Origin of the sequence: Burkholderia aenigmatica, from assembly GCF_902499175.1 — a bacterium.
GTDB lineage: Bacteria > Pseudomonadota > Gammaproteobacteria > Burkholderiales > Burkholderiaceae > Burkholderia > Burkholderia aenigmatica.
In genome coordinates, this window is record NZ_CABVQC010000076.1 from 1 (window position 1) to 43,779 (window position 43,779).

At 57.8% G+C, this 43,779-nt stretch carries 38 protein-coding genes and 1 pseudogene; 6 read left to right on the plus strand and 33 right to left on the minus strand.

Annotated features, from left to right (window positions below):
- Window positions 1-36 precede the first annotated feature (36 nt).
- Both BDO18943_RS35835 and BDO18943_RS35840 read right to left on the minus strand, forming a co-directional pair.
- Window positions 37-849, minus strand: coding sequence for a hypothetical protein (locus tag BDO18943_RS35835; protein ID WP_137962670.1), 813 nt, complete (start codon window positions 847-849; stop codon window positions 37-39).
- On the minus strand, window positions 800-2,284 hold the full coding sequence (locus BDO18943_RS35840) for a phage integrase N-terminal domain-containing protein (RefSeq protein WP_089454643.1): 1,485 nt from the start codon (window positions 2,282-2,284) through the stop codon (window positions 800-802). The genes BDO18943_RS35835 and BDO18943_RS35840 overlap by 50 nt, the downstream gene beginning before the upstream one ends.
- Before the next feature lie 1,521 nt (window positions 2,285-3,805).
- Here BDO18943_RS35840 and BDO18943_RS35845 point away from each other — a divergent pair.
- The 5 genes and pseudogenes from BDO18943_RS35845 to BDO18943_RS35865 form a co-directional block, all read left to right on the plus strand.
- Window positions 3,806-4,861 (plus strand): PRTRC system protein D, encoded by a 1,056-nt coding sequence (locus BDO18943_RS35845; RefSeq protein ID WP_025648000.1) that lies wholly within the window; start codon window positions 3,806-3,808, stop codon window positions 4,859-4,861.
- A gap of 11 nt (window positions 4,862-4,872) precedes the next feature.
- Window positions 4,873-5,298, plus strand: coding sequence for a hypothetical protein (locus BDO18943_RS35850; protein WP_137962669.1), 426 nt, complete (start codon window positions 4,873-4,875; stop codon window positions 5,296-5,298).
- Between the two features lie 70 nt (window positions 5,299-5,368).
- On the plus strand, window positions 5,369-5,782 hold the full coding sequence (locus tag BDO18943_RS35855; RefSeq protein ID WP_089454645.1) for a hypothetical protein: 414 nt from the start codon (window positions 5,369-5,371) through the stop codon (window positions 5,780-5,782).
- Window positions 5,782-6,207, plus strand: a complete 426-nt coding sequence (locus BDO18943_RS35860) for a lytic transglycosylase domain-containing protein (RefSeq protein ID WP_025648003.1) — start codon at window positions 5,782-5,784, stop codon at window positions 6,205-6,207. Before BDO18943_RS35855 ends, BDO18943_RS35860 begins: the two co-directional genes overlap by 1 nt.
- Window positions 6,208-6,682: 475 nt before the next feature.
- A pseudogene (locus BDO18943_RS35865) lies at window positions 6,683-7,529 on the plus strand (IS5 family transposase); the annotation flags it as partial.
- Window positions 7,530-7,852: 323 nt separating this feature from the next.
- Here BDO18943_RS35865 and BDO18943_RS35870 read toward each other — a convergent pair.
- The 28 genes from BDO18943_RS35870 to BDO18943_RS36005 form a co-directional block, all read right to left on the minus strand.
- Window positions 7,853-9,523, minus strand: coding sequence for a hypothetical protein (locus tag BDO18943_RS35870; protein ID WP_137962668.1), 1,671 nt, complete (start codon window positions 9,521-9,523; stop codon window positions 7,853-7,855).
- 223 nt (window positions 9,524-9,746) lie between these two features.
- Window positions 9,747-10,322 carry a type 4 pilus major pilin gene (locus BDO18943_RS35875; RefSeq protein WP_025648006.1) on the minus strand — a complete coding sequence of 192 codons (576 nt, stop codon included), beginning with the start codon at window positions 10,320-10,322 and terminating at the stop codon, window positions 9,747-9,749.
- 216 nt (window positions 10,323-10,538) lie between these two features.
- Complete coding sequence (locus tag BDO18943_RS35880) at window positions 10,539-11,690, minus strand: hypothetical protein (RefSeq protein ID WP_025496700.1); 1,152 nt, start codon at window positions 11,688-11,690, stop codon at window positions 10,539-10,541.
- 26 nt (window positions 11,691-11,716) lie between these two features.
- Window positions 11,717-13,570, minus strand: coding sequence for an ATPase, T2SS/T4P/T4SS family (locus BDO18943_RS35885; protein ID WP_235996274.1), 1,854 nt, complete (start codon window positions 13,568-13,570; stop codon window positions 11,717-11,719).
- 65 nt (window positions 13,571-13,635) lie between these two features.
- Window positions 13,636-14,217 (minus strand): hypothetical protein, encoded by a 582-nt coding sequence (locus BDO18943_RS35890; RefSeq protein ID WP_025496698.1) that lies wholly within the window; start codon window positions 14,215-14,217, stop codon window positions 13,636-13,638.
- A 4-nt stretch (window positions 14,218-14,221) separates the two neighbouring features.
- Window positions 14,222-15,523, minus strand: a complete 1,302-nt coding sequence (locus tag BDO18943_RS35895; protein WP_025496616.1) for a hypothetical protein — start codon at window positions 15,521-15,523, stop codon at window positions 14,222-14,224.
- Window positions 15,520-17,109, minus strand: coding sequence for a type II secretion system protein GspD (locus BDO18943_RS35900; RefSeq protein WP_235996275.1), 1,590 nt, complete (start codon window positions 17,107-17,109; stop codon window positions 15,520-15,522). The genes BDO18943_RS35895 and BDO18943_RS35900 overlap by 4 nt, the downstream gene beginning before the upstream one ends.
- 484 nt (window positions 17,110-17,593) lie before the next feature.
- A complete protein-coding gene (locus tag BDO18943_RS35905) occupies window positions 17,594-18,073 on the minus strand; it encodes a TcpQ domain-containing protein (RefSeq protein WP_025496618.1) in 480 nt (159 codons plus the stop codon).
- A complete protein-coding gene (locus tag BDO18943_RS35910; protein WP_049813612.1) occupies window positions 18,070-19,581 on the minus strand; it encodes a TrbG/VirB9 family P-type conjugative transfer protein in 1,512 nt (503 codons plus the stop codon). The genes BDO18943_RS35905 and BDO18943_RS35910 overlap by 4 nt, the downstream gene beginning before the upstream one ends.
- A gap of 4 nt (window positions 19,582-19,585) precedes the next feature.
- Window positions 19,586-20,914 (minus strand): TrbI/VirB10 family protein, encoded by a 1,329-nt coding sequence (locus tag BDO18943_RS35915; protein WP_089454647.1) that lies wholly within the window; start codon window positions 20,912-20,914, stop codon window positions 19,586-19,588.
- Window positions 20,911-21,678 (minus strand): TrbG/VirB9 family P-type conjugative transfer protein, encoded by a 768-nt coding sequence (locus BDO18943_RS35920; protein ID WP_025496637.1) that lies wholly within the window; start codon window positions 21,676-21,678, stop codon window positions 20,911-20,913. The genes BDO18943_RS35915 and BDO18943_RS35920 overlap by 4 nt, the downstream gene beginning before the upstream one ends.
- Complete coding sequence (locus BDO18943_RS35925) at window positions 21,678-22,376, minus strand: type IV secretion system protein (RefSeq protein WP_025496638.1); 699 nt, start codon at window positions 22,374-22,376, stop codon at window positions 21,678-21,680. The genes BDO18943_RS35920 and BDO18943_RS35925 overlap by 1 nt, the downstream gene beginning before the upstream one ends.
- 205 nt (window positions 22,377-22,581) lie before the next feature.
- The gene (locus BDO18943_RS35930; protein WP_025496639.1) at window positions 22,582-24,525 is read right to left on the minus strand and encodes an AAA family ATPase; all 1,944 of its coding nucleotides are present in this window, start codon (window positions 24,523-24,525) and stop codon (window positions 22,582-22,584) included.
- On the minus strand, window positions 24,525-24,671 hold the full coding sequence (locus BDO18943_RS35935; RefSeq protein ID WP_171030073.1) for a hypothetical protein: 147 nt from the start codon (window positions 24,669-24,671) through the stop codon (window positions 24,525-24,527). The genes BDO18943_RS35930 and BDO18943_RS35935 overlap by 1 nt, the downstream gene beginning before the upstream one ends.
- Window positions 24,672-24,735: 64 nt before the next feature.
- Window positions 24,736-25,026: a hypothetical protein gene (locus BDO18943_RS35940; RefSeq protein ID WP_025496640.1), complete on the minus strand. Its 291-nt coding sequence runs from the start codon at window positions 25,024-25,026 to the stop codon at window positions 24,736-24,738.
- 37 nt (window positions 25,027-25,063) lie between these two features.
- Window positions 25,064-26,278 (minus strand): type IV secretion system protein, encoded by a 1,215-nt coding sequence (locus BDO18943_RS35945; protein ID WP_235996276.1) that lies wholly within the window; start codon window positions 26,276-26,278, stop codon window positions 25,064-25,066.
- 158 nt (window positions 26,279-26,436) lie between these two features.
- Complete coding sequence (locus BDO18943_RS35950) at window positions 26,437-27,222, minus strand: conjugal transfer protein (protein ID WP_089454648.1); 786 nt, start codon at window positions 27,220-27,222, stop codon at window positions 26,437-26,439.
- Between the two features lie 27 nt (window positions 27,223-27,249).
- On the minus strand, window positions 27,250-28,011 hold the full coding sequence (locus BDO18943_RS35955) for a conjugal transfer protein (RefSeq protein ID WP_089454649.1): 762 nt from the start codon (window positions 28,009-28,011) through the stop codon (window positions 27,250-27,252).
- Entirely contained in the window at window positions 28,004-30,538 is a 2,535-nt protein-coding gene (locus BDO18943_RS35960) for a VirB4 family type IV secretion system protein (protein ID WP_089454650.1), read from the minus strand. Before BDO18943_RS35960 ends, BDO18943_RS35955 begins: the two co-directional genes overlap by 8 nt.
- The gene (locus BDO18943_RS35965; protein WP_042975973.1) at window positions 30,532-30,852 is read right to left on the minus strand and encodes a VirB3 family type IV secretion system protein; all 321 of its coding nucleotides are present in this window, start codon (window positions 30,850-30,852) and stop codon (window positions 30,532-30,534) included. Before BDO18943_RS35965 ends, BDO18943_RS35960 begins: the two co-directional genes overlap by 7 nt.
- Window positions 30,853-30,862: 10 nt before the next feature.
- Complete coding sequence (locus BDO18943_RS35970) at window positions 30,863-31,222, minus strand: TrbC/VirB2 family protein (RefSeq protein WP_235996277.1); 360 nt, start codon at window positions 31,220-31,222, stop codon at window positions 30,863-30,865.
- A complete protein-coding gene (locus BDO18943_RS35975; RefSeq protein ID WP_089454651.1) occupies window positions 31,173-32,225 on the minus strand; it encodes a CpaF family protein in 1,053 nt (350 codons plus the stop codon). The genes BDO18943_RS35970 and BDO18943_RS35975 overlap by 50 nt, the downstream gene beginning before the upstream one ends.
- A gap of 128 nt (window positions 32,226-32,353) precedes the next feature.
- Window positions 32,354-32,947, minus strand: a complete 594-nt coding sequence (locus tag BDO18943_RS35980; protein WP_235996279.1) for a DUF4400 domain-containing protein — start codon at window positions 32,945-32,947, stop codon at window positions 32,354-32,356.
- Window positions 32,948-32,991: 44 nt separating this feature from the next.
- Window positions 32,992-33,615: a hypothetical protein gene (locus tag BDO18943_RS35985; protein WP_089454653.1), complete on the minus strand. Its 624-nt coding sequence runs from the start codon at window positions 33,613-33,615 to the stop codon at window positions 32,992-32,994.
- 35 nt (window positions 33,616-33,650) lie between these two features.
- Window positions 33,651-35,540 (minus strand): conjugative transfer system coupling protein TraD, encoded by a 1,890-nt coding sequence (traD, locus tag BDO18943_RS35990; RefSeq protein ID WP_089454654.1) that lies wholly within the window; start codon window positions 35,538-35,540, stop codon window positions 33,651-33,653.
- Complete coding sequence (gene mobH, locus BDO18943_RS35995; RefSeq protein ID WP_025647502.1) at window positions 35,537-37,705, minus strand: MobH family relaxase; 2,169 nt, start codon at window positions 37,703-37,705, stop codon at window positions 35,537-35,539. Before mobH ends, traD begins: the two co-directional genes overlap by 4 nt.
- 220 nt (window positions 37,706-37,925) lie before the next feature.
- Window positions 37,926-38,480, minus strand: coding sequence for a FlhC family transcriptional regulator (locus BDO18943_RS36000; RefSeq protein WP_025647500.1), 555 nt, complete (start codon window positions 38,478-38,480; stop codon window positions 37,926-37,928).
- Between the two features lie 2 nt (window positions 38,481-38,482).
- Window positions 38,483-38,695, minus strand: a complete 213-nt coding sequence (locus tag BDO18943_RS36005) for a hypothetical protein (RefSeq protein ID WP_235996278.1) — start codon at window positions 38,693-38,695, stop codon at window positions 38,483-38,485.
- A 466-nt stretch (window positions 38,696-39,161) separates the two neighbouring features.
- On the opposite strand from BDO18943_RS36005, the gene BDO18943_RS36010 reads away from it, so the two are divergent.
- On the plus strand, window positions 39,162-39,842 hold the full coding sequence (locus BDO18943_RS36010; RefSeq protein ID WP_025647495.1) for a helix-turn-helix domain-containing protein: 681 nt from the start codon (window positions 39,162-39,164) through the stop codon (window positions 39,840-39,842).
- On the opposite strand, the gene BDO18943_RS36015 is transcribed toward BDO18943_RS36010, so the two are convergent.
- From BDO18943_RS36015 to BDO18943_RS36025, 3 genes are all read right to left on the minus strand, one after another.
- A complete protein-coding gene (locus BDO18943_RS36015; RefSeq protein ID WP_025647493.1) occupies window positions 39,790-40,494 on the minus strand; it encodes a hypothetical protein in 705 nt (234 codons plus the stop codon). The two genes, BDO18943_RS36010 and BDO18943_RS36015, sit on opposite strands and share 53 nt — an antisense overlap.
- A gap of 131 nt (window positions 40,495-40,625) precedes the next feature.
- Window positions 40,626-41,699 (minus strand): DUF7146 domain-containing protein, encoded by a 1,074-nt coding sequence (locus tag BDO18943_RS36020; RefSeq protein ID WP_025647491.1) that lies wholly within the window; start codon window positions 41,697-41,699, stop codon window positions 40,626-40,628.
- A gap of 59 nt (window positions 41,700-41,758) precedes the next feature.
- A complete protein-coding gene (locus BDO18943_RS36025; protein WP_175025940.1) occupies window positions 41,759-43,681 on the minus strand; it encodes a VWA domain-containing protein in 1,923 nt (640 codons plus the stop codon).
- Between the last annotated feature and the right edge of the window lie 98 nt (window positions 43,682-43,779).

Genomic DNA, 43,779 nt, shown 5'->3' on the forward strand with positions numbered 1-43,779 from the left:
CCACCACCATCTACGAAACTTGAATTCAGGAAAGATTCAAGTTTCTATCGGGGCGACAACTATTTTGCCGCGGGGGGGAATGGCTGGTACAGGATCGGGAGAGGCGAGCACGTCTGCCACATGGGAAGGCCAGGTGCCTTCGGTCAGCGGATGGAGGAAGGCAACGTCGCGGATCGTCACGAGCCCGAGCAGCCACGCGAGCATTTCGCCTGGCCGGCGCGTGGCGATCCAAACGCTCCGGTCAGAATCCGTGACACCCACGGTCAGCCCGGATTCGAGATCGATCCCGAACGAGACACCGACCATCGCGCCGAGCCAGAGCACCCGGGCGGAAACAGAAGACCGGAGAGAGCGATTCGCAGCCACGATCCCGCGCGGCGCTTCCGCGGAGACGTAGCCCGCCCTGCCGGCACCGGTGCCGAACACTTCGATACGTCCGATCTGGAACCCGTCGCACCACGCCATGAGCGTTCCCCACGCACCCGGGAGATCCACACCGAATTCGTCGCGGAACTCCCGAGCCGTTGCGCCCATTTGGCGATCGCTGACCGGAACCGGCATCGCCGCGGTGCCATAGACGCCGCTGGTCGCTCCAGTCAGGATTTCAGCCAGAAAATCGAGCAGCGAGCCATTGCGCACCAGACGATAGTCAACGCCATCCGCGACGAGCTTGGCCTTCACCTCGCCTGCTTCCTGACCGAGCATCCAACGAACCGGATCCTCGGCCGAGCGGCAAACCCAGTTCCGGCCGTCACGCGCCCATTCGGAGGCAACCTCGCGCACGTGCTCCCCGACACCATCACGACTCAAGAGCAGCATCGATGCCCCCATCTTCCAGTCCGAAATCATCGGCGTTGTGGATCGTTCCGCCGTTCGTGCCATCTATTACCTGAAGCATGTTGTTCAGGTAGGCCGCGCTCGCCTCATCCCCTTCCTCGGACATGATCCGGACGTACACAGGCGTCGAAAGCAGCGCCTCGAGATCGGCCCGCAGCGCATACGTGGGCTGGCCGGCCTCCCCGAATGTCATGAACTCGTACGGAACGGCCGCGTCCTGCGGGCGACGCTTACCCATCGCACGAGCACCGACCATGTAGAGGCTGACGAAGCCGTGACGCTCGAGCGCCTCGCGGATCGCATCAAGGTGCGGCTGAAGCGCATCCAGCTCCGCGATCGCGCGGTTCTTCTGGATTTCGCCCATGTTGACGACGCTGCCGCAGTAGGCGCTGATGATCGACACGCGGGAGTGGCCGAGAAGCTGCGCCACCAGTTGAGCCGCAACGCGCGTTTCGCCGCGCAACGGGCTATTACCACCCCGGATCGCGCTCTGCACACCCGACAGGTGCTCGAACTCGTTATTCGCGACCTCGTGGCGCAGGCCGTGGAGCGTGACGCCCAGATCGGCCTTGGTCAGCCCGAATTTCTTGGCGATGTACGAGAGGCGGCGGGCGTTGGTCTTGAGCGATTCACCCGGCCAGCCCAGAAAGCCGTCACGGTCCTGCACTACGGCTTGAAGCTGGCGGAGTACGTCGAGCTTTTCCGGCGTGTCGAGAGGAAGCACACGATACCGGCCTCCCTTCGTGCCTTTCTTGATGGGAAGGCCCGAACCGCTCGCGGCAATTGCGGCCTTCAGTTCCTCACGCGACACCTTCACATCGGTGAACGCGACGATGTTCGTTGTGCCGCCCACTACTACGGTCGCATATGGACGGATACAGACCATCTCCAGGCGGCGCAGCCCCCACGTCCGGCCAGCGAGCAGCATCAGCCCGGCGCGCTCGTCGGCCTGCCGAATCTGGGCCAGCTTTTCGTCGATGTTCACGCCGTTTCCAGACCAGCTTTTATCCGTCTGCGCAGAGAGGGCGCGTGTGGCCCGCTTTGGGTCTTTCACGTACTGCGCGGTCGGGCCGATAAGGTCCGGCTTACCGATCCAGTTGCAGAAGATACGGAAGGTCGTGATCCGGTTCTGTATGGTCGACGCGGCCTTGCGCTCATCGACCCACTTATCCACAAGCGCCTGCATGTGCTTCTGCCGGAAGCTGGTGATCGTGTCGAACCGGTATCCAAGAATTCGCAGCTCTTGAAATCCCTGATAGAGGATATGGCCACGGGCTTCGAGCGTCTTGTCCGATGCGCGCCGGTCGCCACGAACCGTCCGCAGGTTCTCCTGTTGCTTGAGAAGGTCGGACAGTTGCTTCTTCCAGTTCCCGTGAGGAATAGAAGCCTGAGCACCCGCCCTCGGCGCATCCGCTGCTTTACCGTCCGTATCGAAGAAGTCCGTCATTCCTGCACTCCTGATTCCTGCTTGCCCTGGTGTGCTCTGACGGTAGGCGCGTGAGCACGTCGATTGTTCAACCGGTCTCATTCCCGCAGGAATCGGCGCATAGGCGTTCCAATCCCTCCGGGCTTGAGGCCGGGGCTTTGCTTCTGTTCCTACGGGGTGCTTCTTGTCGCCTTCCGGAGCGACGGGGGGATGGCAGTGCCTGTACGTTAGAAACTTCTGGAACTGCACAACCGATCCCTCGGCCGTACAGATGCGCTTTCGCGCCATCCCCGCTTGTGTCCTGAGCGGGGAGCCTTTGTCGCGTTTTTAAGAGGTGCGACATCCTCCTGACTCTCGGTTAGCGCCCCAAGCGCTTCCCGAACGAATCTGGTTCCTCCCATTCCTTCCCTTGCAGCCTCCGAACCCGTGATGAGGTTCGAGCAAGTTGCCAGATACCCGGCTCGCCCCCGATACGCCTCGACGGGCGCTCGAAAACGAGTAGGTCGACTTCCATGCGTTTCGCACGAAGCCGCGTCCAGCGGAATGAAAGTCATCGGAATGACTAGAAGCGCATGCGCTTCGCGCCAGTGGATTACGCCTGTGTAGGTCAGGCGTCTGGCGGGCTGCTCCAGGAGGAGCAATCACACATTTTGGGTCGGTGGTGTGTACCGATTCCGTATTGCGAGAACTTCACACCGTATGATTCCTGACGGAATGTAAGCGGCGAGAGCTTTTGTTGAGCCAGTGGCTTCCAGTGCTGACGTTGACGCTGATCGCACGCTCGATGCGTGACGCTTGCCGGACCAACCCGGCGCAATTCGCGCAGGAGGTCTTCGTGCGATCTCAAGTCGTTGTCGAGATGAAAGGTTCTAGCGGGGCGATGCCCGGCGGCGCTGATTTGCGAGCCGTGTGAATCCGCGAGGGATCCACGAGTTGCGGTTTGCCCGAGCGATCCTCATCGGATTTCGGGCGAGGCTGATGCCTCGACTGTCCTGCTTTTGGACGCGTTGCGCGTCCGGTCCCGACGCTGCCTACGGGCTGGCGTCGGTGGCTAGATACGGCCCAGCTGCCGATCAACGCACCGTGCGGTGCGGTCGATGGTTCGCAGATTAGATAGGTCCACGCTTCTTGTCAAGAATCTAAATCGCTTCACTACACCGTTACCTTTTACACAAATTCCCGAAAACCCCGGTGCTCATGTGTCTCACGCCACATGGCAGGACACTCTCTTTACAATACCTTTTGCAAGCCCGACGAAGTACGATAGGGCGGTTCACCGATCTCGTCGATCATCACGCCAACGTCGCCGGCAAAAGTCTGCAAATTGGCCACAATTGGCCGGTAAGTGGCCAATTTCTGGCCCAGCCCGGCGCCGTTTCAAGCTCTCCTCTGTCTTTCAATCCACGCAACGGGCCGGATATTGGCCGGATATGGGCCATGTATCGCCAACCCGTGGCCGATAACTGGCCGATTTCTGGTCGAACTTCTTGCCACGAAGCTTATTAGCCAATATGCTTTGCGTACTTCTTGTGGAGAACCTATATGAGCAAGGCAACCCCGCCCATCGTTCGTGCCATCGACGTCGGCTACGGCAACACCAAGTACACCACCTCCCAGCGCAACATCGACAGCGACGCCCAGGTCGGTCTGTTCCCTTCCCTCGCCCCGCGAGCCACTCAATCCGATTTCACCGGCGGCCTGATGAGCAAGGCTGATCGGATCGTCGTCGCGGTCGACGGCGAGAGCTATGCTGTTGGCGCGGATGCCCTCGCGGAATCGAAGGGCATCTATAAGCGGGAGGTCGCTGCTGCCTACTCGACGACCCGCATCTATCGAGCACTATTCCTCGGCGCTCTTCAGAAGATGCGCCTGCAGGCAGTCGACTACATGGTCGTGGGCCTCCCGCTGACGACTTACGATCGCTACGCCGATGAACTCAAGGGCCTCCTGACCGGTCTTCACGAAGTCCCGAATCCCGTCAAGCCCGAACAGATCCTCAAGGTCGACGTGCGCCGCGTGAAGGTCTTCCCGCAGCCGAGCGGCGCCTTCTATAACTACGCGGTCCCCCGCAAGCTTCTGGAGTCGATGCAATATCAGACGAACCTGGTCATCGACGCCGGCTACGGCACGCTCGACTGGTTCGTCACCGAGGGTGCCCGCCCGCTGACCGGCCGATGCAGCGCGACGCCGAAATCGGTGTGGGCCGTCATCAGCGCCGTAGCCGAACACATTGCTCCGGATCTCACGCAGAACCCGCGGACGATGCAACGGATCGACAACGCTCTTCGAGTCAACGCACCGCTGAATATCAATGGCAAGCAGGTGGACATCACGCCGATGCGCCCGCTCGTAACGCAGATCGTTGAGGACGCGATCAGCGAAATGCTGCTGTCGATCGGAAACATTTCCGACATCGACAACATCCTGATCACCGGTGGCGGCGCGCATCTTTTCGCGGACTATGTGAAGAAGGAGCTTGGCAAGTCGCACAGCCAGATCCACACCGATTCCGATCCGGTCTATAGCAACGTCCGCGGATTCCAATACGCCGGCGAATTCTGGGCGGCGCGCGACGCGAGCAGCCGAGCTGCAGCCTGAGGAACTCGACCATGGCACGCCCTCCTTCCGCCATGCGACTTCGGATCACGGTGCCCGCGCATCACGCCGTTCTCCGCCATATGGAACGCCTCGCCCTCGAGGAAGGCTCGGATGCAAATGTCGAGCTTCTCCGTTTGGCCGAGCTCGGCGCTCATCTTGAGGACCTGCACGGGCCGATCAAGTCGGTCGCAGATATCGTCAAGCTGGTTCATTCGCGAAACGTCGTCACGACGGCGCCGATGCCGGCGGATCAAACGCCCGCTGCTTCCACTGAGCGACAGAGCGCGCCGCAAAGCGTTGATGCGCGGAAAACCGCTGTACCTGTGTCGGCTGCACCGCAACCCGATCCGCCCTCGGCCGTCCCCTCCCCATCCGAACCGACTGGGGGGCTTATGGTGGACGAATCCCAGGCCGCGCTCGCGTGGCTACCCGACTAACACAACGGGGCTAGAAACAGAAACGCACCTCGGTACATTGACTCCTGTAAGGCCAATCAAGGAGAAAACCATGAGCGTGACCAACCAATACATGTGCGAATACGCGCAACTCGATCGCCGGAGCGTCCCGGCCCAACTGCGCGGCAACGGTGACGGCCGGGCCGATCTGTACGACCTGTTCCTGCGTATGGAGGGCGTGAAAAACGGACTGGTCGAGCAAAACGGTGATGTGGTCGACACCTACTCGGCCGCGATGTCCGGCACGAACCTGTCGCCGGCGCTCGCGTGGCTGCTGGTTCGCCTCAACCGCCTGCTGGTCACGCTCGACAGCCTCAACGCAAAGCTGTCCAAGGTTGCCTCGAAGTACGACATCGATCCGTCGGACTCCGACAACTCGCGCGGCCGCGGTATCCGATCCAACACCCTCTCGAGGAGCTCGCTTTGCACACAAGCCTTCGCATCCGCCGTCGGCTTACGGGGCTAATGACCGCGGTGGCTCTCGTGCTGCTGACCGCAGTACAACCCGCCCTGGCAGATTGCTTTGATGACGCCGGTACTTATCAATCGGTGAACCCGAACGTTCTTCGGGCAATCGCGTGGTACGAGTCCAAGGGCGACCCCACAGCCGTGCACCGCAACTCCAACGGCTCAATTGACGTGGGTGAATTGCAGATCAACTCAATTCACTTCCCGGAGCTCGAGGCGTATGGAGTAAGCCCGTCGTCCTTGAGGGACCAGTGCGTCAACATCTATGTTGCCGCTTGGCATCTCAAGCAGAAAATGGTCAAGTACGGCAATACGTGGGACGCCATCGGCTCTTATCACTCAGAGACCCCACGACAGCGTGACCAATATGCCCGCGCGATCCAAGGAATTCTGGCGTCGTGGGGACTAGTTTCCCTTCGCTGAACGCGCAGTTTCTTCACAGTTCTGTCCCAAACCCTCGCCAGCTTGTCGCACCTACAAGGCAACTCACTCATATCCGTGTGGCAAGGCCGCTGGCGATCCTCCCTGGGCAGTCCAGACATGCGCGAGGCGGGACAGCCCCTTTGGGCGCTTCACCGACCGAGAACTGGCTACTGGCTCCCAGAGCGATCGCCCACCGCCGCCCATGCAATGGCCTAGCTTAACGGTGAGCCAGGGCTACTACCGCTGATTACAGCGACGCTGACCGCTGAAAACGCCATTCAAAATTTTGGGTTCAAGACGGGATGTGCCCTCGACCGCCAAGCATCCAACACTTCATTGTCTAAAACCCCCTTCTCCATCCGCGCGGCGTTGTTGCATAAATTGGGCACGCCAGCGGCCGGCTGACGTTTACGCACAACAGCCGGTCTGCCCCCCCTGCTAACGAATCGGATTCCTGGGTACAGTCTCGAGTTTTGGTAATGTCACAATGCGGATCGATGAAGCCACCCTTGCGGACATACTGGAGGCCGAGCCGACGCGCGTCCGTCCGCGTCTGTACAGCGACACGCTGATCCTGTCGCTGCGGAGCATCAAGACCGTGTTCCGCTGCCGCTGCTCGCGCTGCAGGGCTTCGCGCAAAGCCTGCACGAGCTGGCTTTTGCCACCTTGCCCGTGCCGAACTACACGACACTGACCCGCCGCGCACAAACGCTTGAGGTCCAACTGCCGATCGTTGGCGACGGCGAGCCGATCCATCTGGTGGTCGACAGCACCGGCGTGAAGGTCTACGGCGAGGGCGAATGGAAGGTGCACTAGCATGGCAATTCGAAGCGTCGCACGTGGGGGAAGATGGATCACGGGCTCGACGCGAATACCAGTCAGGTGCGTGCCGCGCTGATGACGCATCAGGACGTCGCAGACGGTGCCGTCCTGGCCGAACTGCTCGACCGAATCCCGGTCGACGAGCTGCTCGAAGCCATCGGCGGTGACGGGGCCTATGACCCCAAGGCATGCCAAGCCGCGATCGCCGCACGCGTCGCAACGCCAACGCGCGAAGTCGCCGCTCATTGCCCCACAAACACGTCGGGCGCAGCGTGGCGCAATGACGCGGCCGACGCGATCGTGCGCCTCGGTCGTCGTGAATCGAAAAAGTGCAGCGGTTACTATCGGCGCTCGTTCGCGGAGAACGCTATCGATCGCTTCAAGACGCTCGCTGGTAACTGCCTGTGGGCGCGACACACGGACTCGCAGGCAAACGAGGTGCCATCCGCGTGGGCGTGCTGAACCGCGTGGCGGATCTCGCACGTCCTCAATCCCTTCGCGGCAGGAATAGCGGCATTACCACGCCATCACGCTCGACTTATGCAACAACGCCCATCCGCGCCGCGACCGTTTGGTGGCAGATGTGACCATGGACAGCAATTTGGCTTGAAAGCTTCGCTCCGACTGCTGACAACCTTCCTTTGGTCGATGTCGAATTTCAAACGACGCACGAGCGAAGAAACAACTTGCGTTGCGAGAGGTTAGCCGGTGCGATTTGGATAATCAAAGATTCCGCGTTTCAACGGATCTCTTGTTTTTGTGGGAAGGTGGTCAGGATAGACCGTTGGCCGCTTTGCCCCGGGGGTTCCCCGGGGCAAAGTGATTACTGGGTGTAGCTTGCGATGTGCCAGGTAAGCGAATTACTACCGTTGATTTGCACCATCTGAATCGATGCCGAATTCGAAACAACTGGAATCGAAACAGGAAACCACCATTGAGAACCACTTCCGCCGTCGTTCCAGCCGTAATCGCCAGCATAAAAGTAATTCTGGATATTCCCCGCTGTATCACGAACGATGAACTGAGCTACACCCGCGTTGCTGCCCGTCCAAGTAACGGCTACCCATCCATCGACGCGCTTCGTGTTTGCTGGTATCCCAAACCAACCACCGTTCCCAATATCCATCGAAACGTAGTTGCTTGTACCTGAGGAACCAACCTGCTGCCACACCCCGGATTTACACGACAACAAGTCTCCGTTTGGATCGGTCGTAATCCCGGTACCGGAACAGCCCCAACCTGACCACGCTGTTGCTGCCATCGACAGCGAGCTATTGACCACGCCGCCGCCGTTGAGGTACGTATAACCTTGGTTGACCGTCGGGCCATACATCCACGTCGTACCATTCACCTGAAGATTACCGCTGCCGCCACCACCACCGACGATCGTCGTTCCACCGGACCAGGGTTGCAGGTAAAGATTCTCGCCAACGTTGATGTGCATTCGACCCGGGTTCGTGATCTGTGCGCCGCTGGTAGCCAACGTCATATTCCCGTTGGTAACGACGCCGCCGTTTGACCACAACGTTCCGTTTGCATTGACGTTGCTGTCCGCAGTAACACTACCCTGCCAAGCGTAAATATTTTGTGCTTGGAGATCGGCAGCTCGCGACCAATCGGTACTGCGCGTGTACACGGTTCCGCTGCTCTGGAGGACGATGTTATTAGCGTCCCCGTACAGCGCCTGTTTTGCCAACCCGATAGTGCCCGAACCGGCTCCCCCTTCATTAACACCAACGTGCTGCGTATAGACTGAAGCAGCATTGTTGATGTTATTGCCGTTCGCGTTCATCGGACCCGTCAGCTTGCGTGATCCGTTAAGCATGTAAAACTGGCTCAATATCGCATCAGTTGCCGAATAGGAACCGACGCGCATTGCCAAAGTACCAACCTGAACACCTGCCATCGGTGTCTGCCAGCCGTTGCCCGTCCCGACCAACTGACCAGCCTGCCCCGGGGGCGTCATACCGGCATCTGCCCCAGCGGCTTGCATGGCAATCCCGGCCAGATCGTTTCGTACAGCCCCGGTGGCGTCCTTGTAAGGGGTCGATGAATACACATACCCGGCCAGCGTACAGGTCCCCCCGGGACAGACTTGGGTAACGTTAGAGGTGAACACTTGGCCATTCGGCGCCTTCGATCCGAAGCCCTGCGGCAAATAGCCGAGATTGATCAGCTCCGGGATAGTCGGGGCATAGGGACTGGCCACACCGGCAACACCTTGGTTGGCCATAATGGCTTGACCATTTGTGCTGTAGTAACCGTTGAGCCCCCCCTGGTATTCGACAGCCCATTGCCCAGTTGCCTTCGCAAGCGACTCATCGATGGCTTCGGACGTCTGCGCCATCTGCCCAGTCAGAGCGATCGTCGCAACCGTAAGAGCGAGCGCGGTGTCGATGAGCATCGAACCGCGTTGGCCGAGTTTCCTCCGACGCAGCGACATACCATGACGTCCCCTCGTCGCCGCAGGACTGTCGAAGTTGTTGAAACTCATTATCTTGTCCATGGAAGCCCCTTGACAAAGACCGCCCTCGATCAAGCGGGCGTCGGCGATCGCCGAGTAATTTCCCAACAGGAAGTATAGCCTACGATGCTAGAGGACCGATCACATTTCCATCCCGCACAAGCGTGGAAGATCCGAATGCCGAAAGTCGTAGACTTCTCATAGAAAAAGGCGCCCAGAGGGCGCCCTTCCATACCCCCGCGAGCCGGACCGATCAGCTCATCAGGAAGGTAAGGGTGTTCGCATCCCCGGTGCACGTCATGTTCGCCGGGTTGAATGACACCGTCGGCGATTTGATGACCGTCGCATTGATGGTGATCTTCGCGGCACCACGTTGAATCGCAGACAAGATCGGCTGACACGACGAATCCGGCAGGTTCGTGACCTTGTACTGAACCGAATCCCCTGCAACGTTCAGAGTTCCTGAGGTTACGGTCAGCTGACCACCACCGGGCGCCGTGGTCACGACGCCGGCGTTATCCGACATCGAGACCAGGTTCTTGAAGAAGCCACCCGTGTCCAGGTTACCGTTCGTCACGTTCGCATACTGCCCGGAATATGAGGATTTGACCTTACCCGCAAGCGACGTCAGGTCTTGGCCAAGCTGGTTGGTTTGCTCGCCGACACTGTTCGAATTGAAGTACGCGTACAGGCCGACAACTGCGATGAGCGCGACGAGCAGGTAAAGGCCGTACTCGATCAGCACGCTCCCGCGTTGCGCCTTGCCTCTCCGACAATCCTTCCACGCCTTCCGGTCATAGACCGAAGTGTTCGCATCGCCCTGTGCCATGTTGATTTCCCGATTTTCCACGATTCTCATGCTCCTCTAAAAGTATCCCTTCACCCTCTCTTGCCCGGACTGCACTACCAAATTGGCGCCCATCCACGCAAGGCACGCGCCCCAAAACGGACGTTGACCCGATTACAACACCCAGCCAAACAAGCAGAAACGTCGAAACGACCGCTATCCAAGGGATCTTTCATGCCCAACGAAACCGCAAGCCCGTTAGCCGCGCATCATCATATTGAGCTGAATGATCGCCTTGAATTCGTCTGCCATCTTGAACGTGCCGAAGTACATACCCAGCATCATCACGATGACGACCACGACGACGATGTACCGGACGATGGTTGCCTTCTTTTCCATCTCCGCCGGCGCGGCCTTTCTGACGATATCTCCGACCTTCGAAAGCATTGTGGACATGTCGCTATATTCCGCGATATCGACGATCCGGTAATAAGCCCGGTCGTTAACAATTCCCGTGTTAAACGCCTCGCCCTTTGAATTAGGCTCGTGCTCAAAATTATTCAGAATTCTCTTGATGTGCCATTTAAGCCATGGATAAGCTTCGGCCTCCATCTTTTCCAGCACATCCGGCACCGTCTGGACCTGCGTACCGACCCTGACAGTCCCAGCGCCCAGCGACGAAAGGAACGCCGCTCCGCGGAAGTCGCGATAAAACTGATACGGAAGGAAGTGCCGATCGAGCCACGGCCGGAAACGACCGACATAGTTCGGAAATGACCACTTCACCCATCCGAAGATGAACACCTCCAGCAGGATCAGCGCCCAACCCCACCCGCGAACAACTTCGCCTAGCCCATAAAACACCTTTCCAACCGGGCCCCAGTGTTCCGGCGGAATCATCCCCCCGATAGACTTGAGCGTGCGCGGCATCAACACAAAACCCTCAACCCCGAGGAAAATGTGGAAGATCACGACAGCGGCTACCGCAGTGAACAACACGGTACGCGCAACCTTCTTCGATTCTTCCATGCCGCGGATGCTCTCTGACAACTGCTCGAGGCCGACCTTGAGATCCCCCGCACGCTCGGAAAAGGTCAGCACGGTCAAGTCCTCCGACGGGACCGTTCCGACGAGCGCTTCCGAGAATGTCGCGACATCCTCGTCCATCCGTTGCAACCAGTACGCCGCAAGCTTTCCTTCCGGCATAGAGCCGTAACGCTCCACGTACGGCTCAAGGAGTTCACGGATGTTTTTGCCGGGTTGTGCCGCCATTAGCCCGGCAAGGTCTGAGTAAAACTCCCCCCGCCGTTGCTTGAACTCATAGATGGCGAGAAAGAGCCCTCGCCCTGCCGTAGGGTTGTCGCCACCTCTCGATCGCCCGAACGACAACCGCTCCAATATCGAATTCATATATAAAAGGCCTCAAAAGTGACGGACTAGTGGGGTTTCACTGCGGTCCCGAATCGCTCGCCCCCCGTTGCAAACTTGCCGAGCCCGAATCGTCGCTGCTCGTTCTCGTACTGCTCAAAGGTGCCAAACTTCTCCTCGATCTCGTACGGTGATACTTGGCCTCGGGAGCACCGATACATCGCGACTTCCATCGCCGACTTCCCGCTTGAGTCCTCCTCCGAAAATTTCGCAGCACGAAGTTGGTTCACGTACTTGATAAGATCGATGTTCTTGTGATCTCGAATCATTTCGAGCATATACGTGTCCAACTCCAGCATCTCAGCAACGACCTTGCGTCCGGCAATACCGTTCAACTCGGCCAACCCAGGCTTGCTGCACTTCGGGCAACCAGTCTTGTTGGTCAGGTAGATGCCGTCGACGTCAAGATCGAAAAGACGCTCGATTCTGTTCAGATACGACGCCTCAGCATGTCGCCGGGCCGGAAAGTCTCGACAGCAGTCACAGTTGATCGGCACCAGTGCTTGATAGACGAGCAAGTTCATAAATCCAGGCGTTGCCATCACCTCTCGAGGAATTCCGAGCTCGCTCGAGCAAAAGCGATCGATACTGCCCACGTGAGACGGTGCGTGAACAGTCGTGAAACCCAAATGACCGGACTCCACGATGTCTCTGAACATCGATGCGCTGTCCAGATCTCGACACTCACCGATAAGCACCGCGCTCGGGTCCATCCGCTTCAGCTGCCGTTTCCATGCAATGAACGAGTCTTCCTGAGTGTCAGTAAGAGACCGCGACACGTTGAACTGGCGCACACCGGGGATCAAATACTCGACCGGATCCTCTACGGTGTACTTCGCCATCGTGTCCGGAAGGTTCGCCATGTTGGTTTGCATCGTGGTGGATTTTCCCGATCCCACAATCCCGGCCACCGAGATGCCCCCCTTATGCCTACTGATCGCGTTGCGCCACATCCAGACTTGCTGCTCGAAGTAACCCAGTTGTTCGAGCGTTTTAATGCTCTGCATGTCGTCCTGGTAAAGCATCCGCAGTACAACGACACTTCCCAGTGCGGTGCGTCCCGAAGCCCAACGAAACAGCAAGTCGCGGTCTCTCACCCTCAATTGCAATTGGCACTGCTGAGGAAGATTCTCGTTGTAAGAGTTCTGAGACCCGTTTTGCGACTTGTTGTTGTAAAGATACGCAACCATGTCCAGCAGCGTGTGCGTATCAATCAGGAACTCCGGGGGGTGTACCAGCTTCCCGTGAATGCGGAACGACACCTGCGACTTCGCCAACCGCCGGTTCATGTCGATATGAAGGTCCGACACCTCATTCGCCATCGCGAACTCAGCCATCAGCTCGAACTGACGATAGAGCGTACTCGCATTCTTCTGCTCCAACGACACGCTGAGCGTTTTGCGACGGCGATTCTCCATCACCTTGTCACGTGCAAGGTCAATCAGCACCTGGTCAGACGCAACATAGTAACCCTCCGCCACCAGATCCCACTTCACGGCCAGATGAGCTACTAGCTCATCGACGTAGTCGTCGTTGAGCATCTCTTTCGTGAGGATGATCGCGTACTCGCCGTGCTTCTTGCCACCCTCCGAGTTTGGTGGCGTCACCTCCACCGGGCAAATGTTTTGCCGCATGGAAGGCGGCATCTGTACGAGGTCATCGTCGTACATTTTCCGCGTGAAAAGCGGTAGTGCGTCAACCGTGGCAATGATCTCGACCGCATCACCCATCAATGCCGCCTCGTCTCTCCGCTCCTCCGTACCGTGAGCGTGCAGGTCTCCGGCAATATCCACCACAATGGCACTGGCCGATTTAGAGGAAGGCGGAACCCATCCCCCACCGTTCGCGACGACGTCAATCACCTCATCTCTCGACGTCCCACGTTGCAGAAGGTTCGTATCGGGTTTGTTCAGAAAGCGACTAAGCATTAGCGAACTCCGTTGACTCCGCCGATTCGAGGACCAGGCATCATGGTGGGCATAGACGGCGGCAACGGCGACGTCGCGAAACCCGGACTACCAGTGACTTGGGCTTGTTGCTGGGAAGTCTTGTCATTGCCGTTGTCGAAACCTTCGTCCACCAGCGATTCGAAGTGCTTGATCTTTCCCTTCGGTGATCGCAAATTAGCCCCGTCTGCGTCAATCGCGACGACGGTATAACCTTTAATCTTCTTGCCAACCGTGACTTGGTAGATCACGTCGTTCCACATCAAATACCCCGACAGATTCGGGACAACGCCGAAACGCGCAAACAGTCCATCGCGATGCTTCGGCTTGCCTGCATCAGCGTCAGACGCAGCAGGGATTGGTGCTGGCGGCAGCACCGGAGACTGCTGTTGCGCCGGCGAAAGCGCGGGCGGCGTCGGAGCACTCTTGTCGCTCTCGGTAAGCGACTTTAGTGTCTTCGTTGCCTCCGCTTCGATCAAATCGTTGACCGAAGGACCGGCTGCATGTCCAGCAATCCATGCCAAAGAGAGAATCAAACCCGCAAACACACGCACGACCTTCATATTCCTATCCCCTGATCAGTACTTGGCCCTTAACAGTTGCCTTGAACATCGAGTTGTCAATCGTTGACTGCGGATCGGACTGCACCACAACTGCAATCGACGAGACCAACGCATACGGTGGAAACTTTGCAAGCAGTTCAAAGTCACGAACTGGTCCATCCATGCTCCAAGTTGCGACTTTGTATGTGTTCTGCAGCGCACTTGCGTCGAGTCCGTCTGCACCGAACAATCCGAACGGCGTGATCGTGAACTTCCCCGCCACCTGATATCCCTGAAGCTGAGAACCGAAATCCATCGTCACCGCGTTTTCAGTCGGCCCTTGATCGAGGAATTGACCAATCTTTCCAATAGGTCCGACTGGCGATGTAGCCTGCACGTGTATGACATCCTGATCAAACCTGTAAGCGTGCTTCCACTGCTCAGGCAACGCAGCGACAAACGTCTTATACGTACCTTGTGTCAACGCGCGCTTGTAGTCGATTGCGCAAACCATCACCGCCGACGGCGTGAACGAGCACGATGTGCCTGCCAAACGCCATCCGCCGACATCCCACGGGAGCTCGCGGAACCATTGATACCAAGGAGCAAGGTCCGTCGCTTTGAGACTCGGCATCAAACGCGTTTGCGCGATAACGTCGTCGTAAAGCTTTTGCGGATTGGGTTGCTTGGGGTCGTGGTAATCCCGCCACTTCTTCATAAGCACCGGGGATGCCACTTTTGCGATAAGAAAGCACGCGAGCACAATGCCAACCGCGATCCCTACCTTCCGAACGGGAACCTGGGCCTTGGGGCGATGCATTGCACTGCCTTCGTCCGCGTGCTCGGCCAATACCCCAATCGGCGTCGAATAGATTCCTTCAATACCGCGAACGTCCCCGATCAGATCGAACGGTTCGTTCTTCAGCAGATCCCGATACTCGGCGACCTTTTGCTCCAGGATTTCGCCCGAAATGTCGGCGAGGTCGAATTTGTCACGCGGTTTGCCTTTGTAGATCCCAACCAGGATGAAGGTCCCGGTCTTGTTGGGATTGTTCAACGCCAGCAACACGTTCTTCTTGAGTCCCGGGATCCGCGAGATGACCTTTGCCGCCGCGAACACGGGAACCTTGACCGCGCCAACGTCCTTCTCAGTCAGGTCCGCAGAGGGCAGTAATCCGACTTGCAGAGCTTCATCGTCAGTCCAGATCAGCACCGACTTATGTTCTCGGGCCCGCGCGATCGCCATCGACTCGGGTGTACCACCGCCAACCAGGCGCTTCCACGCGAGTCCAAATGCAACCTTTTTCCCGTTGACGTCAATAATCATGAGTCAGCGTCCTGAACAGCGGCAGACAGAATAATGATGGTGGTCACACGCTCAGAGTCAGCAGTCTTGGAGCCGCCAGCGATCAACGGAACGTTCGGAGCGAGACCGCGTCGATCGAACTGATTCGTCTTTTGCTCGAAGCCCGTCAAAATGAGCGTTCCGCCGTTGCGTACAATCGCGTCGACGGTAGCACCCTCGCCGCTTGTGTTCGGAAGTTGGACGGACTGCTGATTTGATCCCGATCCCGAGGTGAAGGTCTGTAGTGACTGCAACGTCGACTGGTCGATCGACACCGTCAAATTGATCGAGTTATGGGCGGTTACGCTCGGATACAGCATCAGTTTGAATCCGACCTGATCCTGCGATGTCGTGATACCCGGGATCCCGCCAGTTCCACCGGCAGTGGACGTTGCGGGCGTCGTCGCGGATACGTACGAGAACGTCTGCCGCACGTTGTAGTACATGCCATGCCGGTTCTGAATCGACAGCGGGATCTCAGTGGACGTCGATACCCGCCCGATTTCCTGAAGCGCCTGAACGATGGCCTGCGTACCCTTGAACGCGCCACTCGTAATGCTCAGTCCGAACTGCCCCGCGTTGTTGACGCCGTTTTGACCGATGAGCGAAACGGGTGAAATTGAGGACAATTGGAATCCTGGAATGCTTTGCAGGGCCTTCGTCATCACAGCGTTCCAGTCTACCGCTGCCTGACCGGTGTCAGTTGTGTGCACCTGGATCATCTGGAGCCGCACCAGCACCATCTTCGACAGAATTTGCGTCTGGAATTTGATGATATCTTCTGCCTTGTCGACCGCCTCTTTTGTATCCGTGAGTGTGATCGAGCCAATCGCAGGATCCGCCGAGATCGAGCCAGCGCGGGTCATGATCGTCTGGATCGACGCCTTGACCGAATTCACCTCGCTGATGTTTGTCGCTTCACTCTTGATCGGCGAGTCCTGCTGCTGCGACTGCGTATTCAGCGCGTTCGTATTATTCGATTGCTGCGTCGAACCGTTGAACGCCGTCGTATAGGACATCGATCCGGGTTTGATCGGCAGCAACCAAGTCTTCGTGACCATCCGGTAAAAACGGATCACGCCTTTCTGATCGTCGTATTTCCAGTTGATTCCGAGCCGAGTCGCGATGAGGTCGAGGGTGCGCGACAATGCCATCTCGCCCGGTTCGAACTGTACGTCCATCGGCGTATCGATCGAGGCCGAGCCCGAATATCCTTGCAACCCACCCAGGCCCTCCCCCGTCGTGGGAATCGGCGGAAGCACTCCTTTTGCCGCCGTCGGCAGAGGCGCCGCCGGCGCCATGCCCGCTCCCTGTCCAGCCCCGGCGCTCTTGAGGTCCTCACTCGATTGGCCGCGGGGCAGGAGGGCCGACGCCGGCAGATAGACGTCGCTGTCGATCTTCACCGGGATACCAGTCGACAACGTAATCCGTTCCGCGGCCACCGGAAGCGACACGCGCCGGCCAGGGAACATCATGTCCGTATTGACATTCTTCTGCAGTGCGCGCGGAAGCACGACTTCGCGACTCAACGCGACTGCCTTCCCCGCGAGAAATGGCGTATCAATCATCTCGTCTCGCTCACGCACTTGTTCCGAGTTCGCGATTTGATCGAACAGTTTCTGTCGTGATTCCGCTTGGATCCTCGAGCTTTCCTCAGCTGCTCCCTTCGTCTCCCTCTCCAAAGTGGGCGACACACATCCCGAAAGAGTCAGGGCAGCTACAAGCGGCACAAGCACGAGGCATTTCATCTCACGTTTCATCGGTCTACCTTGGTATCGTCGGTCTTGTCGACCAGGGCGTCATTAAGGCCACGTCGGTATCGATGCTCCTGCAAGGGAGTGGCGGTTCGACGCCCGACCTTTACCTTTTTCCTAGCAGAAAGTAAAACACGCACCAGAGGGTTGAACTACGCAGAAACAGCGCCTATTGCGGGCACCTTTCCAGCCCGAATGACGGCGCCACAACTCGGAATATCACTCGAGGCAACCGGTTGACCAGAAACGTGAAAGGGCGCCGTCGGCGCCCTCGTCCTGCGACTTCGACTGCACGCTGCTACCTTTTACACGGCGTCGTCAGAGGTACCACCTGCACCCAGTTATTCGCGTAATAGCAGCCGTGCACGGCAAGGTCGCCACGCTCGGTGGCTTTCAAAGTCGCCCGAACGGCATCAACAAATGACATGTTCCGCCACGTGTACTCGCCAGTGATGTCGATGTCACGATCGACATCCCACTCGGAATTCCAGCCAGCCTCGTGCCCCCAGCGTACGATGAGTTTCCGGAAATTTTCATCGCTCGCTCGAACCGCGAACTCCTGCGTCGATCGAGGAACCGCTGTATCACCGCCGGCCGATACCATAGCGACGGATGAATCATTGGCAACGGTGACAGCAGCTCCGGATGCTGGAGCAACGGCCGCAGCTGCAGCCCCAGGAACGAATGCTTGATTCTTGTGCCCCTGCGCCGCCGCGAACGGCACTACGAGGGCGAGAGCGGCAGCGGCCCCACGCCGCAGTAAAGTCGATTTCTTCATTTCGTCGTAGTCCCGGCAGTGGGTTGAAGCACGACCACGTAGCGGCTGTTCCCCACGTGAGTCAGATCCAGCGTCTTGCCGTCCAGGGTGAGTTCCATCTTCTCCCGTACGGGCATCGTGAATGCGGTCGGATCCGTCCACTTCACGGCAATGTCCGAGTTGTCGACACGATCGACGGCGTACATAGTTTTCGGCGACGTCCGCAGCTTCACCGTCAGGACAGAATTGGCTTCGCTGAGCGTCTCGATCCCGGCCTTCCCATTAATTTTCGCCAGGCCGCCAAGATCCGGCTCCGCGTAGATCAACTTGGCCTCCTTGTCCACCCCGAGATTGCATGCGCCCGCACCCGCCTTACCCAGATCAACAAGCTTGGCGTCGAAATTCGGCTCACGGTCAACCGGCGGAACCGTGATCTTCTTGTCCACGACGCCCACACCCCACGTAAGCTGGTAGTGCTCTTTCTCCGCGAATACCGCCAAGGTTGAGCGAAGCGAGATCCCGCCGGTTCCGCTCGAGTTATCTCCATTGCTGGAATCCCCGTAGCCGGCAAGCGATGCGAGACGTCGAGCCCCTTCCTCGCGAGAGAGCACACCCGCTTGAACATCCGCCTTGATTGCATCCGCCTTGAACGCCGGTGAATCGGGCGACGCGTAGTTCACCGGAACCTGCGCCGGCTTGCTGTAGACGCGAATCTCGGCGTCGAGTCCATCAGCTCCCGAAGTATCAGCAGTCACGTTGATCACACTCGGCGGAACGCCATTTTTTACAAGCCAGTCTCGTACCGCGCCCGCGCGATTCTCTGCCAGCGTTTCCATCATGCTGTCGTCGTCGCGACCCATAATGACGACGCGACTCGCCTTCTTTGCGGCCGACAAAATCTCCGACGATGCAGATCGCTTCGGAACCAAAAGCTTCGAACTGCCGCGCTTGAACTGGACATCGAACTTGTCTTCCGTCGGAAGTTCCGTAGCCCACGAAGCATTGTCCCCAACAACTGGTGTTGCATAGCTATTCGCCTGCATTGCCTGGTGCACGTACACCGGGCGGTTGCGCTGCGTGACGGCGTACAGGCCGTCCATATCGACGTGCGACGCCGGCACCGTCCCAGGCTGATTCACCCGGGACATGTCGACCGCGTGCGGCTTGGGACCGTCGTACTCTGCGACCCCGGTCTCCTGGCCTCGCTGGAATACAAAGCGATTCGCGACGAACGGCACGGTGTAGTAGATGCCTTCCTGGTTCGGCTCGAGCAGTTTGTGATCTCCCGCATCGTCGAGCTGAATTACCGGTGCCGTCTTCCCGACAGGGAACTGAAAATAGGTTTTCGAACCATCATCGAACACCTGACTCGGACGAACGTCAGACCCGCCAGTGGTTCGATACGCGAAGTCGTAGTTCTGATTCGATGCCGCCGGCAGCGGCGCCGTGGCACACGCGGACATGGCCAGCCCCGAAACAACGGCAACGATGAAGCGCAGTTGCGCGAAGGATTTCAAACTGAGTTTCACGATCTCACCTATGGTATGGCGGCAGCACAAGATCTTTCCCGAGGACGATACTCACGGGAGAACCCGGGGGAACGGTAATCGTCGGCGGGATGTTGTTGTAGCGGTTCAGCACCGACTGAGACGTCTGGACCATGATCTGGCCAGCGGCGTTGAGCGGCGAACTGCTACCCGCATAAACGTTGTTATTGCCACTATTCTTCGGCGTCGTCGCATATGCGATCGCGGCAGGGATGATGGCCGTCGCAAAAATCTGCAGGATGTGGTTGTTCACATCGCCAGACAGACCCGTTGCGCCGCCCGAATCCGCCCCTTGCGAACTCGGTGTGTCCACGCAAACACCATCCGGACGGCAGATACGACCCACCGCAACCTCAATCCGCGACTGGCCAAGACGGATATCCCCGTTGTTCCCGCCGCTGATCGACGACCCTGCGGGAATCATGACCTGCGTGCCAGTAACAGAGTCGTAGACATCGCTGACTACGCGCATCTCGATAGGGCCCGAAAGGTCGCTATCCACCATTCGCGTCGTAACCGCTTGAATGAGGGTATTGCTGCGCACGTAATATTTCGCCGGAGGCGCATACGCTGTTTCAGCCGAGTGGTCCGAGAGCTTCGAGTTGTAATCCGTCAGCCATTGCGAGTTCGCTGTTGCGCCCGTCCCGGGGTTGTTGCCACTTTGCATTCCCGGCATGTGCTTCAGAATATTGCTCATGTCCGAAGCACTCGCGAGTTCACTCCGCTGGAGGTCGCTCATCTGAGGCGGAACATAACCCGGCGGCATATTCCCCTGAGCCGATCCCGATTGACCAGCATTCGATTTCACCAAGACAGGCGAGTTTCTGATCATAGACTCGCGGTCCGGATCAGCCACGGCTCGACCGCCCTTCGCCCCATTCGAGGCCATCGTCGGTGGTAACGGGGGCAACGCACCAGCAGGAGGTAGCCCCACCGTTGAGGAAGCGCCGCCGGGGGTTTGCGCTGGCGCCACGCCCATCCGGCCACTATTCGCCGATTGAGCAGCCAGCAGCTCTTGCTGCTTCTTCAGAGCATCTGCCTTCTGCCTGCCTTCCTGAATCTTCTCGAGTTGAACACTCTGTTCCGCGGCTGCCTTGTCCTTGTCAATGGATGACGGATCCGCCGCCGGACCGAGTTCAGTTGCATGAGGAGGAGTCGGATTGAATTCGTGACGATTCACGCTCTTTCCGCCGAACTTGATATAAGCGGCCACCAGGACGACCGCGGCAAGAAGAAGCACGATCTTCCAGTGCATGTTCTTCTTGGGCAAGCCTCCATCGTTGGCTTCCGGATCGATGATCGACTTGTTGGTCATTGAGCGACCTTGTTGTTCGTGATCTCGACTTCTTCCTTGCCGATCTTCAGCAGGAACTTGTGCATGACCTTCGTGACCTTCAGATATTTCCCGTCGACAACTGGATCAAGTGCCGCATAACGGTTATCCGGCGTAACCCAGAAAACTGCCGGCCAATCCTGAATGTTGGCGGGCATCTGGATCCACGTAAACGTGCCGTTGTCGATCACCTGCACGGGTTTGAACGGAGCATTGCCGCTGATGCGGTAGTCGAAGTTCAACTGTTCGACGTCGACGCCGCGCGTCAGCGGGTCGTTTGCGGTCGGTCCCACTCCAGATGCCTTGGGAGCAGCAGTCGTCGCGAGCGGTTGCAACATCGACGTGCCGGGATATCCCCACGTAACCCGTTGGTACCACTTGCCCACGTCCGATTCCGTCGAGCGCAGCATGAGTTGATACGTGCGATGGTCTGTAACAACCGTGCCCGAAGTCACAACATCGTCGTACTTCGGCCGAATGAAGATGTGGCCTGCAACGCCTGTTTCGCAGTCCCAGGAGAACGAATCGCCGAGGGCAACGCCCTTCACAACCTCTCCGGGTTCCAGTTGGATATCCGTCACAGCCTTGGGGCGAGTGAGGATCTGATAGGTGTTGTTCGGATCAAAGTCGAAACGAACGAGTCTGGTGTCACCCGGCAGCGGAGTTGCAATCAACACCGCATGGGCGCTCAGCGGACCCGCGAGGAACAGAATCGCGGCGAGAATTCTCACAATGAACGACATCATTAAAAGTCCTCGACGCGGGCGAAGTGGGTGATGTAGAGGCCAACGGGATTGCTCGCAATATCCTCCTCGCTCTTCGGCGCGGAAATTGCGTAGTGGACCGTAATCCGATATTGCTTCGTATCCGGATCGCCCGTACCGCCACCGGCGACGGTCGTCAAAAAGATGAAGCCGACACCGTTCTCGCCTGGGTCAACGCTCTTGACGTGAACGACACGTGTGTACTGCGCGTTGAGCGCCAATTTGCCGAAGGGGTTGTCGTCCCTCATCATCTGGGCAAACTCGCCGACGGCTGCACCTCGACAAAGCGCCTGCGCGGCCTTTAGATCTTTCTGCGATGTGTACTGGTCGATGGTGAGCGCTTTTTCCGCCCAATGCCTGAGGAAATAGGAGCGCATGTTGCGATTCGGGGTGAATTGCACAGCGGCGACAGCGCCACCGTTGGCAATCGCACCATCGGCCTGCGGCTGCACCATCCACGGAACGATCGTCTTAAGTGGCAAGAGACGATAGAAATCCGCCGCCATGACGACCAAGCCCAAACCCATGACCACGGCGATGATGAACCATCGCGCGGCGTTGGCCTGGCTTGTGCCGATGATTTCGAAGAATTCGCGCTTGGCCTTGTCGTATGCCGTGACCGGCCCGGCATTTCCCGCCATCAGCGCGTCGACTGGTTTTTCTTTCCGATTGAACAGCATGCTCCCCGCTCCGAGATTTCTTAGCAGGAAGTAAAACATGGGGGCTTAGTGGTCAACCATTCTAAAAGAACGCCTAAGAAGGGGTCCTTTCCCCGGGTGGACTACTCGGATGTCCGATGGTGACCGTAACATTCCTCGACTAACGTCAAAAGAAAAGGGCAGGCCCGTGGAAACAGGACCTGCCCCGATCGCGAAAGCACTCAGATCAGTTGCGAGAAATTGTTTCCCGGGCCTCCACAATGTCGTCGACCGTAAGACTAGCTTCCTCGCCATCCAGCATCCTCACGGCACACTGGTTCACAGCTTCCTGGAGGATTGCGTCGACGTTTGCAATCGACTCCCCTTTCAGGGCATCCACCACGCTAGCCACGAAGCTGTTCAACGGCTCGATGCCTCGTTTCTCCAGCCAGCCCGAAACGTATGTCTCGATACCCACTTCATCAGGAAGATCGAAACGTACCTTCTCGGTAAAGCGGCCGCCGCGCATCGCAGCCTCATCGATATCGTCCACGAAGTTCGTGGCTGCGACGAAAACGATATCCGGTGTTTTGCCAGCCGCGCCGTCCATCGAGACCAGGACCTTGTTGGTCAGGGCAGAGACGCTGGACATCTGGCGGTTGCGGAGAATATCGTCGGCCTCATCCAAGAAAACGATCACCGGACGAATGTCTTTGGCCTCGCGAATCAGCTTATCCCACGACGACGGATCAGCCATCAGCGTACTGCCGGTGGTCTGCAAGAACGCCCATCCCGTCGCCTTTGCCAGAGCCCGAGCCGCTTCGGTCTTGCCCGTTCCCGGAGGACCATAGAACACGATACCAGTCGGCGCTTTGCCGCCCATCTCCTCGATCTGGCTGATTTTTGACATACGGGTTGCGATCGCCTTCAGACGCTTGCTCGACGCGACAGATAGGATAATTTCGTCCAGCCCTTTCGTATTCTCAGGGATCTTGCCTGCGCGACCTTGCAGAGCTCGCATCGCAGCCATCAAATCGTCGAAGTCAAAGCTATTCCGATTGGTCTTTCGCTTCACTTCCCGAATTTGCTCACCAACCGACTGAATACGCTTGCTGGAATAGCCGACCCAACGCTTGGCTGCACGTTCCACTGCTGCGTGCGGAATTTCCACATACGGCACATAACGCTTGAGGGAGGCATCGAGAAGTGCGAGACGGGCGGGCTCATCCGGCGTCGGAACTTCGATTTTGAAATCGAATCGTCCTTCGCGCATCCCGGCAGCATCGAGCTTGTCGAGGTAGTTCGTTGCAGCAACCACGACGACACGATGCGCACGGATGTCTACCAGCTCCGTCAGCAGTGCATTCGTGATCTTCCCTTCCTCACCGCCTGCCTCGGCCATCCCAGCCCGGTCGACGAGCAGACTATCGGCTTCGTCGATGAAGAGCATGCACGGAGCGTGTGCCTTCGCGTCCGCAAACGCCTGAACGATGCTTTCCGTCGTCTGGTTCTTCCAACGGCTGGCCACGTCGCTGTTTCGCAGCTTGATCAGTGGAAGCTTGAATTCACCGGCCAAGCACTCCGCAAATTCTGTTTTGCCATTCCCCGGCTCGCCGTGCAGGAGGATACCGTTGCGCGGGTCCTCGCCCTCCGAGCGCTTCGCCAGAATGTCCGACACGGCGCCGCGGAGGCGATCTTTTAGATCCTCCATCCCCACGAGCGAATCAAGCGTCTTTCGCGGAGTTGCAACCGGAAGATGCGGCAGCGGCGTAGAGCTTGTTTCTTGCGGATTGTTCACGACCATGGCGCGCTCCCGACCATCGGCGGCCTCAGGGAACTTCCGGGCCAGCCACGGGTAGACCGAGAGAATCGGCAGGAAACCTGCGAACCCCCAGAACTCCCCGGCCTCCGCATGACCCGACATCAGCGCGATCCAGCTAAACGCAAAGACAGTGATTGCCACGTAAGCGATAGCCCGGAATCGGATAGCCGCAAGCCCGAGGACCACAATGACGACCGATGCGACTCGGCCGTACAGAACCACGTCATGCGCCGATTGGTTCGACGTGAGCAGCTGCCACGTCTCCCAGGCCCATGCAATCGCTGACAGGACCGCGAACGCCAGAAGGGCGATGACCGCCAGGCCGAGAAGTGTATCGAGAGGGTTCGATCGACGATAATGCCCGTTCATCATTCGCCTCCATGCGCCGGCGAACGAGCCGAATCGAAGTGAACTTGGGCGCTGCGTGACGAATGGTCCACGTTCAGGCTGGTGTTGTAGTACCAGCCATACCAGGCAAGCGCAGCAAACAGAATGGTTCGGTAGAGGGTGGTCATGTTTCCGGTCTCCTTACCCCCTAATGTACGTGAAGGCGATCCGGAAACAAGCCCCCACGAGTGACTAGAAGAGAAGGCGGTAGATGAAGGGGATCGCTTCCAAGACGGTCCACAAGATGAGCCCACCGATCCCCACGAGAAAGACAACCGGCTGCTCAATAAGCGTCCGCGCCAGCGTTACGCCGATCGCACTTGGGACGGACTCCCGAACCATTGCGTGCAACTGGCTTTCCCTCGAATCCCATTCCTCTTCTGTATCCGGACCCGCGCGAAGCATGTGTAGCGTTTCCACAAATGCTTCTCGAAAGGTCCTCTTCGTCTCGCGTTCGTCGCCTTCTGCCCCGGTGGTGCTCATGCAATTCCTTTCAAGTGCCTATCAACAGGTCGATAAATTAGCGCTTGGACGTACTGCCACCGCGTGCTTGCGCCATGGTTGCCCGAACACCGCCGCCCGAGGCCATCGTGTTTCTGGACCCACTACTCCCACCGCCACCACGGGCCCCGCCACCGCCACCCCGAATCCGGTTTAGCGCAGCCTGGCCGGCCGACTTGAGGCCTTGACCGGCCGCGCGAGCACCTTTACCCGCAAGCTGACCCGAGCGCTGGGCGGCCGAACCAAGGCCCCTATGCGGCCCCCAGTTCTTCACGCTAGACCAGGCGCTAAAGCCCATGCCAACCCGCGAACCGCCTTGGAGCAGGCCCATCGCAATGCCGTTGATTTCCGACATCATGTAGGCGATCACCAGAGCGAGTACGACCAGGACCACATACAGAATGACGTTCGTGGCCGTCGCCCCCTGCGCAACGGTCGTCATGGTGGTCATCAAGGTGTTGGTCATCTTGATCATGATTGCGCCGACGATCTGCATCATGCCGGCGCCAATCATGTACTTCAACCACCCATCGAACAGGAAAGTGGTGTACGGCATCAGGAGCCAAGGCACCATCACGGGCGCAACTGCCAAGCCGATGTATACCTTCATCTGCGAGAGGATGTAATTTCCTGCCCACAACGCCGCGGCGCCAGCCACAATAACGGTCGTCGCCAATTTCAGAATCACAATTGCGAGTCCGGCGAGAATCGAGCCGAGATCGAAATCACCGATCGTATGGAAGAGCGACGAAAACCAGTTGCTCCCACTCGACCCCGACGACGTCGAGCTTCCGTCCGCACTTGCCCAAAGACTGGAGATCGCGGTGAAAAAACTCTTGAAGCCACCGGACAAATTTGTACCAGCGCCAAACTGGTTTGAAATTTGGGAGAAGGTCTGCGTAAGCGCGTTCTGCGAGCTCGAATTCAGGCACGCCATCACAATGCCGAGCATTAGGATCTGGATGATGATCTGCGCGAAGACCTCACCCAAAGACTCGCCCTTTAGCATTCCAGTGATCGCGGTCCAGACGAACATCACGCTGAAGAGCACCCACTCCAGTTCGGCACCATCCGCAGCCAAGGTACCGCTCATATTGCTGAAATTTGACTGAATCGTGCTTTCCAGTTGATTCAGATCGTTCGTCACCTGGGAGACGAAACCCGAGTCCGCCGCGGAAATCGAAATCCCGGACGAGCCTGAGCTCTGCGCGAAGGTCGAGATCGAGAAAAGCATGCACGCGATAAACGCCACAACCGATAGCAGCCAGAATATCCCGGCTCGGTCGGACGATCTTTTCGATGATATTTGCATACTCACGCTGAACATACCGGCTTCCTTTGAGACATTTCGCCTAACTGCCACTCACCCGCCTGCGCACCAGGCGGGCCCCTTCAGTTCGTCGATCCGCTGCCGGAGGTCCTGTAGATTGGCGAACCGTTCCTCAAGCCGTTGACCAGTGAGCTCATGTTTCCGTTGTCCGTACTGATGGTCTGGTCGATCGATTGAAGTGCATCGTTGTTGCGCTGCTTCGCGATAGCCTTGTTCATTTCTTCCACCGCTTTCGCGCTACCGTTCGTCGACTGGAGTTGCTGCATCAGTTGGGCGTTCTGCATGACAACCCGGTTCATCTGCTGGTTCATCAACTGCATCGACTCGTGGATGCCCGATGTTGTCGGGATCTGCGATTGCCACTGCTGCGCCATCGCATAGTCCTGCTGGATGGCATTAAGCGTACTGACCTCGTTCTGAGCACGAATCTGCGCAGCACCAATACCGTTCTGGATATCCTGCTTTTGCTTCGCCATAAACTGATCCCACGTCATGTTGCTCAGCTGGGCGGCCGAGAACTGAGTAGCGATCTGGCTCGACATTCCGGACAGGTTGCCGTACAGCGAATTCAGCGAATTAATGTAGCCGTTGATATTCGTCAGATTGAGGTTGCCGACGCTCTTCAGCGTGTTCAATGCCTCCGGACCGATCGATGCGAGTTGCTTGACCTCATTCTCATACTGAAGGAGCTGTGTCGAGTACTGCTGTGCAGTCTTGAGAACCGATTGGACCGTTTGCGCCGCCGTCATCAGGTTCTGCGCGTAGTTTGACGGATCGAAAACAATGTACTGGGCAAACGTCGTCGTCGAAGCGAACATCAACAGTACGGCACCAAAAATCTTTTTCATGGCTATTCCTTTCGTATCGTGTGAGAACTACTGCAGGCCGTTGATCAACGACTGGCTATTCTGGTTGTCCTGCTGAATGGCGCCATTGAAAATAGTCCGTGCCGCAGCGTCCTGATTCCTTCTACCCAGTTCATCGACCTCGCTATTCGCCTTGAGTGCGCCATTCTTGTCGACGAGCATCTTGATGATTTGCGAGTTTTGCATGAGCACTCGGTTCATCTGGGTATTCAGCAACTGGACATCTTCATTCGTTCCCATCGTGGCAGGAATTCGAGACTGCCACTGCGCTGCCATCGCGTAGTCGTTCTGCACTGCTTGAAGCATCGCGGCTTCGTTCTGAGCACGAATTTGAGCCGACTGGAGACGGGCCTTGATCGCAGCTTGCTGAGATGCCAGATATTGAGGCCACGTCTGTCCGGACAGTTGCGCTTCCGTGAAACGGTAGTTCAACGCAGTCGACACATTCTTCAAGTCACCAACGACGTTCTGCAGGCTGGACACGTAATTGTTCACACCCAGCAAATCGGCAACGGTGGCCCCGCCCAACGCAGCAAGCTGCTGCGGATTGATCGCCGCCAACTGCTTGACTTGCATCTCGTACTGCTGAATTTGCAACGCATACTGTTGCCCTTGCAAGATCACTTTCTGGGCGGTCTGCGCGGCTTTGATAATGTTCTGCGAGTAGTTGGTCGGATCGAACACCAAACCGCCCGTGAACACTGGCATACCGCCGGCGTAACACGAACCCGAAAATAGGACAGCCAGGAAAGCTGCGACGACTTTATTCATTTTTTGCGACCTCCCCCAAGCGCACCATTTCCTCGATGTACTGTTCTTCCCAATCCGGCACCAGCTTGGCCCGGAACTCCTTGTATTTCTGAATCGCGAGTTGATCCGACCGAAGGCACGCCAGCATCTCCGGCGGAAAACGGACGTTTGCCATGCGCGACATACCCTCCGGATTCACAAAGTAGTACTGCACCTTCCGCGTCGCTGTCCGGATGCGCTCGATCTGCTCGTCGTTGAGCTGGAACTTGTTGCGATACAGGTCCAAGTGGGCCATCACGCTCGGGTTCGGCAGGAAAATCCGGTTCTGAATGTTGTCGATGATCGTGGTGAAGATGTCGCTGTCAGCGATTTCCTTAAGCGACTGTGTAGTCATCCCGACTATTGCGTTTTTCTTGGCGAGTGTGCGCAGCCAGTTGTCGAAGCGCTCACGCAGCTTCTTGTTCTTGAAGAGATACCAAACCTCCTCGAGGTAGATCAGAGTCGGTTTGATCCCTTGCTCCGGATCAAGAACCAGCATCTCATCGATGCAGAAGAACGCGTAGTCGATAAAGACGGGGGCCAGGATCTCATCCTCGAGCAGCCCTCCCATCTCAACGTCGGTGAAAGACGACAGCTTGAAGTCATCCTCCGAACTATCGAAATGCGGATATGTGCCACCGTCCTCAAGCCAAGGCTGCAACTCCTTGTACAGGTCGTTTGAAATCGCCTTCATGAAGTCCGCGAGGCGCGACAGTCGCCAGTTCTCCGCCGGCTGATCGGCCAGCATGTTGAGCGCCTTGTTCATGTCGAGCTCGTCTTCGGTCTTCCACTCGTACTGCCGAAGAGTCACGATCAACTGCAACCAACGCATCAGCCATCCTCGCTTAGTCGGATCGTTCACGACGCGCAGGGGATTCATGCGAGGTGCCTTGCCCGTGCTGGGGTTCATGTCGATATGCTTCGCGCCCTGAAGACCCGAGGCGACATAGCACGAGTAGTCCTTATCGAAGATCAGGACATTGCACGGGTGATACTTGAAGAACTGCGAAATCAGGAAATTGAGCAGCGTCGTCTTACCCGAACGTGACGGGCCCACCACGAAGAAGTGAGGCAAGTCCCCTTGGTGGAAGTTGTAGTTGAATGGAACGTTGTGCTCGGTCGGCAAAAGTGCCAAAGCCGGAATCGGCCGCTGCAGTTGCCCCGACAGGTGCGAGTTTCGACGTTCACCGGTCCGAATCGCGCGGAGTTGTGCCAGATCCGCGAGATTCCCCACGTTGATGAAGCCCCATCGGACGATGTTTGCCCATTGGCCCGGCAAGGTCGCCGTGAACGCCGAAAGCGCGTACATTCGCTCGCGGACCACCTTCGCACCGACAGCGGTGCGCATCGTGCTGCCGACGTCTTTCAGCGTCTGCTCCATCTCTTCTTCGGTATCGCCGTAGCAGAGAATGGTCATGTTGTAGTGCCCGTAGGCACGGTCGAGCGCCGTCAGATCTTCCAGCGCAGACGACGCGTCTTCGGCCAACGCGAGTTTGCCGGCATCGATCTTGTCCGATTCCGTTTTCGTCATCTGTTCCACCAAATGCGTCGTCCAACGCTTGGTGCTGGCCATGAAATGGTCCTGCGTGGCCTGAATATACTTTTTCGCGCGTTCGTTGCCCCAGAACTCAAAGCACTGGCTGACGGTAATTTCACCGTCAATTTGCAGTAGCGGATCAGTCACGCCCGGCGCGATGATGTTCGGCCAGTTCTTCACGCTCATGGCGCCCACGTAGCGCGTGACGTCGCCCTCGAACTCAAGGTGCTTTTTCTTCCGTCGAAGCGTCGAGTCCGGCAGGTACGTATTGAGGTAAACCGGAATATCCGGGATTGCCACGCGGTGGTGATCGTTCGGCGGGCTCACACGCTGGTGCATGAACGTCATCAACTCGTTGCTCTGCAGTCGGCGGAAGCCGAGCGAGTTCACCGTCGTTTCGAACTCTTCGAGGATCTGGCGAAAGTGAGTTTCGTGTGCGTCAAACTGCTCGAACGCGAGCGCCGCGTTCTTCTTCGCCGAAGTGGCGGAGAACAGGATCGCACTCAAGGCTTTGAGCATCCCAACCTTGTGCCGATCCATGTGATTCGTCAGCTTGTCGAAAAAGCCGCCCGAGCCACCGAGATTGCGGTAGACCACTGCAAAATAGTGCCGGTTCTCGTACTGCCGCTGGCCGAACAGGTGTTGTTTCCACGACAGATCCAAGAACTTGCCTATCGCCGTCGGGAAATCAGCGTCCGGATAGTACTCCGTCCGACGGCGGTCCATGATGGACCAAACCAGGATATGTTCATCAAATCCCTTGAGAGCTCGCTCAAAGTTTTCGACAAACCCATCCGTTTCGATCGGGAGACGGCCCTCGGCATCAATACCCGCAACCTCGTACACGACCATCATCGATCCGTCGAGGTTGAACACCATATCTGCGGCGTTCATACCCATCCACGGTACGAGTTCCGAAAAACTCTTTACCGATTTCAGATATGAGCCGAGGACTGCCTTGATACTCAACATAAGATGTCACGCCCAAAGCCATGCGGCCGTTTGACTTTCGATTTCCGATCGATCCGGACCCAGGGGTCATAGACGTCGGACTGTCGGCTGTACTGCGTGTAGATCAGGAAGATGTTCTCGTCACGCTTCGTCAGCCACACCAGGAAAAGGTGCACTGCTACGCAAAACGGGAAGTACAGCCAGATCCGCCACACTCCCAACATTGCGATCGCGATCGCCAGGTGGACTTTTGCGAGGCGCTCTTCCACCCCGGCGATCGTCTTGATACGCATCAGGGACGAGTGGATTACTGTGGTTCGAGGTTCGTAATCCATCTCATCCCCCTTACGCGCCCGAGCAGCCGCTGCCCGTACCGCCACCGTCCGTCTGGATCGCTCCGAGCCACGTTGCCGCCTGCAGCGCGATCGAGATGCCGACAATCACGGCGAGACCACGACCGACCCATCCACTGACTTCGCCTGCCGCCCACATGATGCCGAGGATCACCACGATGATCCCGGAGATCGCGTAGCCGACTTGGCCCGTCATGAGGTTGAAGAAGTCGCACAGGATGCCGGTAATCGGCAGCGTCAGCGTCGCGAAGGCCTGCGACGACGAGACCAGCGCGACAGCCAGCAACGACCCGAGTACGACCCTACGCTGCTCGGGCGAGCTCGCCTTGATCGCCGCCGAGCATCGGGACATCAAACGTTTCATATCTGCTACTCCTATAGATGAGAGTGGTTTTGTACTCTTTCGACTGCCGATCAAAGCCGTCGACCTTTACTACTTCTGCCACGATCCGGTCGTCGCCGACCAACTTCATGAAGACCATCACCTGGAATGCACTGGCAATTCGAGCCTGAATGCCTTCCCGGCTATCCGGAGCATCAGCAGATTGCGCCACCATGTCCTCGAAGCGAGTCAGGCCTTCCGCACCGTTATTCGCGTGCAACGTCACCAACGGACCTTCGTGGCCGGTATTGGCCGCCTGAAGAAGATCGTTTGCTTCAGCCCCGCGGGCCTCGCCGAGCACAATTCGGTCAGGGTTTTGCCGCAGCACGCTCTCCAGCAGGCGTTTAGCGGTAACCTTGAGCTGCGGGTTGATCTGCAACCGCACGTTGTTCGGCGACTTGACGACGAGTTCCGGAACCTGCTCGATGGTGATGATTCGGTCGTCGGGCGGAAAACATCCCAGCAGGGTGTTAGCGAATGTTGTCTTGCCCGAACCCGTACCTCCGACTATCGCGACGCCGAGCCGACGACGTACCGTATCCACAAGAATGTCCGCCACTTCCTGGGGCAGAGCTCCCTGTTCGACCCATTCGGACATCGCCTTGACGATCATGTTGTTGCGACGAAACGCGATGGTCGGGCCATCGACCGCGACCGGCGGGAGTGTTGCTTCCACACGAAAACCGGGCAGCTTCGTACTCACGATCGCGTCTGCCGATTCGTTGCTCACCTGGATGTCCGAATTGGAAGCGAGAAGCGTAATGGCGGCCTCGATCTGGGCGGTCGAGATCTTCGCCCCGCTGCAGAACTTCTTCCCACCCTGCTGAACCCAGACATCGTCCGGGCGGTTGATCATGATGTCCGTCACGGTCACATCATCGAGCCACTCCCGGATCGTGCCCAAACAGTTCATGACCATTTCGAGCAGACTGTTTCGGCCACTACTGCGGCCATCTCTCTTCAAATCGCTCATCGTTGTCCTCATTTTGACGACGCGTTACAGCCTCGCCCTATTCAGTCATTGCGTAATCTACCCAAGCTTCCTGTCAGGAACTACCCGGAAACGCAACGTAAAGCGGGGGGGTTTCCCCCGACAATTGCTCAGGAACCGAAAATGCGCTGCGAGTTGGAGAGCATCACCGCCACAGGAAGTGCCATCACGAGCGCCCAAATCGGCACAAACAGAGGCGTCACCGGGATAGGTGCCACGAGGTACATCACTGGGAAGAAAACGATCCAGAGAAGCACGTGCGCAGCCAGCGAGAAAGCGCTGGGATTCTGATAGGCAAATTCGGCAAGCTTTTTTGCACGGGTCATATAGCCGTCGACCACGCACGCGATCAGGAAGGGACCAACGAATGCGAGCCAGTGCCACACGATAAACAGCCGGATCATCATCCCGTAGAGATTGATCACCATCGAACCGAAGTACGAGTTTGTGACCGTTCCAAAGTGCTTGAGCGCTCCGCTCAGGGCATGTGCCTTCCTGTAGTCAGCTTGAGAAAAGTGAGTTTTGTTCAGGTCCGTGATGAACCCGGATTTCACGAAGGCGGTGCCATAGACACTTTTTGCGCTGTCGACAATAGTCTCGGTCTTTTCATCCCCGAAGACCGCCCTCGTCATCTCCACCTCGCGCGAGATCCGGTCAAGACCGTCTTGTACCGAGACGATCGCCGGGACGGCAAGGATCAGCACCAGTGTCAAGAGGATCCAAAACTTAAGATGTATGCCCCACTTCATCACTGTCTCCCAAGTGCTCGAATATCCAGCGAGCCGTTCGGCAGCTCACTGACCCGACCGATGTCCTTGGCCGTCATAATCCGACTACACAGCAGAAAGCGATTTCCGACGAGCACATCAGGCTCCGCCTGCGGGACACGGACGAATCGCACTTTCTGAAGGCCAAGGCGCCTTGCCCACGAACCAATGGGTTCCTCGAAAGGCGGCCATACCCGGCGGTTGCCTGCCTCATCGAAACCAACGGCGCTGTACTCCATGGCAACGTCAGCAGAGAGCGCCAAAGATTCGAGAAAGGCAACCATCGAATCGGTGCTTCTCCGTGAAGTTTCATAGACTTCTACGAAGCGCTCGATCGCGCGCTGGATCGCCTCTTCCACCAGCGACATACCCACCGCGCCCGGGTAGCGATCAGACAGGATTTCGCAAAACTTCATAGCCGACTGCTGCAGCGTTGGCCACTGCAAGAAAATCGGTTTGGCCGCGGCCTTTCGCTCGGTCGAACGAAGTACATTCGACAGGATCACATCACCCTGCTTGCAGATGCTGGACACCGGCACTTCCACAGCGCCCTTCGTTCGCCTACGAAATTCCATGCCTGACAGATCGATAACCTGCGATTCCATAACTCTCTTTCAATCGATTTAGTGTGTCCAACTCGTCACAGAACGAGCTTCGGAATGCGTCCCTTGACAACCGTCCCGCGGTTCCAAACGGCCATGTAATGCAAGTCCGGCAATTTGCTCATCAACGTGATGGGGAACAGGTCGACCAACTCCTCGGATACTGTCTCGCTGATCGACCCGCCGAATTCAATACCGTGGTCCTCAGTCTTCGAATTACGTCCGTGGCTGCGCGAAATCTTCTTGATGTATGTTTCGCCAATCTTCTCGGCGATGATCTTTTGCGTTTCTTCGTCCTGCGTTGCGCCCGCAATCAGGTTGTTGAAGTTGCCGATCATCCGCTTTGCCTTGACCTCCGAACCGAGCTTGTCGGAAAGGTCAGCGAACGTTTGGCCGCAAGCGATGATGTCGAGGCCGGCACCACGGCCTTTGTTCAACTCCTGAATCACCGGCTCGCACATGACATCGCCCCACTCGTCGATCAAAACGACGATGCGGGACTTTTCCTTGATGTTCTTGTCGTAGTTGTATCGTTCACCTGCAACGGCCTGCATATCGGACAGGAGCGCCGCCGCGATCGAAGAACCCACTTCCGGATCGCTCAAAGAGTCGAGCCCTGCGTAGAAGATGTACCCGCCGTCGACGATCTTTTTCGTGTCGAAGATCGGCCGTGGATCGTCGATATCGTCGTAATCCGGGCTGAGTAGCCCTTCGAGCTCGCCTGCCGTGAGTTTGGTCAGCAAAGGCAGCAACAGCACCATCATCTTGGCGAACCATTCACGGTTCGAGCGCACGGTACTGATCAGGCCTTTGATTTGACGTGGCTGATCGTTGAGCGGGATTTCGGATTCGAAGAACTCCACGTAGGCGCGCAACTCGGCTGAAGCGCCTTCCATATCATTGTTCTTCTTGCTTTCCGGCTTGTTGAATTTCGCGATCGCGGGCGCAACTTGCGCTTCCCACCCCGGGACGTTCTGCCTGAAGAAGATGCGCAGCGCTTTTTCCAGCAACTTTTGCGCGCCATTGAGGTTCTGGATCGCATCGAGCAATGAAGACCAGGACGGCCTCGTGCCCGTATAAATCAAGGCCTGGGCAACGTGATTGACCTGCATCCACACGAACGAGCGGAATGACTCGTCCCCGTCGCTCGGGATGAGTGACGAGATTCGCGACGCCACTTGAGTCTCCCGGTCCCAGTTCTTGAGCGTGTCGATACGCACGGACTCCGACGGAAAAGCCGGATGAAACGTGATGACCTTCTCCGGTCGCCCCGACAGAGTGCCGGCGTTCTTCGCGATCTCCTTCAGATCGTGATCCCCTTTAGGATCGATGATGATGATCGTGTACCCGCGCAAGGCAAGCTGATAGACGAGCAGGCTATACAGCGTCGTCTTGATCGCGCCCGTCGTCGCCAGCACCGCGGTGTGGCCCTGCATCGCCGAAAGCGGCATCAACATGTCCGACTCTTCCGAGAGCCCGTGGATCCACTGGAGGCCTTTCGCGTTAGTGGGGTCGAGCTGCGGTCCCTTCAGGCCGCGAGCCTTGAGAAACCACTTCGGGGGATACACGGCCGCTAGATCCCGCTTCATAATCTCGGTTGCCTGTTGGGTATGACTAGGCTCCCAGCGATAACCCCAGCCAAGCCACAGGTTGTCCCCGAACTTAGGAAGATTGACCCGAACAATATCGGCCTTCAGAAACGTGAAGGGCTTGCCCGCAAGATTGGCTTTGAAGTTCCAGATGCTCTGCGTTTGTTTGGCTCGCCAAAGCATCATTGCGGCTGACCCGGCACCCATCCATACGAAGGCGTTCGTGTGAACATCGGACGCTAATGCGATGCCCGTCATCGAGGCAAGCGACACGCCCCACGCGACCGCCGATCGTGCTTCATAGGTCGGCCGGAATAAATTCTGGTAGTTGATGATCATTGGATGATCTCGAGATACTGAACGGCGTGTGACGCCAAGACGAGGCACGGCGTGTCTTTATCCGAGCCCGGTAGCTTCCGATGGTGCTGCTTCTTTCCCGGATTGGAGGGGTCGACGTAGAGCATGTTCAGGTAATCGAGCTCCTCAATAACGGCCGGCAAAGGGGCGCCAAGGGTTCCCGCGTATTTGAAGCTCACGCACAAGCCATCGCGGTCGAGCAAGAACTTGTCGTTGAACTCACCCGATCGATAGTCCGCAATCAAACGCCCTAACGTTTCGCCAAGGAACGGCTTCAACTTGCGACGGAATTGCTCGGGCAAAAGCTGGACGTATGAGAACTCGGCCTGCTCGGCTGGTGCCGGGAGCTTGGCTTGTGCAGCAGCATCTTGCCTCTGAGCGGCACCCCGATTCCCGGCGCCCGCCGACGGTGGAACTTCCTTTTGCGCAACTGCTGCGCCGTCATCCCCGCCCGCCCGCACTTTCTTGCTGCCACGCCCCTCCTGCGCCGCTCCTGAATCGGCACGCCTCGGCGTACTTGCCGCGATGCCGGGCGTCCCGTTAGCGCTTGCAGCCTGATCCACCGTGGCCACCTCACCGTCCGGTTTTGCAGCGGGTGGTTTTGCACCCTCTGCCACACGCTCCGCGATCGCCTCTTCTGCCGTCCGCTCGCCCAATTCCGTCGGATCCAGCGTCCGCATCGCCGACCGGGACTGAGCTTGTTGTTGCATCAGTGACGTCAGCCGATCCGGTGCTTTTCCGGCCGGTGCCGGAGGCTTCGGACCCTCGCCCGGAGTGGAGATGGCCTCAGCCGGCGCGGGAGTCTGGGGAGACGCCGGCACTGGGGACGCCGGAGTAGTTGGTGTCGCCACAGGCATTTGCGCAACGCTTCCGCCACTCGGTGCTGCGACCGGAGCAGCAGCCCCGCCCGCCAGCGCGGTAGGTAGCGGCATTAGCTCGATGTCGCCGAGCAGGCTGAGCGGGTTGACGAGCTTTGTCGCGACGTACTCTTTGCCGTTGGGAAGGACGACCTTCCAGTACGGATCGCGGTCCACCTTTGCCGCAAAGACCTTCGCGTTCAGCAGGGCCTCCGCGAGCGTGTTTGCCTCCGTCGGCACACCCTGAATTCCCTTTTGCGCAATTTCTCGCGACAATTCCTCCGCAGCCTTCTTCCAGATCACGAACAGCCCGTCCGCCCCGAACCACACGCGGCCGCCATCCTGGTTGATCTTCCACTTGCCATCTCGGATAAGCGTCCGCATCGCCTCGAGCAGATGGGGTTCAAGATGGTTACCCACGACCATCGTGCCGTAGTAATCCGGCCGAACCGCCTTGTCGCGATCCAGGACGCGCTTTCGAATGCGCGCGACGAGCTCGGCAACGGAGTTTTCGTTGTCTCGGGCCGCACCAGTCGCAACGGAGAACACGATCGGAGCGATCGCCGGCGAACCGGCTTCGAGGTATTGGAGACAGCGATCGGGAACGATACGACTGATCATCGCCGACACCTCGCCCTTAGCCGATGCGGTCTCAAAGCGCGGTTCGGGTTGCCAGGAAATGTGATACCGGTCAAAGCCGCCTTCACTACACCACCGATGCAAAGGGAGCAGGTACTTGGGCCATTGAGCGCCGTCGGGCCCACTGACGATCAAGGACGCAAGCGGCCGGTGCAACTCTGAGCACACCCCGGCCAGGAACGCTGCGTAGCGCCACCGCGGCTCGAGCTTATGACGACGCTCCACTCCTTCGGTCGGGGTGAAAATCACCCCCTCAGAGGCCTGCAAGCAGTAGAAGCCCATCTCCAGCGAAAGACGGAACAGGCCACCGGCGCCCGTGTGCGTTTCTTGGCGAGAAGCTGGAAGAAGGTGGATGTACTCGGCAAGGTTCCGAATCACCGACAGGTACATGTCGGCGAAATCAGCATCGGCCCCCCCCGCCACGGTGCGAATCCGTGCAACCATGGCGGACTGGCTTTCCACAATGCTATCGACCGGCAGGACCTCAATGCCCGGATCGATAGGGGGATAAACGGGAACACGCGACGCTACCGTGTCCACACGAACTTTAGACGCGGTATGCCGTTGGAGAACAACCGGCGCGACAGCCGGGGCTTCCTGCGACGTCTCGTCCGATCGGCCTGTCAGCCGCTGTAGGATTTTTTTGAGCATAAAAAAAGTCTATGCTCTGCCACCTACCCGAGAAAGCGCGAAACGTTCGTCAAAAGAACAGGCTTTCCTCGCTATACGCTTCTTGACAGAAATCTGAGACGGATTGTGTAGTCCACCCACCAAGATTCAACTATTCTTACTGGTGAGAAAGAAGATGCTTACAACTTCCGAAATTTGATGCAGAATAGTGGGAGCTGCGCGAGCAGCCGGAAACAATCACTTACCCCGCTTGATGGAATGTCGCAAGAACGCGGTTCCTGTGGCGCTTTCGAGATCCACCGAAGTTCCCGTTGTTGCACACCGGGCACATCACGGGTTCGTTTCGCTCATGCACATGATGGGATGAGCAGCAGGCGCACTTCGTGAACCGAAGATCGCCCGTCTCGAACCCGCGCACCAGAATCAGCGCCCGCTCGAACGAGAACTCAGAACTCTTTTCCGGTTCGGAGCTTTCAAGAAAGAATGCGTAAGCTTCGATCAGGGAGTCGATGTGGTGAGCTCCGAGTTCGCAGAGGCGTATGTAGGCTTGAAGGATCAGGCTGCCTTTGAAGCGCCAGCCTGGCTTCTGCAAGAACGCGTAGTCCTGCGCCGGAGACATGCCCGGCTTGGGCGTACGACCGGTGAGCTGGGTAAAGATTTCGCGGAAGGTCTGGATGTGCACACCGCCACGAGGAGACAGTAGTGCCTGCATCGTTTTGGGACGGGCGCCGAACTCGCACAGCCGCTTGAGCCTCTGCTCGTGCTCGATGTAGAAGCGAAGCTGCAGATTTTTCATGATCAGCCACGCAGCGCAATGACGTTCTGGACGGTGGACTTCGGCGCCGACTGAACGGTCACAACCTTGAGGAGATCCGTGAACTGGTTGTCCACGAAAATTGCCTGGTTTGCATCCTTCACCTTCTCAATAAGAACTTCGAGCGGGGTCGAGAGAAGGACATCAACGGCTTCGCTGCTCAGCTTGTAAACGAGCATGGCGCGCGTCTGATTCATGCGAACCGCGTTCCAGCGATTCTCGACAGCCTTTACGTTTTCAAGCGCGGCAAGCTCAAGAATAGGACACATTTCTGAAACCCTCGATCGTGGTCACTGGTCGATAACCTTTACTTAATATCCTTTTTTGGGGAAACAACTTCTTGACAGGAAGTGTTCCTGACGGGAATCTACCCAAGTCCGCGATGGAATGCAAGCGTCAAGTCCTTTATGCTCGTCAATGTTAGGTACCGCACTCGACAAGACTCAAGTTCTTCCTTACCGTGCCGTTAACTGTTGGTCGATTTCGGACGTCGGCGAAGTTGGGCGATCCGACGACCTGGACAAAAAATCCGCATGTGCCGATGGCTTGACAAAAACGCTTGACAAAATGGATTCAGAGGTATCCGCCCTCGACTTTGTCGTCCGGGGTAACTGACCTGCGGCATAATACTCAGCAGAAAACTCACTTTTTGGGTGCGCCACCATGGAAAAGAGCGGCATCGACGCCGTCAGGCAGACGTTCGGGAAGCGTCTGCATACGATTCTTGACGCAAGAGGCCTTCCGACTACCGGTTTTGCCCGGAGTCGGTACATTGCCGACTTAATTGGGGTCACATCGCCGACGGCATATAAGTACTTGTCCGGCGTGTTCGTCCCGAGCTATGACATCCTGATCGAACTGTCGAGACGTCTAAACGTCACGCCCGACTACCTGATCGGCGTGGGAAGCGTGAACAGCTACCTCCTCTACGATCCCTCCGGGCACAACCCGATTCAGATGTCTTTGCCCGAACGCATCAAGGAATTTTCGACCATTGGTTGGATCGGGCTGTTCTTCTATTGGAGCGTTTCCGCCCGAGAGGCAATGGATCTCCTCCAAGCCGGTGACAAAGTTGTCTACACAACCCAGAATCTGGGACTTGAGGCCGATCGGCATTACATCGTCCAATATGATGGATTGATGTACATCGCCAAGCTAAAGGCCTTGGTGACACAAACGGATGGCGCTTCTCAGTGGGAGTTCTCTTTCGAGGACAACACCGTGATACAGCTGGCTCAGTCGGACATTGGCTTTGGATATGCCGCCCATCAGGCGTCTCAAAGCCTCCACGTCATCGGATCGCCGGTGTATCGCCTGCCTGCTGGGCATGCTTTCCCACGTTGAAGTCCGTGTAGGCGGTGACAAAGTATCCGTCGTCGCCCACCACGAACACCCAATGACTCTCCGCGTGGTATAGCTTGGTGCTCCCACGCTCTGGATTCCGAATAGGCGACATTCCGGCCTTTGCGACCCGCTGCATCTCCTTCCAGGCGACGACCGCGCTGACATGATTCAGCCGTGCGCGGAACTGATCAAAGCTGTGCTGCCGCACGCCGACCTTACCGTGCCCCTTGACGTCCAAGAAGAGCTTGAGCGGCTCAGATACAGACAGATGCCGTTCACGGGTCTTGGCGCCCTCACCCACCCACGAGCAGTCCTTCTCAACGTTGAGCGGGACTTCAAGGAATTTCGTCAGAAGCAGCACCGCGTACGGATAAAGGTGCGACTTCTTGCTCCGGCCGCTTCGTAGATCCAGGATCGTCGGGTTGGAGATCGTGATCTCGATGCTCGATCCGCTCCGATTGTCTCCCATCAATTGGACCTCCTCGACGAGGTAGTGCAGCGCGCTCAACTCCGCGACAACATCCTTCTCGGCAACATCGGCATCCACCGTGACGTAAACGATGCCTTGTTTGCGCCCGAGACGCCACGTACACACGAAGCGCTCTTCTTCGGCTTGAGTATGGATGGTAAGACGATCGATCTGATTGCTCATTGAATATGCCTGACGTAATAGCGACAGGATACTGGTTGCGAACAGGCTTGCAAGGGGATGTCCGCGCCCCCATAAAAAAAACGCCGAGGTTTCCCCCGGCGCCTCCCGTTCAGGTCGTTTCCGACCTATCTTCATGACCGCTTTGGTAGCGAACGAACAAAGTCCAGCATGTCCGTTCCGGCCTTGGCTGGTGCGTACTTGATCACTCGCTTGCCCATCGCCTTCGCACGCTCAGCGAGCTTCTCGCCTGCCTGGAAGCCACGACGAACTCCCCGACTGTCGGGAAGATCATTGTCCTGGTAGATCCGCAGCAGATCGATGTCGTCCAGCACGGAGAAATCGAACTCCTCCATCCCGCCGGCGTCGACCATAGACCAGCAAGTTTCACGGCGAAACACCCGGACAGCCAGGGACGTTTCGATGCCCTCCGCAACACTCAGTTCCCGGCTAGTCGGAGCGTAGAGTCGAATGGCCCCTCCCTTAATTTCCAGAGAGAGTTCCTTCTTCTTCACGCTCGATACAGGGGCCTTCGCACCATCCTCCGTGAGGAAGGTGCGATGGATATTGCAACAGACACCATCCGGTCCTTGGATTGCCGCCACCATGCCGGGGAACTTCCCGACAAGAACAAACTTCTCGTCCTCGTCCTTTTCCCAATACGGCAGCGCAGGGTGAAACCGAAGGACAGCAGGAATATCAGCCGGATCAAGCTCGGGAAGGCGACCGGTCAGATACTTCCAGACCGGGTCACCTACCGAGATTCGCCGAGCCTCGTTCCAAAGCTTTACGTGGCGAGCCTTGCGTCGAGCAAACTCTTCCTTGCTCATCGGCTCGCCAGACCGGCGCGGTGCATCTGCACTGCGTGGACGTACCGGAGACTCGGGCAACCCCGCCCCAAGCGACTCCAGCACCCAGCGAACACGTTGCATGAACGTCTTTTCAGGGAATACCACGCTCAGCAGCTTGAGGCCGTTGCCGCCGCCGCATCCGCGGCAGTAGTAACTTCCATCACCGTACTTGTCGGTAAAGGCATATCGGTCCTTGCCTCCACAAAAGGGACACGGACCGTTTCGCTTCAGTCGCAGATACTGTTCGTCCAGGCCGGCCACTTGCAGCAAGTCAGGCCAACGATCATGCGAACGCGACTGAGCTTCGGCGACTTGCCTTTCATTTTCAAGCCGACGCTCGAGCACATCAACACTCATCGTCTACTCCTTTTGCTACAGCAGTTGAAAAAACCGGGGGATCTACCCTCGGGCCTGGCCTACGCCGCCTTCTTCAGAACGAGCTGCTTGCGAAGCAGCTCGAACATCTGGGTCGGCAGATCTGCAACCTCCGTGATACAGATGCTGTTGGGAATCACACCGGAGATATCGAGGCCGATACCAACACCCATCACCTCAATACCCCAACGCTGACACGATGCAACCACATCCACCACGCCTTCCCTGCTGTCCGGTACACCGTCGGTAATCGGCAGAAGAATCCGCCGGGTCGCCTTGGTCGACAACAGCGAGTACTGGCCATACAGCATCGCGTCTGCGAGCGGAGTGTTGTGGCCGTCCGCGCGAACCGCCGCAATCCGGCCTGCACGTTTCCTCACCGTCTCGCCGAAGCGATTCAGCACAAGAACATTCCGATCGCACTCCTCCGATCCGGCTGGAAACGCGGACGTAGCCACCTGTACCCCATCGATTTGCCCGAGAGCAATACCGAGCGCGGTGCATGTATCCATCGCCAACATCATCCGCTCCTCCTGTCGCATACTTCCGGAACGATCGAGAAGCAGATGAATCGCCACGTCGATGCTGGTGCGCGATGACTCCCGCTCGAAGATGTTCAGGTCGCCAGTCGACAGCCTGAGAGCACCCAGATTGGAAAGCCGTTCACCCGCATACGCATCCCAGCTTCTGGTTTGCGTCACCGCTTCCAGAGCCGTCGTCAATCTCCGACGCAGCGCGATCGACTCGCGCTTGACGCGCTGGACGATTTCGCCGTTGTCATCGATCTCTTCCGTGAACGGGATCGCGTTCGACAGGACGGGAGGCGCATCCGACTCGTCTGCCATCCCATTCAGCATGCCCTGAACTATTTCCCCGAGATCCTCTCCGGGGTTATAGCCAGCGCCTAACGCCACACGAACTTCTCGCGACGTCGCTTTCTGGGAAAGGTCCAACGACGACGCGCCCGAATCATTCACCTGGTCCTGCTGCTGCCCGTCGTCGGCCAAGGCGCACGCGCCCGTACCGTCTTCAGTAGCAGAGACAGAGCCAGGTTCTTGACCCGAACCATCACAGGATTGCAAATCGTCGCCCGGCTGCGAACCGTCACCGGGTTGCGAACCGTCGCCCGGCTGCGAACCGTCGCCAGGATCAGATGCAGATCCAGCGACGCTTTCCGGCTTAACACCGTCAGGCTGCGATTCGGCCTTACCGCCGGCGTCAGCAGAACCACCTTGTGTCGAGGACGGATCCTCGGCCGCATCGGAATCAGCGTTCGCGAGACCTTGCGAAGCGTCTCCCTCTTCGGTCGACGTCGCACCATCATCCGCGGCTGAATCGTCACCGTTGGCGCCCGCCGAGGCAGGCTGATCCGAAGCAGGAGCAGACTGAACGTCACCGTCACCACCGGATTCACGGTCTTGCCCGCTGTCCTCGGGCTGATCGCTATCGCCGCCGGATCCTGCTTCGCCGGTAGGATCGGAATCAGCCTTCGACGAATCCCCGTTGGCATCATCCTTACCGCCGTCTTCCGTGTCGCTCGAATCTTGATCCGGCTCCGAGTTCTCCTCTGCATACTGCTGCAGGAGCGAAACGGCCTCGACAGCGATCCGGGCGGCATCGGCCGACGTGTGTGCGAATTGAACCTTGCTGATGACCGTCAGATATGCGTTCGCAAAAGAACTATCGAACGCACTCGTAAGCCATTGCACTGCGATCGCCTCACGAGCCTCAAAAAAGGTTCGCTTGAGCTGCCGCCAGTTCAACGTATGCACCGTCGCGGTAATCAGAGCTTCAGCCAGATCGGAGGAATTCGACATTTCGCGAAGCTGCCCGTCTTTCGACAGGGTTTCGCGCATTGCCATAAAGATCCGATTGGCACCAGGGTAGCGCCGCTCCACCAGACCTTCAATGCGCACGTCCTCGAGCGCGTTGTAGATCCGAAAAGTGAAAGCCGGGAGGTCCATCGCCGCAACCGACTCGAAGTCCCCCGGCGGTCGGTCAAATTCCTCCGGGTATGGTCACTTCAAATTCCCCCACCTGACGACCGTCGGCTGAGCCACTA

What these genes read in the sequence shown, in the direction of transcription:
- BDO18943_RS35950 (WP_089454648.1), bottom strand. Translation starts at nt 27,222, where the DNA reads ATGAAAAAGATTTTTGGTGCCGTACTGTTGATGTTCGCTTCGACGACG.
- BDO18943_RS35890 (WP_025496698.1), bottom strand. Translation starts at nt 14,217, where the DNA reads ATGAAGGTCGTGCGTGTGTTTGCGGGTTTGATTCTCTCTTTGGCATGG.
- BDO18943_RS35955 (WP_089454649.1), bottom strand. Translation starts at nt 28,011, where the DNA reads ATGAATAAAGTCGTCGCAGCTTTCCTGGCTGTCCTATTTTCGGGTTCG.
- BDO18943_RS35920 (WP_025496637.1), bottom strand. Translation starts at nt 21,678, where the DNA reads ATGATGTCGTTCATTGTGAGAATTCTCGCCGCGATTCTGTTCCTCGCG.
- BDO18943_RS35965 (WP_042975973.1), bottom strand. Translation starts at nt 30,852, where the DNA reads ATGGATTACGAACCTCGAACCACAGTAATCCACTCGTCCCTGATGCGT.
- BDO18943_RS35915 (WP_089454647.1), bottom strand. Translation starts at nt 20,914, where the DNA reads ATGACCAACAAGTCGATCATCGATCCGGAAGCCAACGATGGAGGCTTG.
- traD (WP_089454654.1), bottom strand. Translation starts at nt 35,540, where the DNA reads ATGATCATCAACTACCAGAATTTATTCCGGCCGACCTATGAAGCACGA.
- BDO18943_RS35945 (WP_235996276.1), bottom strand. Translation starts at nt 26,278, where the DNA reads ATGCTTTTCTCGATCTCGACCTTCGCGCAGAGCTCAGGCTCGTCCGGG.
- BDO18943_RS35875 (WP_025648006.1), bottom strand. Translation starts at nt 10,322, where the DNA reads ATGGCACAGGGCGATGCGAACACTTCGGTCTATGACCGGAAGGCGTGG.
- BDO18943_RS36010 (WP_025647495.1), top strand. Translation starts at nt 39,162, where the DNA reads ATGGAAAAGAGCGGCATCGACGCCGTCAGGCAGACGTTCGGGAAGCGT.
- BDO18943_RS35855 (WP_089454645.1), top strand. Translation starts at nt 5,369, where the DNA reads ATGAGCGTGACCAACCAATACATGTGCGAATACGCGCAACTCGATCGC.
- mobH (WP_025647502.1), bottom strand. Translation starts at nt 37,705, where the DNA reads ATGCTCAAAAAAATCCTACAGCGGCTGACAGGCCGATCGGACGAGACG.
- BDO18943_RS35975 (WP_089454651.1), bottom strand. Translation starts at nt 32,225, where the DNA reads ATGAGCGATTTGAAGAGAGATGGCCGCAGTAGTGGCCGAAACAGTCTG.
- BDO18943_RS35870 (WP_137962668.1), bottom strand. Translation starts at nt 9,523, where the DNA reads ATGAGTTTCAACAACTTCGACAGTCCTGCGGCGACGAGGGGACGTCAT.
- BDO18943_RS35835 (WP_137962670.1), bottom strand. Translation starts at nt 849, where the DNA reads ATGATTTCGGACTGGAAGATGGGGGCATCGATGCTGCTCTTGAGTCGT.
- BDO18943_RS35935 (WP_171030073.1), bottom strand. Translation starts at nt 24,671, where the DNA reads ATGACCACCCTCTACCGAACCATTCTGTTTGCTGCGCTTGCCTGGTAT.
- BDO18943_RS35845 (WP_025648000.1), top strand. Translation starts at nt 3,806, where the DNA reads ATGAGCAAGGCAACCCCGCCCATCGTTCGTGCCATCGACGTCGGCTAC.
- BDO18943_RS35905 (WP_025496618.1), bottom strand. Translation starts at nt 18,073, where the DNA reads ATGAAGAAATCGACTTTACTGCGGCGTGGGGCCGCTGCCGCTCTCGCC.
- BDO18943_RS35895 (WP_025496616.1), bottom strand. Translation starts at nt 15,523, where the DNA reads ATGATTATTGACGTCAACGGGAAAAAGGTTGCATTTGGACTCGCGTGG.
- BDO18943_RS35940 (WP_025496640.1), bottom strand. Translation starts at nt 25,026, where the DNA reads ATGAGCACCACCGGGGCAGAAGGCGACGAACGCGAGACGAAGAGGACC.
- BDO18943_RS35960 (WP_089454650.1), bottom strand. Translation starts at nt 30,538, where the DNA reads ATGTTGAGTATCAAGGCAGTCCTCGGCTCATATCTGAAATCGGTAAAG.
- BDO18943_RS36005 (WP_235996278.1), bottom strand. Translation starts at nt 38,695, where the DNA reads ATGAATCAGACGCGCGCCATGCTCGTTTACAAGCTGAGCAGCGAAGCC.
- BDO18943_RS35880 (WP_025496700.1), bottom strand. Translation starts at nt 11,690, where the DNA reads ATGAATTCGATATTGGAGCGGTTGTCGTTCGGGCGATCGAGAGGTGGC.
- BDO18943_RS35930 (WP_025496639.1), bottom strand. Translation starts at nt 24,525, where the DNA reads ATGAACGGGCATTATCGTCGATCGAACCCTCTCGATACACTTCTCGGC.
- BDO18943_RS35985 (WP_089454653.1), bottom strand. Translation starts at nt 33,615, where the DNA reads ATGGAATCGCAGGTTATCGATCTGTCAGGCATGGAATTTCGTAGGCGA.
- BDO18943_RS35925 (WP_025496638.1), bottom strand. Translation starts at nt 22,376, where the DNA reads ATGCTGTTCAATCGGAAAGAAAAACCAGTCGACGCGCTGATGGCGGGA.
- BDO18943_RS35840 (WP_089454643.1), bottom strand. Translation starts at nt 2,284, where the DNA reads ATGACGGACTTCTTCGATACGGACGGTAAAGCAGCGGATGCGCCGAGG.
- BDO18943_RS36025 (WP_175025940.1), bottom strand. Translation starts at nt 43,681, where the DNA reads ATGGACCTCCCGGCTTTCACTTTTCGGATCTACAACGCGCTCGAGGAC.
- BDO18943_RS36000 (WP_025647500.1), bottom strand. Translation starts at nt 38,480, where the DNA reads ATGAAAAATCTGCAGCTTCGCTTCTACATCGAGCACGAGCAGAGGCTC.
- BDO18943_RS35900 (WP_235996275.1), bottom strand. Translation starts at nt 17,109, where the DNA reads ATGATTGATACGCCATTTCTCGCGGGGAAGGCAGTCGCGTTGAGTCGC.
- BDO18943_RS35850 (WP_137962669.1), top strand. Translation starts at nt 4,873, where the DNA reads ATGGCACGCCCTCCTTCCGCCATGCGACTTCGGATCACGGTGCCCGCG.
- BDO18943_RS36015 (WP_025647493.1), bottom strand. Translation starts at nt 40,494, where the DNA reads ATGAGCAATCAGATCGATCGTCTTACCATCCATACTCAAGCCGAAGAA.
- BDO18943_RS36020 (WP_025647491.1), bottom strand. Translation starts at nt 41,699, where the DNA reads ATGAGTGTTGATGTGCTCGAGCGTCGGCTTGAAAATGAAAGGCAAGTC.
- BDO18943_RS35860 (WP_025648003.1), top strand. Translation starts at nt 5,782, where the DNA reads ATGACCGCGGTGGCTCTCGTGCTGCTGACCGCAGTACAACCCGCCCTG.
- BDO18943_RS35970 (WP_235996277.1), bottom strand. Translation starts at nt 31,222, where the DNA reads ATGTCCCGATGCTCGGCGGCGATCAAGGCGAGCTCGCCCGAGCAGCGT.